The sequence below is a fragment of the Bacillus sp. SIMBA_008 genome (assembly GCF_046535495.1).
GTDB lineage: Bacteria > Bacillota > Bacilli > Bacillales > Bacillaceae > Bacillus > Bacillus subtilis.
Genome location: NZ_JAWRWL010000002.1, coordinates 686,798 through 744,088, shown reverse-complemented (window position 1 = coordinate 744,088; position 57,291 = coordinate 686,798). Strand labels below are relative to the sequence as shown.

The window sequence follows — 57,291 nt, the reverse complement described above, 5'->3', positions numbered from 1 at the left end:
TGAGAAAAAAGCAATACATGCAGCAAGGCGTGAGCTCGAGGCTTCCATTGGAAAAATCGAATATCTTGATGGGGAACCAAAAGGCGAATTATATATCTATCCACACGACGGTGAATATGATCTCGCCTACCTTGTGAGACTCTCGACATCTGAACCTGAGCCTGGCTATTGGCATTATTTCATCGATGCCAAAAACGGAAAGGTCATTGAGTCCTTTAATGCCATTCATGAAACGGCAGGTACAGGAATCGGCGTATCAGGTGATGAAAAAAGCTTTGACGTCAGAGAACAAAATGGGCGCTTTTATTTGGCTGACGAAACAAGGGGAAAAGGGATCAATACATTTGACGCGAAGAACCTGAACGAAACCTTGTTTACGCTTTTGTCTCAACTGATCGGGTATACGGGCAAAGAAATAGTCAGCAGCACGTCCGTATTTAATGAACCTGCGGCTGTAGACGCACACGCAAATGCGCAAGCCGTTTACGATTATTACAGCAAGACATTTGGCCGTGATTCTTTTGATCAAAACGGAGCAAGGATTACGTCTACCGTGCATGTCGGCAAACAATGGAACAATGCTGCGTGGAACGGTGTCCAGATGGTATACGGGGATGGAGACGGTTCGAAATTTAAGCCGCTGTCTGGATCGCTCGACATTGTCGCGCATGAAATCACACACGCAGTCACACAGTATTCCGCCGGTCTTTTATATCAAGGAGAACCCGGTGCATTAAATGAGTCCATTTCTGACATTATGGGCGCGATGGCTGACCGTGATGATTGGGAGATCGGCGAAGATGTCTATACTCCTGGTATTGCAGGAGATTCATTGCGGTCATTGGAGGACCCATCTAAGCAGGGAAATCCAGATCATTACTCGAACCGCTACACAGGAACAGAGGATTATGGCGGAGTCCATATCAATTCGTCCATTCACAATAAAGCAGCTTATCTTCTTGCAGAAGGAGGCGTGCACCACGGTGTACAGGTTGAAGGGATTGGGCGTGAAGCAAGTGAACAAATTTACTATCGGGCTTTAACATATTATGTAACGGCATCTACAGATTTCAGCATGATGAAGCAAGCGGCGATTGAAGCTGCCAATGATTTATACGGTGAAGGCTCAAAGCAATCAGTTTCAGTCGAAAAGGCGTATGAGGCTGTCGGCATTCTATGAGCAAACAAAAACAGTCAGGACACAGAGTCTGACTGTTTTTGTTTGCTCATTTTCTTAAAAAGAATATCGCCAATGTACCTGGGCCGGCATGCGAGCCGATTGCTGAACTGATTGGATGCATAATGATTTCTTTCGGCTTGAACGCTTCCTCAATCAGGTGTTTCATGTCCGTGGCTTTTTCTTTGTTCGCGGCGTAGCTAATCCCGACGGTTTGATTGCTCCAATCATCCCCGCGCTCTTTCATAAGCTCGATGATCCGTTTGAAAAGTTTCTTCTGTCCGCGGATTTTTTCCAGAGGCACAAGCTTGCCGTCCTCCATCTGAAGCAGCGGTTTAATATTCAACAGGCCGCCGACAAAAGCGGACGTTTTGGATATCCGGCCGCCCCTCGCGAGATATGTTAAATCATCAACGGTAAAAATGTGTTCAAGCTGGCTGCAAAAGTTCTTTACAGACGTTTCAATTTCTTGTATTGTATTCCCGTTGATACAGAGATCGGCAGCATGCCGGACAGCCAGACCGTATCCTAATGAAGCGCATTTGGAATCAATGACCCGCAAATCGAAATCGGGGAATTCCTCCTTCACTTCATTGGCGATCATTACAGCTGTCTGATACGTGCCGGAGAGACCTGAGGAAAAGGCAATGTAAAGAGCGGGATCACCTGTTTCGGCATATTGCAAAAACACATTTTTAATTGTTTGCGGTGAGGCTTGGGATGTCTTAGGCGTTTCTCCATTTTGCATCGCTTCAAATATTTGATCCGCATGAATTGTGACTGCATCTTCGAATTCTTTATCGCCGAGAGAAACCCTGAGCGGAATAAAGCCAATGCCTTTTTCTTCAAAATAAGAACGAGGCAAATCAGTGGCGCTGTCAGCGATGAGATGAACTGTCATATTGCTTCCCTTCTTTCCGTTATCGCTCGTTATCATGAGAGTTAAGCCAACTATATCATATTAATTTGCCAAAATCGTGTTCAAATATTTGTTTTAAGGGAAAACATAATAAAGAAGAAAGAGCGGAGGAACATGCCATGGTACTAGATCAAACAAAAAAATTACTCATCGTCATCATCGGCGCTTTACTCAATGCTGCCGGGCTGAACTTATTTTTGATACCTGCAGATGTATATGCCAGCGGATTTACAGGTGTTGCCCAGCTTTTATCAAGCGTCGTTGATCAATATGCCCCCTTTTACATATCGACGGGAACGCTCTTGTTCCTCTTAAACATTCCAGTCGGTATTTTAGGATGGCTGAAGGTCGGCAAATCGTTTACAGTGTACAGCATTTTAAGTGTCGCACTCACTACTCTGTTTATGGGGATCCTGCCGGAAACAAGCCTGTCACATGACATTTTGCTGAACGCGGTGTTCGGCGGCGTCATTTCCGCAGTCGGTATCGGCTTAACATTAAAATACGGAGCTTCGACAGGCGGGCTTGATATCGTCGCCATGGTGCTTGCAAAGTGGAAGGATAAACCCGTCGGCACGTATTTCTTCATTCTGAACGGGATTATCATCTTGACGGCAGGATTATTGCAAGGTTGGGAGAAAGCATTATATACCCTGGTTACACTATATGTGACAACGAGGGTGATCGACGCCATTCACACTCGCCACATGAAGCTTACGGCAATGATTGTGACGAAAAAAGCGGACGAAATCAAGGAAGCCATTTACGGAAAAATGGTGCGCGGCATCACAACTGTTCCGGCAAAAGGAGCTTTTACGAACGAACAGAAAGAAATGATGATTATCGTCATCACGAGGTATGAACTGTACGATTTAGAAAAGATCGTCAAAGAAGTTGATCCGAAAGCATTTACGAACATTGTTCAAACGACAGGGATTTTTGGTTTCTTTAGAAAAGACTGACGAAAGCAGGTGGAAGTCGTGAAACGGCTGCTTGTGATGCTCCTCCCCGTGCTGCTTTTGATAGGCTGCGGGAAAGATGAGCAGACAGAACCCGATAAGGAGGTATCAGGCGGAATGGAGAATCAAGAGGTTGTTTTATCTATTGACGCAATTCAGGAGCCTGAACAAATCAAGTTTAACATGTCGCTGAAGAACCAAAGCGAACGTGCTATTGAGTTTCAATTCAGCACAGGGCAAAAATTTGAACTTGTCGTGTATGATTCTGAGCACAAAGAAAGATACCGTTATTCGAAAGACAAAATGTTTACGCAGGCTTTTCAAAACCTGACGCTTGAATCCGGAGAAACATATGATTTCTCTGATGTGTGGAAGGAAGTCCCTGAGCCCGGAACCTATGAGGTAAAGGTGACATTTAAGGGCAGGGCGGAAAATCTTAAGCAGGTTCAGGCTGTTCAGCAGTTTGAAGTCAAATAAGAGGCTATGGCGAGTCGCCATAGCCTTTTTTTATTGCAGTTTGTCCAGCTGATTCTGAAATTGATGCAGCTGGCGACGTTCCGCATCTGTCGAATTGGCATACGCAGAAGATACAGCATTTTTGGCTCTCAGAATCGCTTGCTCCTGATCGCCTTCCTCAAAGCCGTTTGTCACCATGACCGCCTGTTGAACAAATGATTTTGCCTGCTGAAACAGTTCATTTCTCATTTAATATTCAACCTGGCTTTCGGCCGAGTCTCGTGCCGCGGCATGCTGGTGAGCTTCTTCTAAAGTAGACCGATATGGAAATCTTGCGGCGTGTAGCCCGATGGAGTCTTTACCCTGCTGAATAAACCTTCTGGATTTGCTTCGTTTACCCATTTTGAGACTGCCCCCTTCCATACTTTGACGAGATGAGTCGTCTTCAATAGTATGGTGGGGTAAAGTAAGGTTTATGAGTGGGAAAAATTAATACGGGCCTTCTTTAAAGTGAGAAATATTCTTTCAAAAACCTTGCCACGCCGTCCTCTTCATTTGTAGCCGTTGTTCGGTTGGCAATCTGTTTGACCGCGTCAATTCCATTTCCCATTGCAACGCCGCAGCCTGCAAATTCAAGCATTTCCAAATCGTTATCCTCATCCCCGAAAGCAATGATCCGCTCCCTCGGCACGCCGTAATAATCGCTGATTTTCTGCAGGCCGACCGCTTTATTCATGCCGCTTTTGATAATTTCAATGACATGCCACGGAGCGGCCCATCTTCTATGGTCGATTACCTCGGCATGCACATCCGATAAATATGAGCGTATTGCCGGCACATCCTCTTCTTTTGCATGTATGAGTACAGACGTCACATCTTCACCGAGATTTTCCCGCAAGTCTCCGACTGTTACATTTGTTGTGTTCATGTTAAAGGCATCTATCAGGTGCTCATCATGGTAATGAAAGTATACGTCGTCAATCACTTCAGCAAGCACGTTATGTACGTTGTAGCTCTCGCTGATATCCACGAGCTGTTTGACAACATCAAGCGGCAGTGACGTATGATACCGTCCCCAGCTGTCGTCTTGCGGATGATGGACAAATGCTCCGTTAAAATTGACAATTGGCGTTGTCAGCTCCATCTGCTGGTAGTACATGGAACTTGAACGATACGGACGGCCTGTTGAGATGCAGACATAATGCCCGTCATCTTTTAGGCGCTGTATCGTATGAAGGGTGTTTTCAGATATGGTTTTATCATCCTTTAATAATGTTCCATCTAAATCTAATGCGATTAAATAGGGTTTTGTCTCCATGAAAAGCTCCTTTAACCTTAGATTTTGCTTGTTTTGCCTTACTTACAGTGTAGCTTTTTACCATCTTTATTGTCTACATGTTACACTTATGATTATGGTTATCCTAAGGAGGGGCACATTGTGATACAAATTGAGAATCAAACCGTTTCCGGTATTCCGTTTTTACATATTGTAAAGGAAGAGAACAGGCACCGCGCTGTTCCTCTCGTGATCTTTATACATGGTTTTACAAGCGCGAAGGAACACAACCTTCATATTGCTTATCTGCTTGCGGAGAAGGGTTTTAGAGCCGTTCTGCCGGAGGCTTTGCACCATGGGGAACGGGGAGAAGAAATGGCTGTTGAAGAGCTGGCGGGGCATTTTTGGGATATCGTCCTCAACGAGATTGAAGAGATCGGCGTACTTAAAAACCATTTTGAAAAAGAGGGCCTGATAGACGGCGGCCGCATCGGTCTCGCAGGCACGTCAATGGGCGGCATCACAACGCTTGGCGCTTTGACTGCATATGATTGGATAAAAGCCGGCGTCAGCCTGATGGGAAGCCCGAATTACGTGGAGCTGTTTCAGCAGCAGATTGACCATATTCAATCTCAGGGCATTGAAATCGATGTGCCGGAAGAGAAGGTACAGCAGCTGATGAAACGTCTCGAGTTGCGGGATCTCAGCCTTCAGCCGGAGAAACTGCAACAGCGCCCGCTTTTATTTTGGCACGGCGCAAAAGATAAAGTTGTGCCTTACGCGCCGACCCGGAAATTTTATGACACGATTAAATCCCATTACAGCGAGCAGCCGGAACGCCTGCAATTTATCGGAGATGAAAACGCTGACCATAAAGTCCCGCGGGCAGCTGTGTTAAAAACGATTGAATGGTTTGAAACGTACTTATAAAGCACTAAGTTATTAACAAGAGCTGAATTTACGTTATACTGTAGAAAAAAGGAGTGAGGGAACGTGGAAGAAGCATTAAAAGAAAACATCATGGGCGCCCTGGAACAGGTTGTCGATCCTGAGCTTGGCGTTGATATCGTGAACCTCGGCTTGGTATATGACGTTGATATGGATGAAGATGGCTTGACGCACATCACCATGACGCTAACATCAATGGGATGCCCTTTAGCGCCGATTATCGTGGATGAGGTGAAAAAAGCATTAGCGGACCTTCCTGAAGTGAAAGACACAGAGGTTCACATTGTATGGAATCCGCCTTGGACTAGGGATAAAATGTCCAGATACGCAAAAATTGCGCTTGGCATTCAATAAAACAAAAAAGGACAGCCTGACATGTGAGGCTGTCCTTTTTTACAGCTGAAAGGAGTGAAAGGAAATGATGTACCTGCTGGCAGTTTTATGCCCGCCGCTTGCTGTTTTGTTTTCGGGAAAACCGTTTCAGGCCTTGCTGAATCTCATATTGACCTGTATCTTTTGGCTGCCGGGCGCGATTCACGCCTGCTTTATCGTCGCCGACCGCCGTGCCGAAAAACGGGCAAGAAGATAATTTGGAAAAATGAGGACGCAGTCATGGTATAATGGTCATAAAAACAGCAGGGAGAGCACTATGAAAAAGAAATTGCTTGCATTCGCGCTTTGTACTGGCGCGTATGCGGCCCTGTTTGCGTACTCTGTGAACTCAGAGCAAAAAACAGCCACAAGCGAGATGACGGATGTCAGCCGCCTGATGCCTGTAAAAATAAAGCAGACAGTGAAAGGGCAGGAAGAGGAAATGCTCATTGACACAGTCAAAGAGGCAAATCGAAAAAACATAAAAATTTCAATCGCCGGGGCCCAGCACTCCATGGGCGGCCATACATATTATGAGGACGGCATCGTTCTCGACATGACGGGCTACAACAAAATCCTGTCACTCGATCAAGAGAAGAAAACCATCAGGGTGCAAAGCGGTGCAACGTGGAATGATATCCAGAAATACGTGAATCCATACGGACTCGCGGTAAAAGTCATGCAGTCACAAAACATTTTTACAATCGGCGGATCTCTCAGCGCAAATGCACACGGACGTGATATTCGCTACGGCTCGCTAATTGATACAGTCAAATCATTCCGGCTTTTAAAAGCTGACGGGATGATTATCACTGTCACTCCAAAAGATGATTTGTTTACGGCGGTCATCGGAGGGTACGGCCTTTTTGGCGTGATTCTTGATGTAACGCTTGAGCTGACAGATGATGAGCTGTATGTCATGAAGACAGAAAAAATGAATTACAGCACATACTCAGACTATTTTTCAAAGCATGTAAAAGGAAATCCAGATGTCCGAATGCATCTGGCGCGAATTTCAACAGCGAAAAAAGGATTTCTGAAAGACATGTATGTCACGAATTACGTATTGGCTAATCATCAGGATCAGCTGTCCTCATACAGCGAACTTAAAGAAGACGAGTATACGGGAGCCACAAAGTTTGCACTCGGCTTGTCAAGACGGTATGAATGGGGGAGGAATTGGCTGTGGGACACACAGCAATCCTATTTCCTGAGCCAGAACGGCACAGAGATTTCACGCAATAACGTCATGCGGTCCGAATCAAAGTTTCTTGAGTATGAAAACAATGACAACACAGATGTTTTGCAAGAATACTTTGTGCCCGTGAAGGAGTATGGGTCCTATATTGATGACCTGAGACAAACGCTGTCGGACGAAGATCTGAACCTGCTGAACATTACGATCCGCTACGTGCAGAAAAATGAAAAGGCCGACCTTTCCTATGCGAAGGACGATATGTTTTCGCTCGTACTATTAATAAACGAGGGCTTTTCAAAAGAAGACCAGGCAGATACCGCCCGAATCATCAGGCGCATGACAGACGTTGCCATCAAGCACGGCGGCAGCTATTATCTGCCTTATATGACCTACCAGACAAAAGCGCAAATGAGACAGGCATATCCGAAAAGTGAAGCGTTTTTTCAGAAAAAACGAACCTATGACCCGGATGAGCGCTTTATGAATTACTTTTATCAGAGGTATAAATAATGGGGAAAAACAAATTAAAATGGCTGACATTATCACAAAGCAGCGTGTTTTTCGCAAGCAGCTTAATCTTTCCGTTTTATATTCTGTTTGTGAAAAATATCGGCTCAAGCTACACACAGTTCGGTTTTTCCTACGGATTGTTCGGGTTGAGCGGAGCGCTTATTTACCCGCTCCTCGGACGGCTGTCTGAAAGGTTTGACAGCCGTTATTTTCTGCTTCTGAACTCGTGGGGGATGGCTGTTCTGCTTTTATATGTCCCGCATATCGGAAGCGTCGTTCAAGTGTATATCGTCCAAGTGCTGTTAGGGCTCTTTGGAGCGATGCAAAAGCATGGAGAAAAAGTGCTGATCGCTAATTTTACAGACAGTGGAGAGCGTGGAAAGAAGATCGGGAATTACCATTTTTGGACAGCTGTCTTTTCAGCAGCAGCCATTATGCTCGGGGGCTTTCTCGCTGACTTTTTCACAGTGCAAATGATTTTTTATGCAAGCTCTATTCTATATTTTTTGAGTGGATTGATGATGATGAAAACAGGCTGACGCGGTCAGCCTGTTTTTTTATGCGGCTGAAATGCGGCACCGCATCAACGTTTTTGTGCTGGAGTCGTGCTGATTTTTTTTGAGCGGAATTCCCATTGAACAGAAAATTTATAAATGAATAAAAATATTAAATATACGATTGAATTAATTTTTATTCATGTTATAATGTTAAATAATTTCACAAAGACCAAGAGGGTGAACTTGTTTTGAAAATAGGAATTGTAGGTGCTACAGGATATGGAGGCACCGAACTTGTCAGGATTCTTTCGCATCATCCTCATGCAGAGGAATGCATACTTTATTCATCCAGCGGAGAAGGGAATGTCTATAGCGAGGGTTATCCTCATCTTACCGGCTTAGCGGATCAGCAGCTGAAGCCGATTGATATGAATACGATCAAACACGAAATAGATATCATGTTTCTCGCTGCGCCGCCCGGAGTATCAAGTGAATTGACTCCAAAGCTGGCAGACGCGGGAATTCCGGTTATTGATCTGTCAGGTGATCTGAGGATAAAAGAACCGGCTGAATATGAAAAATGGTATAAACGGACAGCGGCACCGAAGGCGGTGATTCAAGAGGCGGTATACGGTCTGGCAGAACTGAATCAACTGCAAATTCAACAGGCGAAACTCATTGCCAATCCAGGCTGTTTTCCAACAGCTGTTTTGCTTGGCCTCGCGCCATTGGCTCAAAAGAAACTGCTCGATGAATCTTTCGTTATCGTTGACGCGAAGACCGGTGTTTCCGGAGCGGGAAGAAAAGCATCCATGGGAACTCATTTTTCTGAGCTGAACGACAATTTTAAAATTTATAAAGTCAATGAACATCAGCACACGCCGGAAATTGAGCAGGCGCTGAATGAATGGCAGCCAGGTCTCGGGCCCATTACATTTTCGGCTCACTTGGTTCCGATGACAAGGGGCATCATGGCGACGATGTATACCAGATTAACCTGTGACCTAACCGCAGATGACCTGCATGATTTATATTCGGAATTTTACCAAGATTCATATTTTGTGAGAGTGAGGCCAAAAGGTCAGTACCCGCAAACGAAAGAAGTGTACGGCAGCAATTTCTGTGATATCGCCGTGACCCTCGATGAGAGAACGAACAGAGTCACGATCGTCTCGGTAATCGATAATTTAATGAAGGGTGCCGCCGGTCAGGCAGTGCAAAACTTTAATTTGATGAATGGCTGGAATGAAGAAACTGGACTCACCATCACGCCAATTTATCCATAGAACGGGAGAGAATCGAACCATGATTCAGTTAAGTGAAGATCAAATTGTAAAAGTAACAGGTGATGTATCCTCGCCAAAAGGGTTTCAGGCAAAGGGTGTGCATTGCGGACTGCGCTACTCGAAAAAAGACCTCGGCGTCATTATCAGCGAGACACCGGCCGTGAGTGCAGCAGTTTATACCCAAAGCCACTTTCAGGCTGCTCCGATCAAAGTGACACAAGACAGCTTAAAGCACGGACCGACACTGAAAGCCGTCATCGTCAACAGCGCCATTGCCAACGCCTGCACGGGAGAACAGGGCTTAAAGGACGCATACACAATGCGGGAGAGCTTTGCTTCACAGCTTGGCATTGAGCCGGAGCTTGTCGCTGTTTCATCAACGGGTGTCATCGGCGAGCATTTAGACATGGAAAAAATCCACGCGGGGATCGAACTGCTGAAAGAAACACCTGCGGGATCAGGCGATTTTGAGGAAGCGATTTTAACAACTGATACGGTGATCAAGCAGACGTGCTATGAACTGGCAATCGGCGGCAAAACAGTCACGATCGGCGGAGCGGCCAAAGGCTCTGGGATGATACACCCGAACATGGCCACGATGCTGGGATTTGTGACAACTGACGCGGCAATCGAAGAAAAAGCGCTGCAAAAGGCGCTTCGGGAAATCACTGACGTTTCATTTAACCAAATCACAGTTGACGGAGAAACATCCACGAACGACATGGTATTAGTTATGGCGAATGGCTGCGCCGAAAACGAGTGCCTGACAGAAGACCATCCAGACTGGCCGGTCTTTAAAAAAGCGCTCTTGCTCACTTGTGAGGATCTAGCTAAAGAGATTGCCAGAGACGGAGAAGGCGCGACAAAACTAATTGAAGCCCAAGTACAGGGAGCGAAAAACAATCTTGATGCAAACGTCATTGCCAAAAAGATTGTCGGCTCAAATCTTGTAAAAACGGCAGTATACGGAACAGATGCCAACTGGGGGCGGATCATCGGAGCCATCGGACACTCCGCAGCACAGGTGACGGCAGAAGAAGTAGAGGTTTATCTTGGCGGCCAATGCCTGTTTAAGAATAACGAACCTCAGCCATTCTCTGAATCTATCGCCAAGGAATACCTTGAAGGAGATGAAATCACCATTGTCATCAAGATGGCTGAAGGGGACGGAAACGGGAGAGCGTGGGGCTGTGACCTGACCTATGACTATATCAAAATTAACGCGAGCTATCGCACGTAATAAAGGGGAGCGAAATGAAGAAAACAATCGTTTTTAAATGCGGGGGAAGCGTCATCCGTGAGCTGTCGGAGGAATTTTATCAAAATCTGAAAGAGCTGAGGGCGTCAGGCTGGAAGCTGGCAATCGTACATGGCGGGGGACCGGAAATCACAAATATGCTGAAACGGTTAAATATCAAGACAGAGTTTTCGGGCGGACAGAGGAAAACAACGAAGCCGGTGCTGGAAGTGGCGGAAATGGTTTTATCCGGTTCTGTCAATAAATTTTTCGTTGCTGAGCTTGCCAAACACGGACTGCGAGCCGCGGGCATTTCTGGTAAGGATGGCGGTCTTTTGGAGGCTGATTATCTAGATCCGGAAACATACGGAGAAGTGGGAGAAATCAAAAAAGTCGATGCGTCCATGGTGAACGCGCTGATGGAAAATGGCATCATCCCCGTTATTGCGCCGCTGTCTATGACAAGCGACTGCAAAACGCTGAATGTAAATGCTGATCTGGCTGCTTCAGCAGTCGCCGGAGCGCTTGAAGCCGATAAGCTGATGTTCGTCACGGATGTCGATGGAATCATGAAGGAAAAGCAGCGTCTGGACGTCCTGACCCCTAAGGAGATTCAGATGCTGATCAAGCAGGAAGTGATCACAGGAGGGATGATCCCGAAGGTCAATTCAGCCTTGTCAGCTTTATCAGATCAGGTGTCTGAAGTCATGATCGTAAACGGTAAAGGATCATTCTTCGCAGAACAAACCTTTCAAGGGACAAAAATTGTCAAAGCAAAGGAGGCTGTTTCATGAGCAGCTTGTTTCAAACCTACGGCCGTTGGGATATTGACATCAAAAAAGCAAAGGGAACGTACGTTGAGGATCAAAACGGCAAAACGTACCTTGATTTCATTCAGGGGATTGCGGTATCAAATCTAGGACACTGCCATGAAGCGGTGACAGAGGCAGTCAAAAAACAGCTTGACAGCGTATGGCACGTATCCAACCTGTTTCAAAACAGTCTCCAAGAGCAAGCGGCGCAGAAGCTGGCAGCGCATAGTGCGGGAGATCTTGTCTTTTTCTGCAACAGCGGCGCGGAGGCGAATGAAGGTGCGATAAAGCTTGCCAGAAAAGCAACTGGAAAAACAAAAATCATCACTTTTCTTCAGTCGTTCCATGGCCGCACGTATGCAGGGATGGCTGCGACCGGACAGGATAAAATCAAAACAGGCTTCGGCCCGATGCTTGGAGGCTTTCACTACCTGCCATACAATGATCCTTCTGCTTTTAAAGCTCTTGGGGAGGAAGGCGATATTGCCGCGGTGATGCTTGAAACAGTGCAGGGAGAAGGAGGAGTCAATCCGGCGAGTGCTGAATTTTTATCAGCCGTACAGTCGTTTTGCAAGGAAAAGCAAGCCCTTCTCATTATTGATGAAATCCAGACCGGCATCGGACGGACGGGAAAAGGCTTCGCATATGAGCACTTCGGACTCTCACCGGATATCATCACAGTCGCCAAAGGATTGGGAAACGGCTTTCCGGTCGGCGCTGTCATCGGAAAGAAACAGCTTGGAGAAGCGTTTACCCCTGGTTCTCACGGAACGACTTTCGGAGGAAACATGCTGGCGATGGCTGCTGTGAATGCCACATTGCAAATTGTATTCCAGCCTGACTTTTTGCAAGAGGCTGCTGACAAAGGGGCGTTTTTAAAAGAACAGCTTGAGGCAGAGCTAAAGAGCCCTTTTGTTAAACAAATCCGAGGTAAAGGATTAATGCTTGGAATTGAGTGTGATGGCCCGGTTGCTGACATTATTGCTGAATTGCAGACATTAGGCTTGCTTGTATTGCCGGCCGGCCCGAACGTGATTCGGCTGCTGCCGCCGCTCACCGTGACTAAGGATGAAATAGCAGAAGCCGTCAGCAAGCTGAAACAGGCAATCGCTCATCATTCCGCTGTAAACCAGTGATTTTTTTTCGATATAAAGGCATAAAAATTCATTTTTATAATTAATTATTCATCAAGAGGTGGGCTGTTAGATGGAAGGTTATTTAGTGTTAGAAGATGGGACATCGTTCAGCGGCGAGCTGGACGGTCATGAAAACTGCACGGGAGAAGCTGTTTTTTTCACAGGAATGACAGGCTACCAGGAAGTGCTGACAGATCCATCATATAAGGGACAGATTATTGTATTTACCTACCCGCTGATTGGCAACTACGGCATAAATGAAAAGGATTTTGAAAGCAAGAAACCGCAAGTAAAAGCCGCGGTTGTCTATGAGGCGTGTGATCACTTTTCTCATTATGAAGCGGTATACAGCCTCAAGGAGTATCTACAGAAATGGAATATTCCGCTGTTAACCCATGTTGATACGAGGGCTGTCGTGAAGAAAATCCGGGCAAACGGGACGATGGGTGCGACAGTCACAGCCTCTAAAGAAGGAGCTGAGATTGCCCTTCAACCAGAGAATGTGGCAGAGCAGGCTTCCGCCCAGGAAATCAGCACATTCGGCGACGGGAATAAACATATCGCTCTCATTGATTTTGGCTATAAAAAGTCAATCGCATCATCACTTGTCAAACGAGGCTGCAAGGTTACCGTGGTGCCATACCAGCAAATGGAGGCCGTATACAACATCAAACCCGATGGAATTGTGCTATCGAACGGACCTGGAGATCCGAAAGCCATTCAGCCATATTTAGGAAAGATCAAAAGCATCATCAGCCGCTTTCCGACTCTAGGCATTTGTCTCGGACATCAGCTGATCGCGCTCGCGTTTGGAGGGAATACTTTTAAGCTGCCATTCGGGCACAGGGGAGCTAATCATCCGGTCATCGACCGTAAGACGAAACGGGTCTTTATGACAAGCCAAAACCACAGCTATGTGGTTGATGAACAGTCGATTAATGAAGAAGAGCTCACCATCAGGTTTCATCATGTCAATGATACGTCAGTTGAAGGGCTTGCCCATAAAAAACTGCCTGTCATGAGTGTTCAATTCCACCCGGAAGCCCATCCCGGACCTGCGGAAAGCGAATGGATTTTTGATGATTATCTAAAGAATGTGATACCAGCAAGGAGAGAAATCGCGCATGCCTAAAGACACCAGTATTTCAAGCATATTAGTAATTGGCTCAGGCCCGATCATCATCGGGCAGGCGGCAGAATTTGATTATTCAGGCACTCAAGGGTGCATCGCGCTGAAGGAGGAGGGCTACCGGGTAATTCTCGTCAACAGCAATCCGGCGACAATTATGACTGATGAAGCCTTCGCTGATGAAATTTATTTTGAGCCTCTGACAGCAGAAAGCCTGACAGCCATCATTAAGAAAGAACGGCCTGATGGGCTTCTTGCCAATTTAGGCGGTCAGACCGCGTTGAATTTAGCGGTGGAGCTTGAAGAAACGGGTGTTTTAAAAGAGCACGGCGTCAAACTCCTCGGCACATCCGTTGAAACGATACAAAAAGGAGAGGACCGGGAAAAATTCCGTTCGTTAATGAATGAATTAAAACAGCCTGTGCCGGAGAGTGAAATTGTTGATAACGAGGCCGATGCCCTCCATTTTGCGGAATCCATCGGTTTTCCTGTTATTATCAGACCAGCTTACACATTAGGCGGAAAGGGCGGAGGAATCGCCCCTGATAAAGAAGCCTTTACAGCTATGATTAAGCAGGCGCTATTAGCAAGCCCGATCAATCAATGCCTTGTCGAAAAAAGCATTGCCGGCTTTAAAGAAATTGAATATGAAGTCATGCGTGACAGCAATAACACATGCATTACCGTCTGCAATATGGAAAATATCGATCCGGTCGGCGTGCATACAGGTGACTCTATCGTTGTGGCGCCGTCACAAACATTGACAGACGAAGACTATCAAATGCTGCGGACAGCAAGTCTGACGATCATCTCAGCACTTGATGTTGTAGGCGGCTGCAACATTCAATTCGCGCTTGATCCATTCAGCAAGCAATATTACGTCATTGAAGTGAATCCGCGTGTAAGCCGGTCATCGGCTCTCGCATCTAAAGCGACCGGTTATCCGATTGCGAAGATGGCCGCGAAACTGGCAGTCGGATACACTCTTGACGAGCTGAAAAATCCGCTCACAGGCTCGACTTACGCAAGCTTTGAACCGGCACTGGATTATGTGATCGTCAAATTTCCGCGCTGGCCGTTTGATAAATTCAAAAACGCAGACCGCAAGCTTGGCACAAAAATGAAAGCCACCGGTGAAGTGATGGCGATTGAACGGAATTTAGAAGCGGCGATACAAAAGGCAGCCGCGTCGCTTGAATTAAAAAATATCGGGACACACCTTCCAGAGCTCAGCGGGTTGTCAATTGATACGCTATGGGATTTGGCAATCACTCCGGATGACCGCAGATTTTTCGTTGTCATGGAGCTGTTGAGCCGCAGCGTCTCGATTGATGACATCCATGAAAAAACAAAAATTGATCCGTTTTTCCTTCATACCTTTGACAACATCATCAAATTGGAAAACCGCCTGATGGAAGCAGGGAGCGATCTCTCTTTTGAATTATTGAAGAAAGCAAAGGAAAAGGGATTCTCAGACGCAACGATTGCCTCGCTGATCAGCAAAACAGAAGAAGAGGTGCGCGCGCTTCGCAAGGAGATGGGCATTACGCCTTCCTTTAAAATCGTAGATACATGCGCGGCAGAGTTTGATGCGAAAACAAACTATTTTTACTCCACATATTTCGGAGAGACCGATGGAGACATCAGCCGCAAAGAGAAAAAACGCGCGCTCATTATCGGATCAGGCCCGATTCGGATCGGCCAAGGCGTTGAATTTGATTACAGTGCTGTTCACGGTGTGCTGACACTGCAAGAGCTTGGGTTCGAAACCATCATGATTAACAATAACCCGGAAACTGTCAGCACCGATTATGAAATTGCGGACCGCCTGTATTTTGAACCGATGACAACGGAGCATATTGTAAACGTGGCGGAGCAGGAAAATATTGATTTTGCAATTGTGCAATTTGGCGGTCAAACTGCAATCAATGCTGCTGAAGCGCTCGAAAAAGCCGGCATTACTCTTCTTGGCACATCATTTCAAACGCTCGACGTGTTAGAGGATCGGGATCAATTTTATCAGCTTCTTGACGAGCTGGGATTGAAGCACGCAAAAGGAGAAATTGCTTATACAAAAGAAGAAGCCGCTTCAAAAGCGAGTGAGATCGGCTATCCGGTGTTAATCCGCCCATCTTACGTTATCGGCGGAATGGGCATGATCATTGTTGACTCGCAAGCCCAGCTTTCTCAGCTGCTGAATGATGAGGACAGCATGCCATACCCGATTTTAATTGATCAGTATGTGTCTGGAAAGGAAGTCGAAATTGATTTGATTTCCGACGGCGAGGAAGTCTTTATCCCGACATATACCGAGCATATTGAACGGGCAGGTGTCCATTCAGGGGACAGTTTTGCCATTCTTCCCGGACCGTCCATCACGAGCGGGCTGCAGCAGGGCATGAAAGATGCGGCACAAAAAATTGCCCGAAAACTTTCATTTAAAGGCATCATGAACATTCAATTTGTGATCGACAATGGAAACATACTCGTTCTTGAAGTGAATCCGAGAGCGAGCCGCACGGTTCCTGTCGTCAGCAAAGTAATGGGCGTTCCGATGATTCCGCTCGCCACACGTCTGCTGGCGGGAGCGTCCTTAAAAGATCTAAATCCGGCAGTTCAAAATCATCATGGAGTTGCCGTGAAGTTCCCTGTTTTTTCTTCTCATGCGATCCAGGATGTGGATGTCAAGCTTGGACCGGAAATGAAATCAACGGGAGAAGGCATGTGTGTCGCATATGATTCTAACAGCGCCTTGAAAAAAATCTATACAAGAGTCTGGAGTCAAAAAGGAAGCATTTATTTGCAAAACGTTCCGGAAGATGTGAAGGAGTTAGCAGAAAACGCAGGTTTTACAATACATGAAGGAACATTTGCCTCATGGATGGAACAGGAAGGAAACTCGCTCCACATTAATCTGAGCGGTTCTGAAGAAGCACGCAAAGAACGTTTGGAAGCCATGACGCACGGCATCCCCGTCTTTACAGAAGAAGAAACTGTGCGGGCGTTTTTACAAAGCGGTTCAGGCCATCCGCAGCCTGTATCTCTCAAAGACCTCTATAAAAAGGAAGTGGCATCATGCACACAGTGACGCAAACCAGTTTATACGGAAAAGATTTATTAACGTTAAAGGACCTTAGTGAAGAAGATATAAACGCCTTGCTCGCAGAAGCCGGTGAGCTGAAACAAAACAAAATTCAGCCTATATTCCATGGCAAAACCTTGGCGATGATTTTTGAAAAATCATCAACGCGGACCCGTGTTTCATTTGAAGCGGGCATGGCGCAGCTGGGCGGGAGCGCCCTCTTTCTAAGCCAGAAAGATCTGCAGCTGGGGCGCGGTGAGACTGTCGCTGATACGGCAAAAGTGCTGTCAGGCTATGTGGATGCCATCATGATCCGGACCTTTGAACATGAAAAGGTGGAGGAACTTGCCAAAGAAGCTGACATTCCGGTGATCAATGGACTTACCGATAAATACCACCCATGCCAGGCGCTGGCGGATCTCTTGACGATTAAGGAGATAAAAGGGAAGCTTAAAGGCGTAAAAGTCGCGTACATCGGTGACGGAAATAACGTGGCGCACTCCTTGATGATCGGCTGCGCGAAAATGGGCTGTGATATCTCGATCGCTTCACCAAAGGGATATGAAGTGTTAGATGAAGCAGCTGAAGCGGCAAAGACATATGCACTTCAATCCGGCTCTTCTGTCACGCTGACAGATGATCCGATTGAAGCTGTAAAAGACGCGGACGTGATTTATTCTGATGTGTTTACAAGCATGGGGCAGGAAGCGGAAGAGCAAGAACGTCTTGCTGTCTTTGCGCCTTATCAGGTGAATGCGGCGCTGGTCAGCCATGCCAAGCCTGACTATACATTTTTACATTGTCTCCCTGCGCATCGCGAGGAAGAAGTGACTGCGGAGATTATTGACGGGCCGAACTCTGCAGTGTTCCAGCAGGCGGAAAACCGTCTTCATGTGCAAAAAGCACTGCTGAAGGCCATTTTATATAAAGGGGAATCATCAAAAAACTGCTGAGCCAAACTCAGCAGTTTTTTTGATGGCAACATATTCACAGCCGCTTAGGCGCATACTACAGCAAAAAGGAAAAGGAGGAAAAACAGTGGGACAGCAGCACCAATTCCGGCCCGGACAGAAAGCGCCTAATAACGGTGTCTACGTAGAAATCGGCGAGACAGGGAGCATGGTTAAAAACCCTCAAAAGGTCCATCTGTCAGCAGGGGAAATGTTCCCCGAAACATCAAACCACAACCGGCTGTGGACCTACAAAAGAAAGCCGTGACCACTAAAAAACCCAAAACAATAAATGTTTTGGGTTTTTGGCTTTTTAATGCTGGCTTGCATTTTTGTTCATAGGCATGATTTCTGCTAAAACCATGATTAAGACATACAGTACAACAGCAATGACAGATGATGTTTTGAAATTATACGTAACGCTGTTCATGCTTGCAACCAAGTAGCATGCCATATGTGATAAAAGGAACGTCCAAATAAAGGCAATAATATATCGCACGTTTCCACCTCGTCCTTCTCATTCTATTCTAAAAGTTATCATACCATACAAAAAGCGAAGGGGGAATCCAATTTTAGCAGAAAGTGAGGTGACAAAAGAGTCTGATTCGTCACACTTTAATGGTAAAATATAAAACGTCAATCAGTATAATAGCCAAAAATGTAAAAGGCTAGGACTTTACCTTATTCGTTTCTTTTCTATTTACATAAGATAGCGTGAGATGAAGTGTGAAAGGAGGCGGGCAAGCGATGGGAATAACGGAAAGATACTTTCAACTGGGAACGGAGCATAATGTCATTCATCTGCCCTATCGCCCGAACGGCTTCGGCATCTTTATCTTGGGGGACAGAACCCACTTTGTCGGACATGATTCAAGCTTTTGGCAGCAGCATTATGGCAGAAATCAGCTTCTGAGCATGTTGATGAATGAAGGATACACTCTTTTTAACAGCAATCTGTTCGGAAGGCATTGGGGGGCGGAAAAAGCAGTCACCTATGCCAAACAGCTGATACATTCTGTGCTGAAGCAGGAAATCCTCAATCCGAAGATTCATATTTTAGCAGAAGGCATGGGTGCTCTCGTGGCCGATGAACTGCTTCGTTTTTCCCCGGATCATATCCGCTCAGCCGCAATGTTGAATCCTTGTCTCGATCTTCAGGCACATTATGAATCGGAAAAAGAAAATAAATTTTTCTATAAGCAATTTTTGAAAGAAGTATCGAAAAGCTACGGAATTTCTGAAAAAGAAGCGGAAGCGATTCGTTATAAAACAATTCAAAGCTACCCGAGCGGCGTACCGGTTCATATATGGCAGCGTATGACCGGAGCTCCATATCCCTACAGCGTACATGCGGAAGTTTTCAAGGAAAAACAGCAAAAGCAAGGCTCACCGGTCGACATGACATTTCATTTATTTGAGCATCCAAGCAGAATTTATGCATCAATTTGCAAATTCTTTCATAGTCATGAAAAAGAATTATAGAGAATATAATGACAACAGCCTTCTCTTTTGCGGAGGCTGTTTTGTTTTGGGAAATGAAAAACCGGAAGGGCGGCAGATGCAATGGAATCAACGCTGATTGTAGGTGCGGACGAATTTTTCGGCCTTTCATTATGTGAGCGAATGATGGATGAAGGCATACATGTTGACGTTGTTCTGGCGGAAACAGAAGATAAAATGAGACAAATGTACTTAGAAGAAAGACTCATGTGGCTTGGGAGAAATGAACTCTTTCGCCAGCTTGAACACATTGGAGACCAAAATTATGATACAATTTGTATCCAGTTCGGAAGTTTTTTGCCTTTAGACCAATATGATTCTCCTTATATTTTAGTATATGAAGAAGACCGAAAAGAATGGGATAAACGTGAAAAAACAGGCTCGGAAAAAACCGTGATCCTGCCGAAAATGTACGGGCCATGGAAAGAAGAAACAGAGGAAGACGGCTATTACACAAACGACGTGGCTGACGAGTTGCTGAGATTCCTGTTAGAACCAAGCCGTCATAGCAAAGATCAGCTTTTTGAATTGCAAGTCACAGAGAAAACCTCAAAAGAAGAAGCAAAAACAAAAATTATCGAGTGGAAAAGACAATTTTCATCAATTTTCGACAAATATTAAGAAAAACCTTCCATGTTTCGAGTTTTCTAGATACAATAAACGTATAAAAATAATACATGTTATAGCTTGTCAAAAGGAGTTGAACATGACTTGATCACAAGGCTTGTCATGATCTTTTCTGTCCTCCTTTTATTGAGTGGATGTGGACAAACTCCGTTCAAAGGAAAAATTGAGAAGGTCGGCATGCTCTTTCCTGATACGATTAATGACCTCGTATGGGGCACAAAAGGGTATAAAGGATTACTGAATATACAATCCAAATACAATGTGGACGTCTATTATAAAGAAGGCGTTAAAACAGAAGAAGATATCATAAATGCGATTGAGGATTTTCATAAGAGGGGCGTCAATCTGCTCTACGGCCATGGGAGTGAATATGCTGAGGTGTTTAACTTGGTCGGCGAAGATTATCCAGATATGGAATTCGTCATTTCCAATGCGAAAGCGAAAGCTGATAATGTAACAAGTGTCCATTTTAGCGGGGAAGCAATGGGCTTTTTTGGAGGAATGACTGCTGCCCATATGTCGAAAACGAATCAGGTCGGTGTAATTGCTTCCTTTACGTGGCAGCCTGAGGTTGACGGTTTTATCAAAGGGGCCAAGTATGAAAATCCGGATATAGAGGTAAATACGAAATATACGGATCATTGGGATGATGATACAACAGCAGTAAAGCTTTATCAGAAAATGAAGAACGAAGGCGCGGATGTTGTGTATCCCGCCGGAGACGGGTATAATGTTCCTGTTATTCAGCAAATCAAAAAAGACGGTCTTTATGCCATAGGCTACGTCACAGATCAATCGGATCTGGGCGAGAATACCGTATTAACCAGCACGGTGCAAAATGTGGACAAGGCCTATGAAATCATTGCTGAACAATTTAATAAAGGCACCCTTGAGGGCGGCGATCATTACTACGACCTGAACACGGGAGTCGTTGAGATGGGAACATTCAGCCCGCTCGTCGATCAAGACTTTCAGCAAAGAATCGCCAAGCTGATCAAAACATACAACAAAACAGGCGAGCTGCCAAAAAACGAGTAATGGAGTGACGTCACATGCAGCACGAAAAATCACTTGAATTCTTGCAAATTGCCATGAAATATCTCCCTGAAGCGAAAGAACAGCTTGAGAAATCAGGCATTGAGCTCTCAATGGAGGCCATCCAGCCGTTTATGAATCTATTTACAACGGTAATGGCGGAAGCTTATGAGCTTGGCAAGTCTGACGCTAAATCTGAAACAGAATAAGAAGAAGCCACTTTTTTGAAAGTGGCTTTTCACATGATTTTCTTTTTAATAGCGGAGAGCATGGGCGCAAGCTCCTTTAAAGCGGGCTTGATTTGATCAAGAGAGTTCATAATTGAACCGATTTGGTCCATAATATGCATGTAATTAATCGTCTCTTCGTCGTTTGTCTGAGAAACCTGAGAAACTTCCTCTTGCTGTTCCTCCTCCTTCTCTTCTGTTGGTTTTGCTGCATCGCCGAACATCATTCTTGAAAACACATCCAACTGCATACGCCTCCTTTCCATATACCATACTCTATGAGTAAGATGAACTGATAGTTTAGACGAATATATTGCCATGTGAAAAAAAATAGGATAGAATTAGTACCTGATACTAATAATTGATCACAACCTGATTGATCTTCTAAATTTAAGATATAAAGGAGTCTTCCCTAATGAAAGCTGGAATACTTGGTGTTGGACGTTACATTCCTGAGAAGGTTTTAACAAATCATGATCTTGAAAAAATGGTTGAAACTTCTGACGAGTGGATTCGTACAAGAACAGGAATAGAAGAAAGAAGAATCGCAGCAGATGATGTGTTTTCATCACATATGGCTGTTGCAGCAGCGAAAAATGCGCTGGAACAAGCTGAAGTGGCTGCTGAGGATCTGGATATGATCTTGGTTGCAACTGTTACACCTGATCAGTCATTCCCTACGGTCTCTTGTATGATTCAAGAACAACTCGGCGCGAAGAAAGCGTGTGCTATGGATATCAGCGCGGCTTGTGCGGGCTTCATGTACGGGGTTGTAACCGGTAAACAATTTATTGAATCCGGAACCTACAAGCATGTTCTAGTTGTTGGTGTAGAGAAGCTCTCAAGCATTACCGACTGGGAAGACCGCAATACAGCCGTTCTGTTTGGAGACGGAGCAGGCGCTGCGGTAGTCGGGCCAGTCAGTGATGACAGAGGAATCCTTTCATTTGAACTAGGAGCCGACGGCACAGGCGGTCAGCACTTGTATCTGAATGAAAAACGACATACAATCATGAATGGACGAGAAGTTTTCAAATTTGCAGTCCGCCAAATGGGAGAATCATGCGTAAATGTCATTGAAAAAGCCGGACTTTCAAAAGAGGATGTCGACTTTTTGATTCCGCATCAGGCGAACATCCGTATCATGGAAGCTGCTCGCGAGCGTTTAGAGCTTCCTGTCGAAAAGATGTCTAAAACTGTTCATAAATATGGAAATACTTCTGCCGCATCCATTCCGATCTCTCTTGTAGAAGAATTGGAAGCCGGTAAAATCAAAGACGGCGATGTGGTCGTTATGGTAGGGTTCGGCGGAGGACTAACATGGGGCGCCATTGCAATCCGCTGGGGCCGATAAAAAAAGGTGAGGTGCACACAAGATGACTAAAAAAAGAGTAGTTGTTACAGGACTTGGAGCATTATCTCCACTTGGCAACGACGTCGATACAAGTTGGAATAACGCAATCAACGGTGTGTCCGGAATCGGTCCGATCACTCGTGTTGACGCTGAAGAATATCCGGCAAAAGTTGCCGCTGAATTAAAAGATTTTAATGTTGAAGATTATATGGATAAAAAAGAAGCCAGAAAAATGGACCGCTTTACACAATATGCGGTTGTGGCTGCGAAAATGGCGGTTGAAGATGCAGATCTTAACATTACCGATGAGATCGCGCCGAGAGTCGGTGTTTGGGTAGGCTCCGGTATCGGAGGACTTGAAACACTAGAGTCTCAATTTGAAATCTTCTTAACAAAAGGCCCAAGACGGGTAAGCCCGTTTTTCGTGCCAATGATGATTCCTGACATGGCGACAGGCCAGATTTCTATTGCATTAGGAGCAAAAGGGGTGAACTCTTGTACGGTTACAGCATGTGCTACAGGAACGAACTCCATCGGTGACGCGTTTAAGGTTATTCAGCGCGGTGATGCAGACGTGATGGTCACAGGCGGAACAGAAGCGCCGCTGACAAGAATGTCATTCGCCGGCTTTAGTGCCAACAAAGCGCTGTCTACTAATCCAGATCCGAAAACAGCGAGCCGCCCGTTTGATAAAAACCGTGATGGCTTTGTCATGGGGGAAGGTGCAGGGATTATCGTTCTTGAAGAACTTGAGCATGCCCTGGCCCGCGGCGCTAAAATTTACGGAGAAATTGTCGGCTACGGCTCAACCGGAGACGCTTATCATATCACAGCGCCGGCCCAAGACGGTGAAGGCGGAGCGAGAGCGATGCAAGAAGCCATTAAAGATGCAGGCATTGCACCTGAAGAAATTGATTACATCAATGCTCACGGGACAAGCACGTATTACAACGACAAATACGAAACAATGGCGATTAAGACCGTTTTTGGCGAGCATGCGCATAAACTTGCGGTAAGCTCTACAAAATCGATGACAGGCCACCTCTTAGGAGCAGCCGGCGGTATTGAAGCCATTTTCTCTATCCTGGCCATTAAAGAAGGCGTGATTCCGCCGACAATCAATATTCAAACACCTGACGAAGAATGTGATTTGGATTATGTGCCTGATGAAGCCCGCAGACAGGAACTTAATTATGTTCTCAGCAACTCATTAGGATTCGGCGGACACAACGCAACATTAATCTTTAAAAAATATCAATCATAATCAAGCCAAACCGGCTGCCCTTAAAGGGTAGCCGGTTTTTTTTGTGTGCATAGGATTAAAAGAGGAGGCGATCACATGAGTGTAGAACAAACATATAGCTGGCTCAGGAAGGCCGGTTCAATAGATGATTTGGCGCATTACATTATCCCGCTTTTTTCAGGTGCGGAGAAAAAGAACTGGAAGGGCATTCTGGGGCATCTTCAGCATCATGGGATGTTTAAAAACATAAAAGAGGGTATTCAGACGGTTTCCAAGCTGAAGGAAAAAGGTTTTTACGGACATATCCAAAAGGAAGAACAGTACCTCAAAAACAAATGGCAAGGTCCTGATGTACCAATTGTTACGCTGCCGGTTGATGAACGAAACAGGAGAATCCGTTTAGAATTCGGATCAAAATCAGGACTCGCCTTTCAAGACAAAATGTTCCTTTTTCTTTCGTCAGATTTAGATTTTGGGTCGGTATCTGCCCTTATGACGCATGAGTATCATCACGTTTGCCGGTTAGGTCATCTGACAAAAGAGGAAAAGGATGTCACATTACTTGATACAATCATCATGGAAGGGCTGGCGGAATATGCTGTTTATGAGAGGTTCGGCCGAAGTCAAACGGCTGAATGGACGACTTGGTATACACCGGAACAGCTTCAGGCTTTATATGAAAAAAAGATTGCGCCCCATCGGGATATCAAACGGGATAATCGATTATTTCCCCAGCTGTTATTCGGCAAAGGATATCAGCCAAAAATGCTTGGATACGCAGTTGGATTCAATATTGTAAAAAAATATTTAACCGCCAGCAAGGCAAGCACCGCAGACGGGCTGTCCATTCCTGCTGAGACCTTTTTGGATGCAATGCTTTAAAAGGATAAAATAATGGAATTTCATTAATAATATTACATTTATCCTAAAAAATTCTTGATTTTGCAAAATGATTGTGATAATATACAACTATAAAATTTTTCGATAATTCAATATTATTTATTATTTCTGAATAAAGGGATTGCTTTCTCTTGAAAACGTTTGACAACAAGAGGGGGGAAAGGGGAGCTAGCATGAGCACACTTTTAGAAGTGAATAATTTAAAGACTTATTTTTTCAGGAAAAAGGAGCCGATCCCTGCGGTTGACGGAGTCGATTTTCACATCAGCAAAGGCGAAACCGTCGCGCTTGTAGGTGAATCGGGCTCCGGAAAAAGCATTACTTCTTTATCAATTATGGGCCTCGTCCAAAGCTCAGGCGGAAAAATCATGGACGGCTCTATTAAACTCGAAGACAAAGACCTCACCTCATTCACTGAAAACGATTATTGCAAAATCCGCGGTAACGAAGTATCCATGATCTTTCAGGAACCAATGACCTCCCTTAATCCGGTGTTAACAATCGGAGAACAAATTACCGAAGTGCTGATTTACCATAAAAACATGAAGAAAAAAGAAGCCCGTCAACGAGCTGTTGAACTCTTGCAGATGGTCGGTTTCTCCCGGGCGGAGCAAATTATGAAGGAGTACCCGCATCGGCTGTCCGGCGGTATGAGACAGAGGGTGATGATTGCCATCGCACTGAGCTGTAATCCTAAACTGCTCATTGCTGATGAACCAACGACAGCGCTGGACGTGACAATACAAGCCCAGGTGCTGGAGCTCATGAAAGATCTCTGTCAGAAGTTCAATACATCGATTCTTCTCATCACACACGACTTAGGTGTCGTGTCTGAAGCTGCCGATAGAGTGATTGTCATGTACTGCGGACAAGTCGTAGAAAACGCCACTGTTGATGACTTATTTTTAGAACCGCTTCATCCGTATACAGAAGGCCTGCTTACGTCAATTCCTGTTATAGATGGAGAGATTGATAAATTAAATGCGATTAAAGGCAGTGTGCCTACACCGGATAATCTGCCGCCGGGGTGCCGTTTTGCCCCAAGGTGCCCGAAAGCTATGGATAAGTGCTGGACAAATCAGCCTTCGCTTTTGACACACAAAAGCGGAAGAACGGTGAGATGCTTTTTATATGAGGAAGAGGGTGCCGAACAATCATGACAGCAGCTAATCAAGAAACAATCTTAGAGCTTCGTGACGTAAAAAAATACTTTCCGATCCGGTCAGGCCTTTTTCAAAGAAAAGTCGGTGATGTAAAAGCGGTGGATGGTGTTTCATTTTCGTTAAAAAAAGGAGAAACACTCGGAATCGTTGGAGAGTCGGGCTGCGGAAAATCGACTGCCGGCAGAACGATGATCAGACTGTACAAACCGACAGAGGGCCAAATTCTTTTTAAAGGGCAGGATATTTCCAATCTGTCAGAGGAGAAGCTGCGGAAGAGTGTCCGCAAAAATATTCAAATGGTTTTCCAAGATCCATTTGCTTCGTTAAACCCGAGAAAGACCCTGCGTTCCATCATAAAGGAGCCGTTTAATACGCACAACATGTATACCATGCGTGAACGAAACGAAAAAGTTGAAGAGCTGCTTGCAAGAGTAGGGCTTCACCCGTCGTTTGCCGGCCGTTATCCCCATGAGTTTTCAGGCGGCCAGCGTCAGCGGATCGGCATTGCCAGAGCACTCACTTTGAATCCAGAGCTGATCATTGCAGATGAGCCGGTTTCCGCACTTGATGTATCCATTCAGGCCCAAGTGATTAACTTGATGGAGGAATTACAGGAAGAATTTAATCTTACGTATCTATTTATCTCTCATGATCTGAGTGTCGTCCGCCATATCAGCGACAGAGTCGGAGTAATGTATCTTGGCAAAATGATGGAACTGACCGGCAAGCATGAGCTTTATGACAACCCGCTTCACCCATATACCCAAGCGCTTTTATCCTCCGTTCCGGTTACAAGAAAAAGAGGTTCTGTCAAACGTGAACGCATTGTCCTGAAGGGAGAACTGCCTAGTCCGGCCAACCCGCCAAAAGGCTGCGTATTCCACACAAGATGTCCTGTTGCAAAACCGATATGCAAGGAACAAATACCAGAATTTAAAGAAGCTGCTCCCAGCCACTTTGTGGCTTGTCACCTTTATAGCTAATGTTGCCCGCACAGCTTTGAGAGGGGGTATGCACACTACATAAACAACAGCCTAGAAGAACGAACATTTCAAGAGGGGGAATATCTAATGAAAAGACGGAAAACCGCACTGATGATGCTAAGTGTATTGATGGTTCTGGCCATCTTTTTATCAGCCTGCTCGGGATCAAAATCAAGCAACAGCAGCGCGAAAAAATCAGCAGGCAAACCGCAGCAAGGCGGGGATTTGGTTGTTGGTTCAATCGGAGAACCCACACTTTTTAACTCTCTGTATTCTACCGATGACGCAAGTACGGATATTGAAAATATGCTGTACAGCTTTTTAACGAAAACGGATGAAAAACTAAATGTGAAATTGTCACTCGCTGAAAGCATTAAAGAATTAGACGGCGGCCTTGCATATGATGTGAAAATTAAAAAAGGCGTTAAGTTTCATGACGGAAAAGAACTGACTGCAGACGACGTCGTATTTACGTACAGTGTCCCTTTAAGCAAAGATTACAAGGGAGAACGCGGTTCAACATATGAAATGCTGAAATCCGTAGAAAAAAAAGGCGATTACGAAGTCTTGTTTAAGCTGAAATATAAAGACGGTAATTTCTACAACAATGCGTTAGACAGCACAGCTATTCTGCCGAAACATATTCTCGGTAATGTTCCGATTGCTGATTTAGAAGAAAATGAGTTTAACAGAAAGAAACCAATCGGTTCAGGACCATTTAAGTTTAAGGAATGGAAGCAGGGCCAATATATTAAGCTCGAAGCGAATGATGATTACTTTGAAGGAAGACCGTATTTAGATACTGTGACGTATAAAGTCATTCCTGACGCAAATGCTGCCGTTGCTCAGCTGCAGGCAGGCGATATTAATTTCTTTAATGTGCCCGCCACTGACTACAAAACGGCTGAAAAATTCAACAACCTAAAAATCGTTACTGATTTGGCATTAAGTTATGTGTACATCGGGTGGAATGAAAAAAATGAATTATTCAAGGATAAAAAGGTTCGTCAAGCGCTAACAACCGCTCTTGACCGCGAGTCAATCGTCAGCCAAGTATTAGATGGAGACGGCGAGGTAGCTTACATTCCGGAAAGCCCTTTATCTTGGAACTATCCTAAAGATATAGATGTTCCGAAATTTGAGTACAACGAGAAAAAAGCGAAACAGATGCTTGCAGAAGCCGGCTGGAAAGATACGAACGGTGACGGCATTCTGGATAAAGACGGAAAGAAATTCTCGTTTACCCTTAAAACGAACCAAGGAAACAAAGTCCGTGAAGACATCGCTGTCGTCGTTCAGGAACAGCTGAAAAAAATCGGCATTGAAGTGAAAACCCAGATCGTTGAATGGAGCGCTCTCGTTGAACAAATGAATCCTCCGAATTGGGATTTTGATGCAATGGTCATGGGATGGAGTTTATCCACATTCCCGGATCAATATGATAATTTCCATTCAAGCCAGATTAAAAAGGGTTTGAACTACGTTTGGTATAAAAATGCCGAAGCGGATAAACTCATGAAAGATGCAAAATCAATCAGTGACAGAAAGCAGTATTCAAAAGAATATGAGCAAATCTATCAAAAAATTGCGGAAGATCAGCCGTATACGTTCTTGTATTATCCTAACAACCATATGGCAATGCCGGAAAATCTTGAAGGATACAAATATCATCCGAAACGTGATTTGTATAATATTGAAAAATGGTGGCTTGCAAAATAAATTTCCCTTAAAGGGGAGGGAGAGCGTTTTCTCCCTCTTCTGTTTTTAATAAGGAAAGTAAAGGGGGACAAGTATATGGCTGCATATATTATCAGAAGAACCTTAATGTCTATCCCGATTTTATTGGGAATTACGATTTTATCATTTGTTATCATGAAAGCCGCGCCCGGAGATCCGATGACATTAATGATGGACCCGAAAATCAGCCAGGCTGACAGAGAGCAGTTTATTGAAAAATACGGTCTGAATGATCCTCAGTACGTTCAATATTTAAAGTGGCTAGGCAACATGGTGCAGGGTGATTTCGGAACGTCTATTGTCAGAAAAGGAACGCCTGTTTCAGAATTGATTATGGCAAGACTACCCAATACGCTCCTGCTGATGCTGGTTTCAACGATTTTGGCTCTTATGATTTCTATTCCGTTCGGTGTCCTGTCGGCAAAGCGGCCGTATTCAAAAATCGACTACGGCATTACATTTACTTCATTTATCGGTTTGGCAATCCCGAATTTTTGGTTCGGTTTGATTTTAATCATGGTGTTTGCCGTGAATCTCGGCTGGTTTCCAACCGGGGGAGTCGCCACCCTTAACTCAGATTTCAGTATAGTAGACCGGATTCATCATTTGCTTTTACCCGCTTTTGTGCTGGCGACAGCTGATATGGCAGGCTTAACGAGATATACAAGATCCAATATGCTTGATGTTTTAAATCAAGATTATATCCGGACTGCCAGATCAAAAGGTTTCAAAGAGAATCGAGTATTATTTAAGCACGGCTTGCGGAATGCACTATTGCCTGTTATTACGATTTTCGGCTTAATGATTCCTTCCTTTATTGGCGGAGCGGTTGTCGTAGAGCAGATTTTCACTTGGCCGGGATTAGGAAAGCTGTTTGTCGATTCAGCATTCCAGCGCGATTATCCGGTTATCATGGCAATGACTGTGATCTCGGCGGTTCTTGTCGTTGTCGGAAACCTCATTGCAGACATCCTTTACGCGATTGTTGATCCGCGGATCGAATATTAAAAGGAGGGAAACAGAGATGTCAGAGCTGCAAACAACTCCCTCGCCGGAGATCAGGCTGAAAGAAAATATTTCGAAAAAGCCAGAAACAATGACAAAGATTTTCTGGGAAAAATTCTCGAAAAACAAACTGGCCATTTTAGGTGCCGTTATTCTTTTTATCATTATTATGTCTGCTGTTTTCGCCCCTTTAATTGCACCTTATCCCCAAGAGCAGCAAAGCCTGCTTGATAAATATAAGGCGCCGGGCCTTGAACATCTGATGGGAACGGATAAATTTGGACGTGATATTTTCAGCCGGATCCTATATGGAGCGCGTGTCTCTTTATTGGTTGGATTTGCGTCCGTAGTCGGTTCGATTTTGATCGGAACGGTTTTAGGAGCATTAGCTGGATATTTCAGAGGAATAGTGGATGCTGTCATTATGCGTGTAGTTGACATTGTGTTATCCATTCCTGATATTTTCTTGTTGATCACGCTGGTCACCATCTTCAAGCCGGGTGTGGACAAACTGATTTTAATTTTCTGTCTCACAGGATGGACCACAACAGCACGATTAGTAAGGGGAGAATTCTTGTCGCTCCGTTCAAGGGAATATGTTCTTGCTGCTAAAACAATTGGAACAAAAACGCACAAAATTATTTTTTCTCATATCCTGCCCAATGCGTTAGGGCCGATTATCGTGTCAGCTACGCTGAAAGTAGGGTCTGTTATTCTAGCTGAATCGGCGCTAAGCTACTTGGGCTTTGGAATCCAGCCGCCAATCGCTAGCTGGGGGAACATGCTTCAAGACGCACAGAATTTCACAGTAATGATTCAAGCATGGTGGTACCCGTTATTTCCCGGGCTATTTATTTTAATGACCGTTTTATGCTTCAACTTTGTCGGTGATGGCCTGCGGGATGCGCTTGACCCGAAAAATATTAAATAAAAATGAATATCATATCTGTGATAAAATATCACCAAATCAGAAAAAAGCAGATCTTCTTTTGTCAGAAAATATACAAAGAGATCTGCTTTTTATGATTCTTACATAAACCCAGTGATTCCAGATTTCCTCAAACTCTTTGGAATAATTTCTCTATCCCTTGCCTATACTGTGGACAACAGTTTTTATAAAAGTGAGGGGTTAGAGATGTTATTTCTTCATGATGTGTGGGTCAATTGGTTTGAAGGGGAAGAAAATGGCTACAATGTATGCCACTTTCACGAATGGCGCAAGGAAGATACGGTTGAGCTTTTGGATCAGGTGCCGCTGTTAAGGGTGCCGTCAGTACTGTTTCATTACATAGAAAACGATTTGTCAGAGCTTCCGGAAGGTTTGCTTGAAGACGTACATCAGAAATCGTACATTCGGAAAAATCATGAGCGGACAAAGCTTGAGTATTGTTTTGTCGTAACAGACGGAATCGGCATTTTAGCTGTCGACACGATCGGCTACACGATCCCTGTCAGAAAAAGCCGTCTGATCCCAAGACAGGAGCAGCTCGTTTATGAAATGGTAAAAGATGTAGAGCCTGAAGCATATGAATTTGAGCCAAAGAAGCTGGAATCCTCTAAGGAATATCACATCTTATCATTAGCACCAGAACATGTCAGAGGACTGACAAGAAAAGAACGGCAAATCAAGCAGCTGATGTTTATGGCGCTTGACCAATTGAAAGGGCTGAAAAACCGGGCGGAAATCGGCTACTGGTACACAGAGTGGAATCCGCATATGTATGAACAAATCAAAAGGATGAGCTTTGAAGAGATTTGGGACATGCTGTATAACGAAACAATTGAAGGCTGGTCGGACAAGCACCTAGCTTTTTGCGAAAACCTAATAAAAGGACAGCCTTTTTTCGAAAAGCTATGGGAAATGGAAAACGAATCAAAGGTCAACTAAAAAAAACCGCTCTTTGCAAAGAGCGGTTTTTTGATTAGCGTCTTTTTCTTCCAAGACCCATGGCATTCTCCATTTTTTTCAGCATTTTGTTTGCTGTCCGGTTCGCTCGTTCCGCGCCTTCATCAAGAATCCGGTCTAATTCTTCAGATTCTATGAGCTCATAATAGCGGTCCTGGATCGGTTTTAATGCGTTCACCACGACTTCTGCCAAATCACCTTTAAACTCGCCGTAGCCTTTTCCTTCGTACTTTGCTTCAAGCTCTTCAATTGTCGTATTGCCGAGGATTGAATAAATTGTAAGAAGGTTTGAAACGCCCGGTTTGTTTTCCTTATCAAATTTCACAATGCCTTCAGAATCCGTTACAGCGCTTTTGATTTTCTTTTCAAGCTGCTTCGGCTCATCCAGCAATGTAATATAAGCTTTCTGATTCGGATCAGATTTGCTCATTTTCTTCAGCGGATCATTCAGAGACATGATACGTGCACCGACTTTTGGAATTTTCACTTCCGGAATCGTAAAGATGTCGTTGTATTTTTTGTTGAAGCGTTCTGCAAGATTCCGCGTCAGCTCAAGGTGCTGCTTTTGATCCTCGCCGACAGGTACAAGATCCGTTCCGTACAGCAGAATATCAGCGGCCATCAGCGGCGGATATGTTAACAGGCCGGAGACGACAGCTTCATTGCCTTTGGATTTGTCCTTAAATTGAGTCATCCGCTCAAGCTCGCCGATATAGGCGACACACTGCATCATCCATCCGGCCTGCGCATGTGCGGGGACCTCTGACTGAATAAACAATGTTGCTTTTTCTGGATCAAGTCCGACAGCTAAGTAAAGCGCCGCGAGATTGCGGATATTCTTTCTAAGCTCAAGCCGGTCTTGAGGAACAGTTATCGCATGCTGATCGACGATGCAAAAATAGCTGTTATAATCATGCTGCAGTTCGACAAACTGCTTCATTGCACCGATATAGTTGCCGAGCGTCACTGAGCCGCTTGGCTGAATGCCTGAAAAAATCGTTTGTTTCATGAAAACATCAACCTCATTTCTTAAAACATAATAAAAAAGGCTCATTCTTCCCCTGTAAAAAAGGGACGAATGAACCGTGGTACCACCCTGATTATTCCATTAAAATGGAATCACTCTGACGTTTGTAACGGAGACTGCTCCGGCTGAGCCTACTTTTTTCCAGTTCGGTCAGCTGCTCCAAAGTCCATTCCACATTGCCCGTTATCTGCTCCCAGCACCGCAGACTCTCTTCAAACAGGTGAAACGTGTACTACTCTTTTTCATAGCAAGCTTTTCTTTTGATTGCTTCATTATAAATCAATTATAACCAATTGTCATCATGAAAAAACATTCTTTTTTCCAGTAAAATTGTAATAATATAAATAACACGAGTGCTGTAAAATCCTTAAATGATAACTGCTATCAGCGTAAAAACAGGCAGATATTATATGTAAAAAGCAATATGGGCAGAAAACACATGAAAAAGTTTTTAATCAATTTATGCTTTAAATGGTAGAAGGATATTATGTTCATGGAAGAAAAACTAACGAAGTTTAAATATTTTAAATTGATAAAATAATATTGTAATAAATTATTTGTTTCATTATAATGAACTTGTTCACTCTATTGTTACAGCTTTTTTACAAAAATAATCAGAAAAGACGGAACAGAATAAAAGTTGTGGAAACTCAGGTTCATTTGTCTGATATTTCTGAGGATTTAGCCGTAAGGAGCTGAAAATTATTATTAGGGGGTTTGCGAATATGAAAAAACGTTGGTCGATTGTCACGTTGATGCTCATTTTCACTCTCGTGCTGAGCGCGTGCGGCTTTGGCGGCAGCGGATCAAACGGTGAAGGGAAAAAGGACAGTAAAGGAAAGACGACACTTAACATTAATATTAAAACTGAGCCGTTCTCCTTACATCCGGGATTGGCAAATGATTCAGTATCAGGCGGTGTTATCCGTCAGACTTTTGAAGGATTGACACGTATCAATGCAGATGGTGAGCCTGAAGAAGGCATGGCTTCTAAAATTGAAACGAGCAAGGACGGAAAGACATATACATTTACCATTCGTGATGGTGTGAAATGGTCTAATGGAGACCCTGTAACTGCACAAGATTTTGAATATGCTTGGAAATGGGCGCTTGACCCTAATAATGAATCACAATACGCTTACCAGCTCTACTACATAAAAGGTGCTGAAGCGGCGAATACCGGAAAAGGCAGCCTAGACGATGTGGCAGTAAAAGCTGTGAATGACAAAACGCTGAAGGTTGAATTAAATAACCCGACTCCATATTTCACTGAATTAACTGCGTTCTATACGTATATGCCGATCAATAAGAAAATTGCAGAGAAAAATAAAAAGTGGAATACAAATGCCGGAGATGATTATGTATCAAACGGGCCGTTCAAAATGACGGCATGGAAACACAGCGGCTCTATTACTCTCGAAAAAAATGACCAGTATTGGGATAAAGACAAAGTCAAACTGAAGAAAATCGATATGGTTATGATCAACAATAACAATACGGAACTAAAAAAATTCCAAGCTGGCGAACTTGATTGGGCCGGTATGCCGCTCGGACAGCTTCCGACAGAATCCCTGCCGACCCTGAAAAAAGACGGTTCTTTACATGTTGAGCCGATTGCAGGAGTGTATTGGTACAAATTCAACACTGAAGCTAAGCCATTAGACAACGTCAATATCCGTAAAGCTTTAACATATTCGCTTGACCGTCAGTCGATTGTTAAAAACGTTACGCAAGGAGAGCAAATCCCGGCAATGGCTGCAGTGCCGCCTACAATGAAGGGATTTGAGGATAACAAAGAAGGATACTTCAAAGACAATGATGTCAAAACAGCAAAAGAATACCTTGAAAAAGGCCTAAAAGAAATGGGCTTAAGCAAGGCATCTGATTTGCCAAAAATCAAATTGTCTTACAACACTGATGACGCACACGCGAAAATCGCTCAAGCAGTACAAGAAATGTGGAAGAAAAATTTAGGCGTTGATGTTGAGCTTGATAACTCAGAGTGGAATGTCTATATTGATAAGCTCCACAGCCAAGATTATCAAATCGGCCGTATGGGCTGGCTCGGCGACTTCAATGATCCTATCAACTTCCTTGAATTGTTCCGTGACAAAAACGGAGGAAATAACGATACAGGCTGGGAAAATCCAGAATTCAAAAAGCTTCTGAATCAGTCACAAACTGAAACAGATAAAACAAAACGTGCAGAGCTGCTGAAAAAAGCAGAAGGTATTTTCATTGATGAAATGCCGGTTGCCCCAATCTATTTCTATACTGATACTTGGGTACAGGATGAAAACCTAAAAGGTGTTATCATGCCAGGTACTGGTGAGGTTTATTTCAGAAACGCATATTTTAAATAAGGCTACGTCTGAAAATAAAAGACCTCAAGGTATATGGGGAGAAAAGCCCCATATACCTTTCTTACTGATGGAGTATAAAAATGTAAAAACCATGGAGGTGTTCCCCCTTGCTAAAATATATCGGAAGACGTTTAGTCTATATGATTATCACACTATTTGTGATTGTAACTGTGACATTCTTCTTAATGCAAGCAGCACCGGGCGGGCCATTTTCAGGTGAGAAAAAGCTTCCGCCTGAAATTGAAGCAAATTTAAATGCGCATTATGGCTTGGACAAGCCGCTGTTTGTACAATATGTCAGTTATTTGAAATCAGTTGCAATGTGGGATTTCGGACCGTCATTTAAATATAAAGGTCAGAGTGTTAACGACCTGATCAGTTCAGGTTTCCCCGTTTCATTTACTCTTGGAGCAGAAGCTATTCTCCTCGCTTTAGCGTTAGGTGTATTGTTTGGGGTCATTGCAGCCCTTTACCATAATAAGTGGCAGGATTATACCGTCGCGATTTTAACGATATTTGGTATTTCGGTTCCGAGCTTTATCATGGCGGCTGTTCTGCAATATGTGTTCTCCATGAAGCTTGGGCTGTTTCCGGTCGCGGGGTGGGATTCCTGGGCATACACCTTTTTGCCTTCAATCGCACTTGCTTCCATGCCGATGGCGTTTATTGCCAGACTTTCCCGTTCAAGCATGATCGAAGTGTTAAACAGTGATTATATCCGCACAGCGAAAGCGAAAGGGCTGTCCCGCCCAGCGGTTACAGTGCGGCACGCCATTCGAAACGCGCTTTTGCCGGTTGTTACATATATGGGCCCGATGGCCGCACAGGTCTTAACGGGGAGCTTCATTATTGAAACCATTTTTGGGATTCCGGGACTTGGTGCACACTTCGTCAACAGTATTACAAACCGTGATTATACGGTCATTATGGGTGTAACGGTGTTCTTCAGTGTCATCCTGCTATTGTGTGTATTAATCGTAGATGTGTTATACGGCATTATTGATCCAAGAATCAAGCTTTCCAAAGCAAAGAAAGGAGCCTAGGCCATGCAGAACATTCCAAAAAACATGTTTGAACCAGCCGCAGCGAATGCCGGCGATGCAGAAAAAATAAGTAAAAAGAGCCTTTCCCTCTGGAAAGATGCGATGCTTCGCTTCCGCAGCAATTAGCTTGCAATGGTCGGGCTTATCATTATCGTACTTATTATCCTTATGGCAATTTTTGCGCCGATGTTCTCAAGGTATGATTATTCAACTACTAATCTCTTAAATGCGGATAAGCCGCCTTCAAAAGATCACTGGTTCGGAACAGATGATCTTGGACGGGACATTTTCGTCCGTACATGGGTAGGGGCGCGAATCTCAATCTTTATCGGTGTTGCAGCCGCTGTTCTTGATTTGCTGATCGGTGTCATTTGGGGGAGCATTTCAGGCTTCCGCGGAGGCAGAACGGATGAAATCATGATGCGTATCGCTGATATCCTTTGGGCAGTTCCTTCATTATTAATGGTTATCTTACTGATGGTTGTTCTTCCGAAAGGTCTATTTACGATTATTATTGCCATGACGATTACAGGCTGGATTAATATGGCCAGAATCGTGCGCGGACAAGTGCTGCAGCTGAAGAATCAGGAGTATGTGCTTGCATCACAGACACTGGGTGCAAAAACATCCCGTCTTCTGTTTAAACATATCGTGCCAAACGCAATGGGTTCTATTTTGGTCACGATGACACTGACAGTTCCTACTGCAATTTTCACAGAAGCCTTTTTAAGCTATTTGGGACTTGGTGTTCCGGCTCCGCTGGCAAGCTGGGGAACGATGGCTTCTGACGGATTGCCTGCATTGACCTATTATCCGTGGCGTTTATTCTTCCCTGCCGGATTTATCTGCATTACAATGTTTGGTTTCAACGTTGTCGGCGACGGATTAAGAGACGCATTGGATCCTAAGTTACGTAAATAAGGGAGTGATACGGGTGACACGCCTATTAGAAGTAAAAGATTTAGCAATTTCATTTAAAACATATGGCGGAGAGGTCCAGGCGATCCGCGGAGTGAATTTCCATCTGGATAAAGGGGAGACGCTGGCCATTGTTGGAGAATCAGGTTCCGGAAAAAGTGTAACCTCTCAAGCGATTATGAAGCTGATTCCAATGCCTCCGGGTTATTTCAAACGCGGTGAGATCCTGTTTGAAGGAAAGGATCTGGTGCCGCTGTCCGAAAAAGAAATGCAAAATGTCCGGGGAAAAGAGATCGGCATGATATTCCAAGATCCGATGACCTCTTTAAATCCAACGATGAAGGTCGGTAAACAAATTACGGAAGTGCTTTTTAAACACGAAAAGATCTCGAAGGAAGCGGCTAAAAAACGCGCGGTTGAACTGCTGGAATTAGTCGGTATCCCAATGCCGGAAAAGCGGGTGAACCAATTTCCGCACGAATTTTCAGGCGGGATGAGACAGAGGGTTGTCATTGCCATGGCGCTTGCAGCGAATCCGAAACTTCTGATCGCCGATGAGCCGACAACTGCTCTTGATGTAACGATTCAAGCGCAAATTCTGGAATTGATGAAGGATTTGCAAAAGAAAATTGATACGTCCATCATCTTTATTACACACGATCTTGGTGTTGTGGCAAATGTTGCTGACCGGGTCGCTGTCATGTACGCGGGACAGATTGTAGAAACAGGTACGGTAGACGAAATTTTCTACGATCCGAGACATCCGTATACTTGGGGGCTTCTTGCATCCATGCCGACACTGGAAAGTTCAGGAGAGGAAGAGCTGACTGCCATTCCGGGCACACCGCCTGATTTGACAAACCCGCCAAAAGGAGATGCTTTTGCCCTGCGGAGCTCTTATGCGATGAAAATCGATTTTGAACAGGAGCCGCCAATGTTTAAGGTATCTGATACTCATTATGTCAAATCGTGGCTGCTTCATCCCGACGCGCCAAAGGTAGAGCCGCCAGAAGCGGTAAAAGCGAAAATGCGTAAACTGGCAAACACGTTTGAAAAACCTGTCTTAGTGAGAGAAGGTGAATAAATTGACTGAAAAACTATTAGAAATCAAACATTTAAAACAGCACTTTGTCACGCCGAGAGGAACCGTTAAGGCTGTAGATGATTTATCATTTGATATCTATAAAGGTGAAACATTAGGGCTGGTTGGTGAATCTGGCTGCGGTAAATCGACAACAGGCCGAAGCATTATCAGGCTGTACGAAGCAACCGATGGTGAGGTGCTGTTTAACGGTGAAAATGTACACGGGAAAAAATCGCGGAAAAAGCTGCTGGAATTCAACCGCAAAATGCAGATGATTTTCCAAGACCCATATGCATCCCTGAATCCGAGAATGACAGTTGCTGATATTATTGCTGAAGGCCTTGATATTCATAAGCTGGCAAAAACGAAAAAAGAGCGGATGCAGCGAGTTCATGAACTATTGGAAACAGTGGGATTGAACAAGGAACACGCGAACCGCTATCCTCATGAATTTTCCGGCGGCCAGCGCCAAAGAATCGGGATTGCCAGAGCGCTTGCTGTTGATCCGGAATTCATTATCGCGGATGAGCCGATTTCCGCTTTGGATGTATCCATTCAAGCGCAGGTCGTGAATTTAATGAAAGAACTGCAAAAAGAAAAAGGGCTCACATACCTGTTTATTGCCCACGATTTATCGATGGTCAAATACATCAGTGACCGCATTGGCGTCATGTATTTCGGGAAACTGGTTGAGCTTGCGCCGGCAGATGAGCTTTATGAAAATCCGCTTCACCCATATACAAAATCATTGCTTTCTGCGATTCCGCTTCCTGATCCGGACTATGAGAGAAATCGCGTTCGCCAGAAATATGATCCATCTGTCCATCAATTAAAGGATGGGGAAACGATGGAATTCCGTGAAGTCAAACCGGGACATTTTGTGATGTGCACGGAAGCCGAATTTAAAGCTTTTTCATGATTCATCAATCCTTCAAGAGATTTCTCTTGAAGGATTTTTTTGCGTCCTCATAGAAAGTGAGAATGATAACATTTACAATTAGAGGAAAAAGCGGAGGCGAAATACGATTCAATTTCTGCATAACAAAAATGTTTTTGCGCTATTGCTGTCTCAATCTTTTCAATCTCTAGCAGGAGTCCTCGTCACAATCGTTTTAATGGTCCGGGTCTATCAAATGACTGACTCCGTTTTTTTGGCGGGCCTTATTTTATCGTTCATGTCGTTTGCGAGTATAGCAGCAAGCTTTTGCGTCTCTCCGGTGCTTCGCATTCTCGGTTTTAAAAAGGTGCTTGCGGGAGCTAATCTGCTGAGAGCGGTCTTTACAATCCTGATGGCATACAGCGTCACTCATCACGGACAGGCATTCTTTTGGATTACGCTGCTGTTTGTGTTTTGTTTTTCCTTCGCGGGCGCTTTTTTTCAGCCGGCAAGATTTGCGCTGCTGCCGATTATTGTTCCAAAGAAGCAATATGTAAAAGCGAATGGTGTGATCTCCCTCTCGAATCAATTGTTCTTAACAGCAGGCTGGGGCCTTGGAGGCCTTCTGACGTACGCCGTCCCTTTTGAACTCGTTGTCTTCGCTGCCATTTGCCTGTTTGTTCTATCGGGAGCTTCCATCAGTGTGCTGCATGTAAATGAAGAAGAGGCTGCAGGAACTGCTGAAACAGCATCTGTCAGAAGTATATGGAAGGATTTAATGATCATCCCTATTGTAAGAGACATTACTGTAATGGACATGATAGAAGCTTTGGCGGGTTCCGTATGGTCATCTGCTATTCTCCTCGCATTTACTGCGGCTGTTTTGCATGAAACAGAGGTGTGGTGGGGGATGTTTAACGCTTCCTATTTTATAGGCGCAATTGTCGGCAGTGTGATTGCCATTCGCTTTTCTTCTTTTTTTGAGCGGAATATGGGCTATGCCATTATATTCAGCTCGCTTGTAATGTCGGCGCTGACCCTTTTGTTTTCATTTTCTCCAGTCCCATTTTTATGCGCTCTGGCTTGTGCTGCAATGGGGCCATTTTATCAGGTGCGTGATATTTGCCAGGAAACCATGCTGCAGGAGGTTATTCCCGAGCAGAAACGAATCGGAATCATGGCTGCAAAAAATGCGATTTTGACTCCTTGGTCAGGCGTCACCTACTCCATTATGGGGCTAGTAGCTGATGCTGCTGGTGCGAAAATAGCTTTTATCGCGGCTGCTGCATTATATATCATGACATTTCTGATTGCACTGGCGCAGCCCCGCCTGATTCATTACAGGCGGGAAAACCGAGTTCAATGAGATATACTTCAAAATGAACGGAGCAGCTGGCTCCGTTTTTGCTGAAAAAAAATGAAACCATGGCGGAAGTTCGCACGTCTTTATAGATGTAAGGCTGTTTAAACAAGAAGAAATGGGGTATATCTAAAAGTATGAAGACAACGAACTCATAAGGAGCAAATCAATGAACTGGTATGAAAAGCTTAGCGAGTACTTTCCAATTGAAGAAATGAAATCAAAAGCGCATATGGAAGCTCTTCTGAAAGAGCGAAGCGATATTTATCATAAAGATGAAGGCAAACATCATATTTTAATGTTTGCGGAATTCGATTCTTTTATCTTCGTTGATTATCTGTATGTGTCTAAGGATGCAAGAGGGCAGGGGCTTGGCGGCAAATTGATCGCGAAGCTGAAAAAGAAAAATAAGCCCATATTGCTCGAGGTGGAACCTGTGGATGAAGATGATACTGATACAGAAAAACGCCTGAGGTTTTATCAAAGAGAGCATTTCAAGCATGCTCAGTCAATTGGGTACCGGCGCCGGTCATTGGCTACGAATGAAGTAAACAAGATGGAGATTCTGTACTGGTCACCAAAAACAGAATCAGAAGAAGAAATTCTTGAAGCCATGAAACAAACATATGAAAACATTCATACTTATAAAGACGAGAAATGGTACGGGGAATCGTACGAAAAAACGGATGAAGTCCTGAAACTCATTGATGAAGAAAAACAAAAAAATATTTTCGATCAGTTAAGCTAATTGAGAATTAGAACATATCATGAACATTAAAAATTTGCTGGATTGACACATTTTTTTCTTAGGATACTGTTCACACTTACTTTTTTATAGTATAATACCTGTAAAGATTCCTTTTTTAGAGTAATTTCAATTTAAGAATAAAATAGATGTTCATCCTACTAATTAGAGGAGTGAAGATGAATGGTTACACTATACACATCACCAAGCTGTACTTCATGCAGAAAGGCGAGAGCGTGGCTCGAGGAGCACGATATTCCATTTGTAGAAAGAAACATTTTCTCTGAACCTTTATCAATTGATGAAATAAAACAAATTCTTCGAATGACTGAGGATGGAACAGATGAAATCATCTCAACCCGTTCAAAAGTATTCCAAAAACTGAATGTGAACGTTGAATCTATGCCGCTGCAAGATTTGTACCGCTTGATCAACGAGCATCCAGGTTTGCTTCGCCGTCCGATCATCATTGACGAAAAACGTTTGCAGGTCGGATATAACGAAGACGAAATCAGACGTTTCCTGCCAAGAAAAGTTCGCTCTTTCCAATTAAGAGAAGCACAGCGTTTGGCAAACTAATAGATCGTATCATCAAAAGAAGGCTGAGTCATCAGCCTTCTTTTATTATTTTTCAACCTGCTGGTAATAAATGCTCGCAAGAATGACAAACGCAACCGTCAAAATGGGGAGGAGCGTTTCAACTGTGCCGTGCTGCGCCATAAAAAGCGACAGTTTTTTGTCTCTGACAATCATTTCTCCGCCAGTATAAGCAAGCAGCCCGCTTCCCGCGTAAATCAGAAGCGGTATTTTCTCTAGTGCAATATGGATGAGTTTGCTGCCCCAAATAATAACCGGAACCGATACACACAAACCTATAACAACGAGAGAAAACTCACCGTGTGATGCTCCCGCAACTGCGATGACGTTGTCCAGCGACATAAAGAGATCTGCAAGCACAATCGTTCGTATCGCTCTCCACAGGGAGGTGCTGCTTTTAATGTGCTTCGTGTCTTTTTTTTCAATCAGCAGCTGATATCCTAAATACAGCAGGAAAATTCCGCCGGCGCACTGCAAGAACGGAATGTTCAAAAGATATACTGCTGCACTTGTTAATCCGATTCTCATGGCAACGGCAATAAATGTTCCGAGAATAATGGCTTGCTGTCTTTGCTTGTCCGGCAAATGTCTGCTGGCCATGGCAATAACAACCGCGTTATCTCCGCCGAGGATCAGGTCAATCCCAACAATGACAAGCAGAGAAATCAGATAGTCATGCTCCATGAAGCGGCACCTCGCTTTCAGTCCTTCGCTTGTACTACTATATGAGACAGGTCGTATTTTATGATATCAGCCGCCTGAACTGCCGTTTTTTAGGCAAAGGTGCATTTTTATTTCTTTTGTGACTGTTTTATCATAAAATAGAAATACAAAGGAATTCACACTGGCCTTGGTTAAGGTTAAGATGTGGACGGAATGGGTAAAGTGTAGTAAAGTACAATTAATCGGGAGCTTAGATGTCCCTTCAACATCTTATATAGAAGGGAAGGTTGGCAAATGGAAATTGAAAGAATTAACGAGCATACAGTAAAATTTTATATGTCTTACGGAGATATTGAAGATCGCGGTTTTGACAGAGAAGAAATTTGGTATAACCGTGAGCGCAGTGAAGAACTTTTCTGGGAAGTCATGGATGAAGTTCATGAAGAAGAGGAATTCGCTGTGGAAGGCCCACTTTGGATTCAAGTTCAGGCACTGGACAAAGGATTAGAAATCATCGTCACAAAAGCCCAGCTTTCCAAAGACGGACAAAAGCTCGAACTGCCGATTCCTGAGGATAAAAAGCAAGAACCAGCATCTGAGGATCTTGACGCCTTGCTGGATGATTTCCAGAAAGAAGAGCAAGCCGTCAATCAGGAAGAGAAGGAGCAAAAGCTTCAATTTGTCTTGCGATTTGGCGATTTTGAGGATGTTATTTCTCTATCTAATTTGAACGTTAACGGAAGCAAAACGACTTTATATTCGTTTGAGAACCGATATTATTTATATGTAGATTTTTGCAATATGACTGATGAAGAGGTTGAAAATCAGCTAAGCATCCTGCTGGAGTACGCAAATGAATCCTCAATCAGCATACACCGTCTTGAAGAGTACGGCAAGCTGATTATTTCAGAGCATGCTCTAGAAACGATAAAAAAACACTTTGCATCATAGCAAACCGATTTCCTTCCGGAAATCGGTTTTTTTTATGCGCGAAAATGCCATTTTAGAGATGTGAAAAATCAAAAACATATAGACAAGCAGAAAATACAGCGAACAGGAGTTGATCATCTTTTCCAGAAAGTATACTTCATCTGGAAAGGAGAGATGACAATTGTTTAGTGCTGTGACTGAAGACGGCCAAATGTTTCACCTTCTAGGCGCTCAGCAAAACCAGAAATTAAAGCGGAGACGGTTCTTCTGTCCGGTATGCGGGGGAGAGCTAGCTGTGAAGCTTGGACTTCAAAAAGCGCCGCATTTTGCCCATAAACAGAACAAGTCCTGCTCCATAGACATCGAACCGGAAAGCGCCTACCACTTAGAAGGAAAAAGACAGCTGTATGTATGGCTGAAAACGCAACGGGCTTCACCAATATTGGAGCCGTATATAAGGACAATCAACCAAAGACCGGACGTCATGGCAAGAATCAAGGAGCATATGCTTGCTGTTGAATATCAATGCGCCACTATCGCTCCAGATGTCTTTCAAAAGCGGACAGAGGGCTTCAAACAAGAAGGAATCATCCCGCAGTGGATTATGGGATACAGCCGCTTAAAACGGACTGCTTCGTCCTTTTATCAGCTTTCAGCTTTTCATTGGCAGTTTATCAATGCAAGTCCATACAGAGAACTGATATGTTATTGTCCTGAAAGGCGTTCTTTTCTCCGGCTCAGCCACATCATTCCATTCTACACAAACCATTCTTATTCCTCAGTCCAAACGATCCCTATCCATCGGGCAGGTGCAGGCGATCTTTTTTTCACTGAACCGAAACCCTCAATTCAATATTCAGGCTGGACGAAAGCGATTCACCGTTTTCGCCATAAACCCCATCGGTTTAACTCAAAGGAAACAAATCGCCTTAGGCTGCTGTTTTATGAGAAGCGGCAGACGCCTTTTTCTTTTCTGCCGACTGAAGTGTTTGTTCCTGTTAGAAAAGGGGCAGTTTTTAAGAGTCCGGTTTTTGTGTGGCAGGGGTTTCTTTATTTGTTTATGACGGATCTTGGAGGTAAACGTGCGCCAATTCGTTTTTCAGCCGTTTTGCAGCAGTGCAAACTGCACATTAATAATAAGAACATTGCACTCAGGTTCGAATGCAGCGAAGAGTGTCTTTCAGAAGCGGTTAAACAGTATATTGATTTTTTGTGCAAGAAGGGATTTTTAAGGGAGACTCAGAAAGAAGTATATGTGCTGAATCAGCCTGCAGGCGGCATACACTCCATGCAGGATCTCATAGAAAGAGACCGCAGCTGTTTTATAGAATGAGTTTGTCTGATTTGGCTCACCCTAAGACAAAGGTGGTGGGCAGGCTGTGAAAGGCACAAAAGGAAAGGTTTTTCGTGTTTTTACTGCTTTTTTGGCATTCGTTCTCTTCATTACTGCATATGATTTGACAAAAGGCAGTGAAAAACCGGAAGATATTCACAACACAAGTTTATTGAGAAACAGCTGTTTTTTCAATTGGCTTGAATCAAAGAAGACGAGGGGGATCACCATGGCTGAGGAAAAAAAAGCAAACCAACTGCCTGACAGAAGTGAGGTAAAGGCAGAAGACACATGGAGACTTGAGGATATTTTTCCTAGTGATGAGGCCTGGAATAAAGAATTTCAAGCTGTAAAAGAATTAATTCCGAATTTATCTAAGTATAAAGGAAAGCTGGCAGATTCAGCTGATCATTTATACGAGGCTCTTACGTATCAAGATAAAGTGATGGAGCGGCTGGGTAGGCTGTACACATATGCGCATATGCGCTCTGACCAGGATACTGGGAACTCCTTTTACCAGGGGCTGAATGACAAGGCGGGAAACCTGTATACACAGGCCGCAAGCGCGACAGCTTATTTGATTCCGGAGATTTTATCCATAGAAGAAGACAAACTGCAGCAGTTCATTCTTGAAAAAGAAGAATTGAAGCTGTACTCTCATGCGATTGAGGAGATTACAAAGGAACGTCCGCATGTGCTGAGCGAGAAGGAAGAGGCGCTGCTTGCTGAAGCCTCCGAGGTACTGGGGTCATCTTCAAATACATTCAGCGTGTTAAATAACGCAGATATAACGTTTCCGTCCATTAAAGACGAAGATGGGAATGAAAAACAGATCACTCACGGCAACTTTATTAATTTCTTGGAAAGTGAAAACCGTGAAGTCCGCAAAAATGCGTTTGACGCAGTGTATAAAACGTACGGACAATATAAAAACACAATGGCCACGACGCTAAGCGGCACTGTGAAAAAGGACAACTTCTACGCGAGAGTGAAAAAGTACAAGTCCGCGCGTGAGGCTGCGCTTTCTAACAACAGTATTCCTGAGGAAGTATACGATAACCTTGTTAAGACGATTAATAAGCATTTGCCGCTCCTGCACCGCTATATTGCGCTAAGAAAGAAAGTGCTTGAGCTTGATGAAGTGCATATCTATGACCTGTATACACCGCTTGTGAAAGATGCTGGGATGAAGGTGACATACGAGGAAGCCAAAGATTACATGCTGAAAGGCCTTGCACCTTTAGGGGAAGAATATGCCTCTATCCTAAAAGAAGGACTGGAAAACCGCTGGGTGGACGTTTACGAGAATAAAGGCAAACGCAATGGGGCTTATTCATCAGGAGCTTACGGCACGAATCCGTATATTTTGATGAACTGGCATAATAACGTCAATAATCTCTTTACGCTCGTGCACGAGTTTGGACATTCCGTACACAGCTACTATACGAGAAAGCACCAGCCTTATCCATACGGCAATTACAGTATCTTTGTCGCGGAAGTTGCCTCTACGACAAATGAAGCGCTCCTTGGCGAATATTTGCTGAACAATTTAGAGGATGAAAAACAGCGCTTATATATTCTCAACCATATGCTTGAGGGCTTCAGGGGAACGGTTTTCAGACAAACGATGTTCGCTGAATTTGAACATCTGATCCATACAAAGGCGCAAGAAGGCGAGCCGCTTACACCTGAGCTTCTGACAAATGTCTATTACGACCTGAATAAAAAGTATTTTGGAGACGGCATGGTGATTGATAAGGAAATCGGCCTTGAATGGTCGCGTATTCCGCACTTCTATTACAATTACTATGTGTATCAGTATGCGACAGGGTACAGCGCTGCCCAAGCATTAAGCAGCCAGATTTTAAAGGAAGGAAAGCCGGCGGTTGACCGTTATATTGACTTCCTGAAAGCGGGAAGCTCACAATACCCGATTGATGTCCTGAAAAAAGCGGGTGTTGATATGACGTCTCCAGAGCCAATCGAAGCCGCGTGCAAAATGTTTGAAGAAAAACTTGATGAAATGGAAGAGCTGCTGATGAAAGTCAAGCAGTCTTAAAAAAGTAAGCCTGTGCGGAAATGACGCACAGGCTTTTTTAAAACCCTTTAAAGGTTTTCCGGTGATTCAAGCGGTAGAGGGTAAACAAAATAGACAGAAACAGCAGAGGAGAGGTAATATAAAGCGGCAGCATATGCATCATGCCTAAGATATTCAAGCAGAAAAAAACAGCAATGCACACAATTGAGATCAAAGTAGACATCATGGCGGTCCTCCTCGTCCTTTTTCCTTATAAGGATATGAGTGAATGCACTTCGTTATGTTTTGTGACAAAAATATGAACATTAAGCATAGAGGTTGTCAAAAGTCGACATCTTTTGTTATCATAAGGATGTGAAATTGATCACAAACAAACATTACCCCTTTGTTTGACCGTGAAAAATTTCTCCCATCCCCTTTGTTGTCGTTAAGACATATGAAACCGCGCTTATCCCGGCGCGGTTTCTTTAGTGCTAAAAACAGAACTTATGTTTGGTTCGGGGCATAAAAAAACAGCCTCAAGCATATGCACGCCTGCGGCTATTTTTCACATGATTGATATTCATCAGAATAAGTGCTGAGAGACTTCCAAAACATTCCGTGTTTGGCTTCCACTTTGGCAACCTTTTTAGCAAACGCCAGTTTTTTCATTTCTTTTTCTACCTCTTCAAGGCTCAGGTCATATACAAGAGCAATTTCCTTCGAGGCAACGAAGCGGAAATATTCAATAAAACATTCTAAAGGCGGTGTTTCCGACGGCTTCGGCTCGTCGCCAAGCATCTCAAATAAAATTTCTTCATATACATCATATGAGTAGCTGCCAGGAACTTTAAGCCCTTCATCCTCATGCTGCGTATTAAAAAACGTCAGTGTCGGATTAACAGAAACATCCATCTCAGCAGCAATTTTCATGTCACATTGAAGCGCCTTGACCGCACTTTGAGAATGCAGATCTTTTTTGAATTCTTCAAGATCGAGACTTGTATTTTCAGCAATCTCCAAAAGCACGTTTTCATCCGTAATATTTTTCTTTGAAACAAATAGGCTCTCCTGCATATTTCTGAGAAATTGCATGCCGGCTTTTCGTCCTTGCAATTCGGCTGCTTTAAAAGCGAGAGCAGCCATATAAGGCGATGAAAGCGGCTGATCCTGTTCGAACCAGACATTGCCGTCACATGACATGCCAGAGCGGCTCGCGATCTTTTCCCATGCTTCTGCGAGAAGATGCTTTTTTCGCTTTTTATTTAAAGCGGTAAGGCTTGCGGAAGCGATAATGCGTAAGGTGAAAAAACGTCCGTATCTGATTTTCAGCTTTTTGATGACGGGCTCTAAGGACCAGCATTCAGGACATAAAGGGTCTACAAACATATAAATTTCAAGCGGTTTTTTTGGATGACCGTGGCAATGGGCGAAGTATAGCTCATGCTGATAGTTTGTCAAGATGATCGATCCTCCGCTTCCGTTTGATTCACCATATGCCTTGCTGTCAACTCCAGCCGGCCAAACAAAAACTCACGAATTTCGCCCTCCAGCCCTACATGGTCCATTGCGTCCTTCATACAGCTGAGCCACGCATCAGCTCTCTCGTTTGTAATTGGAAAGGGAAGATGCCTTGCTCTGAGCATAGGATGGCCGTGCTCCTCAGTATAAAGCGGAGGCCCGCCTAAATACTGAGTTAAGAATTGCTTCTGTTTCCTGGCGGTTTCTGTCAAATCGCTTGGAAAAATCGGCTTCAGCAAAGGATGAGACGCGACACGCTCATAAAAAGTATCAACAAGTTGCGATAGAAGTTCCTCTCCAATCGCTTCATAAGGTGCGTTAAACGATTGTCCCATGTTGACTACTCCTTTAAATATGGCTAATAGGAATCATAAATCCTATTGCAAAAAGTAATTTTCTGTATTTCATTGTTTCATCTAGATTTATTTTAGCAACAAGGCATCATTTCTACAAACAAACTGCCTTTTATGCGTTTGATGAGTCATTTCGGCTGACAGCCGGGGTTTGTATTTCATATCATATCACATAAAAATCAGGAATGCGTAAGATTTCACTCCGCAAAAAAACCAGAGGGGGAGCCCTCTGGTTACGCGTAATAAGCTGAAGTTATTTTTTTTACATAGTTTTGCGTTTCTTGGAAAGGAGGAATGCCTCCGTATCGGTCAACATTCCCCGGTCCGGCGTTGTAAGCCGCTAATGCCATAGACACATTGCCGCCGTATTTATCCAGCATTTGTTTTAAATATTTCGTTCCGCCCTCCACATTTTGCTGCGGATCAAGCGGATTGGAAACGCCAAGTGAGCTTGCTGTTGACGGCATCAGCTGCATGAGGCCCATCGCACCTGCTCCGCTGACCGCTTTTGCATTAAAGCCTGATTCCTGTTTGATGACGGCACGGATCAGTTTTTCATCAACGCCATATTTATCAGCGGCTTTTTTAATCGCACTGTCAATAGAAAAGTCTCCCGAACTGATCTGATTTGCTTCATGTTTGTTTGAAGCTGAATCTGCAGCAGCTGTTTCAGTGCTTTCTGCCGCTTTTGTGATTGAACCTGAATTGCTGCTCGTATATGAGTTAAGCCCATACGCTGAAAGCAGTGACGGCGCTGTTGTATTCGCGCTGTTCAGCATGCTGAGCGGGCTTGGCGATGAAGAAGGTGCTGATTGCTGAGATGCCAGACCGTTTGTATATTGGCTGAGCAAAGAACTGAAACTTGAAAGCGGGCTTTCCGTATTCTGATTGTCCGAGCTGCTGCGTGCATTAGATATGGACTGTAGTGCCTGAAGCTGAAGTAAAGCTGCCCAATTCGTTACATTCACGATGTCATTCCACCTTATATAGACTTTCGTTTTTCTTCATAAAAACGCAGAATTTTATTTTTGGTTTCGCGCTGAGGAATGCTGAATTGCTGAAGCAGCTTTTCGAAGGCTTGTCTGCCCTCATGCCAATCCGCCGCCTCAAATTCAATTTCATAGTCCTCTTTATTTAAATATCGGCTGTGGTCTAAAACTATTAAGCCTTTTTCTGTTTCTTTTTCCGCACGGTTTGTTGCTAAAGATCCAAAGTATTGAATGGCATCCGTATCGATCTGAAGCTTGTGCAGCTGGTCCTTCACGGGGCCCTCGGGAACTGAAAATCCAGCGAGATCTGATATCTCTGAAAGCTGCTGGTGCGTTTCCAGAAGCCCCACATCAGCCGGCTCCTTTAATGTAAGGACATACTTTCCGTTTTTTCTGCGGATACGAAGCGCAGCATGTTTTTGTTTCAGCGCGAAGCTGTCTGTATCAAAATAATGATTCTTTTGATCTGTAAAATCTTTTTCTGTCAGCTGGAGTGCCGCTGCTATGTTTTTGAATTCTTGTTTGGTCAGCATGTTTTTAAATTCGATTTCAATTTCTTGGCTCATGATGCTCTTCCTTTCCGCCCTGTAAATCTTATTTTTACTATTATCTCTTTAGATGTTAGGTTTATCAATATCGAGCTCGATATGATAAAATGAATCTGTACTTTGTTTAAAAAAGGAGAGCATTATGCAAAACAGAATCGAAATTTTGAATGCAACATTATCGGATGATCAGCTTCGCCTCGCCTGTCAGACAGAAGGAAACGAAGCGGAACGCAAGCCGTCAGGTCAAATGCTTGTTGATTCTGACCACTTTGCTTTTGTATACATACTTGAATTAGCTGATTCTTTTGAATATGTCATTATAAAGGAACATGTATGGCCGGAACTGAAGCAGGCCCATGCACAAAAAATACCGGTTGTTTTAGAGGCAGGAGACCAAACAATTGAACTGGCAGGCCTGCATGAGGAGCTGGAATATCTTTTAGAAAATATAAAAGATAATGCAAACTATGGAGAAGAAATGGAAGAAAAAGTGAAACGCGTGTTTTTATAGAAACTGGTTCGGAATTGGGGGATGTATGATGGATGACAAACAATGGGAGCGTTTTTTAGTGCCGTATCGCCAGGCTGTCGAAGAGTTGAAAGTGAAGCTCAAGGGGATCCGCACACTATATGAATACGAGGACGACCATTCACCGATCGAATTTGTGACCGGACGCGTCAAGCCTGTGGCCAGCATACTTGAAAAAGCGAGACGGAAAAGCATACCGCTGCATGAAATTGAAACCATGCAGGACATTGCTGGCCTTAGAATCATGTGCCAATTTGTCGATGACATCCAAATCGTAAAAGAGATGCTTTTTGCCAGAAAAGATTTCACCGTTGTGGATCAGAGGGATTATATTGCGGAACATAAAGAGAGCGGATACCGATCATACCATCTTGTTGTGCTGTACCCTTTGCAGACGGTATCCGGAGAAAAGCATGTTCTCGTAGAAATACAGATCCGTACACTGGCGATGAATTTTTGGGCGACCATTGAGCATTCATTGAATTATAAATACAGCGGAAACATTCCTGAAAAAGTAAAACTAAGGCTTCAGCGCGCTTCTGAAGCGGCTTCCCGGCTTGATGAAGAGATGTCGGAGATCAGGGGTGAAGTACAGGAAGCTCAAGCTGCCTTTTCAAGAAAGAAAAAAGGAAGCGAGCAACAATAGGTAAAGGGGAAGAAGAGCATGAAATTTGCCGTATCATCAAAAGGAGATCAAGTTTCTGATACGCTGAAAAGCAAAATACAGGCGTATTTATTGGATTTTGATATGGAACTGGATGAAAATGAACCGGAAATCGTTATTTCAGTCGGAGGCGACGGAACGCTTTTGTATGCTTTTCACAGATACAGCGACCGCTTGGACAAAACAGCATTTGTCGGCGTTCACACAGGTCATCTGGGTTTTTATGCCGACTGGGTTCCTCATGAAATTGAAAAACTTGTTCTTGCCATCGCGAAAACGCCGTATCATACAGTCGAATATCCGCTTCTCGAAGTCATTGTGACCTATCACGAAAACGAGCGGGAAGAAAGATACTTAGCTTTGAATGAATGTACGATTAAAAGCATCGAAGGAAGCCTTGTTGCTGATGTGGAAATCAAAGGGCAGCTCTTTGAAACCTTCCGGGGCGACGGCCTCTGCCTGTCAACTCCATCAGGCAGCACAGCCTACAATAAGGCGCTGGGCGGAGCGATTATCCATCCGTCTATCAGGGCAATCCAGCTTGCGGAAATGGCTTCAATTAATAACCGCGTGTTCCGTACGGTTGGGTCACCTCTGCTTCTCCCATCCCATCATGATTGCATGATTAAGCCGAGAAACGAAGTTGACTTTCAAGTGACGATTGACCACTTAACCCTTCTCCATAAGGATGTAAAGTCGATCCGCTGCCAAGTTGCATCCGAAAAAGTGCGGTTTGCGAGATTCCGTCCGTTTCCATTTTGGAAAAGAGTCCAGGATTCGTTTATTGGAAAAGGTGAATAGAAAGAGGACATATCGTGGAGCATTTTTTTATCAGAAAGAACATTACTTCCGCTGAGGACGGGATGACTGTAAAGGAATATGCCAGTGAACTGGGAATTTCAAAACGTCTGCTGACCGATATTAAGTTTGGCGGGGGCGACCTGCAGATTAACGGTGAGCATGTGACGGTCAAATACGTTTTGAAAGAGGGAGATCTTCTTATCGTGAAGTTTCCTGAGGAGCAGGTGAGCGAGACGCTGCTGGCAGAGCCTGTTCCGCTCGATATCCTTTATGAGGATGAACATGTGCTTGTGATAAACAAGCAGCCGTATGTGTCATCAATTCCTTCGAGAGAGCACCCCTCCGGCAGCATTGCCAATGGAATTATTGATCATTATCAAACAACCGGAGTGAGGGCGACAGTTCATCTTGTCACCCGGCTAGACCGGGATACATCAGGTGTCATGCTTGTTGCCAAGCATCGATTTGCCCACTCCATTTTATCGTCTGCGCAAAAAAACGGCCTTGTGAAACGCCGGTATGCGGCAGTGGTTCACGGGCGGATGGCACAGATGGAGGGAACAGTCGATGCTCCGATTGGCAGACATCCTGACAGTATAATTGAACGGACGGTAACGCCAGACGGCCAGAAGGCTGTTACGCATTTTTACGTCACATGTGCAAATGACGATATGACCTCGGTGACGTTGCAGCTTGAGACTGGACGAACCCATCAAATTCGTGTTCATATGAGTTATCTCGGGCACCCGTTGTGCGGCGATACACTGTACGGCGGAACGAGACAGGAAATTGGCCGGCAGGCTCTGCACAGCGAGCATCTTTCGTTTATCCATCCGCTGACACAGGAGAACATGACATTTCATGCTCCACTGCCTCAGGATATGAGAAAACTGATAAAAGGAGAGAATCATTGATTCTCTCCTTTTTTATATGGGGCGAAATCTTGATTCGTCGTAAGGCAGGGAGCTTGGAACAGAGACGGTTTCTATTTCTGGAAAGCGAAAGCCTGTCAGTTGATTTCCGAACACGCAGCCTGTATCAATGTTGATGGTGCGCTTGACCTTCCGAGGCTCTTTCACAGGTGTATGACCGTATACCACCCAAGCCTTTCCGTTATAGGCTGCCGCCCAATTACGTCTGACGGGTCTGCCGTCCGGATATGTTTCACCCGTCACGTCACCGTAAAGCACAAAGTCCTTCACTCTCCGGGTATATTTGCCGATATCGTCAGCTCTTATGCCAGCATGGGCGACAACTAATTCTCCATTATGTAAGATGTCGTAAAGCGGCGCTGTTTCGTACAGCTTCATAAACTGTTCGCTGACTGATTTTCTCTCATCTTTAGAAAGTTCCTCAAGCTCTGCCGCTGTTGTTTCGAGACCATGCATCACTTTTACCGGATTTCCTTTTAAGTAACGATATAATTTATTGCAATGGTTTCCCGGGACATAACGCACAGCGCCTTTTTCGTAAGCGCCGGCTACAAATCGGATGACCTCTATCGATTTGGGCCCTCTGTCAGTTAAATCTCCGGCAAAAACAAGCACCCTGCCTTCTTCATGGACAGGTACTCCATTTTTGATTGTATAGCCAAGCTTTTGGATTAATGCAGTCATTTCGTCATAGCAGCCATGAATATCGCTGATGATATCGTAAGCCATGCGGTATCCTCCTTACCGATTGTTTTATTTATTATGAAGCAAAGTGTTGTGAGTCATCACAAGCTTTTATGTGCAAATTATAGAAGAAGAATCATTTTCTAAACAGGATTAAGACCTTATCACTTTATTTTTCATCATCACCCTTGTTAAAATCGCGTTATGTTTTTTAAAAATGAGGTTTTGTTCTCTGAGTGAGAACTAGCATAACCCTGACTTAAAAAGGAGGTTCTGATTATGGCGCATACATCTGTCGCATCTTTAGTTGTTGTACTTATCGTTGCATTTTTGACACCCATCCTTTTGCATCGGTTTAAACTCAGCATCCCGGTTGTTGTTGCTGAAATCATTATGGGGCTGATAATTGGGAAAAGCGGCCTTAATTTAGTTGTGGAGGGTGACACCTGGCTCCAGACACTCTCTATGCTCGGATTTATCTTTTTAATGTTTTTAAGCGGGCTTGAAATTGATTTTTCGTCGTTTGAGAAAGGAAAGAAAAAGCAGTTCCTGCCGAATGGCAAGGAAGCGCCGAATACGTTTGCTGCGGCATCTGTTATTTTCGTCGGTATTTTTATTTTATCATTGCTCTTGTCCTATGGGTTCGTCTTGGCCGGATTTATCCAAAATGCATTTTTGATGACCCTGATTATTTCAACGATTTCATTAGGCGTTGTCGTTCCAACATTAAAAGAAGAACGGATCATGAATTCGAATATCGGGCAGATTATTTTGCTTGTTGCTGTTATTGCTGATTTGGCCACGATGATTCTTCTTGCTGTTTTTTCTTCTTTATACGGAGAGGACAGCGGAAACATGTGGCTCCTGATGATCCTGTTTGCGGCCGGAGTGGTGCTTTACTTTTTCGGCCGGGTCTTCAAACATCGCTCTTTTGTTCAATCCATGTCAAAAGGGACGATCCAGATCGGGACGCGTGCCATTTTTACGTTAATTATTGTACTCGTTGCCCTGTCTGAATCACTTGGGGCGGAAAATATTCTTGGCGCTTTCTTAGCGGGGGTTCTCGTTTCCCTGCTTTCGCCAAACAAAGAACTTGTTCAGCAGCTGGATTCATTTGGTTATGGGTTCTTAATACCGATTTTCTTTGTGATGGTCGGTGTGAAGCTGGATATTTGGACTCTTTTTCAGGATAAAACAATTTTAATCATGATTCCGCTCCTGCTGCTGGCGCTGTTAGTCAGCAAAATCATTCCTGTCATGTACCTAAAGAAGTGGTATGATAACCGAACCATTTTCGCGTCCGGTTTCCTGCTGACATCAACGCTTTCGCTCGTGATTGCCGCTGCAACAATCGGCCAGCAGCTTCACGTGATCAGTGCAAATATGTCAGGAGCGCTAATTTTAGTAGCCGTCATTGCAAGTATTTTTACGCCGATCTGTTTTAAAAAATTATACAAACGGGAAGAGCAGCCGGAGGAGAAAAAGACGATTACGTTCATTGGCGCCAATCAAATGACTTTGCCTGTTACACTTGAATTGCCAGAGGAAGAGTATGACGTGCGTGTTGTACACGTCTACCAAGAGAATGCGGAGGAAAAGCTGTCAGAATCAGTGTTTGCTGTTGAAACAATTTCTGACTATGAACACGAGACGCTTGAATCACTCGGCATTTTTGAAACGGATATCCTCGTTGTGGCGACAGGAAATGAAGATATGAATGCAGACATTGCTTTACTTGCAAAAGAAAAAGGCACAGAAAGAGTCATTGCAAGCGTAGGATCACCGGAGCATGAAGCAGCTCTGAAGGAGCAGGGAATCAGCATCTTTTCTATTCTGCTCTCGACAAAAACGCTGCTTCGCGCACTGATTGAAGCGCCTGGCGTCATGAAGCTGCTCACGAACCAAGAGTCTTCGCTGTATCAAATTAATATGGAGAACAGTAAATATGATGGTGTCATTTTACGGGAATTCCCTTTAACAGGTGACGTCATCTTTGTCAGGATTTTCAGAGGTGTGGACAGCATTGTTCCTCATGGGGATACAAGGCTGAAACTTGGAGACCGTTTAATTGTCACCGGATCTCGGGGGTACGTAACGGATCTTAAGAAAACATTGGAAGGATAAATCTTGACCAAATAAGGATTCGTGTTAATATAGAGGTGCAGAACAATTCAATATGTATTCGTTTAACCACTAGGGGTGTCCTTCATAAGGGCTGAGATAAAAGTGTGACTTTTAGACCCTCATAACTTGAACAGGTTCAGACCTGCGTAGGGAAGTGGAGCGGTATTTGTGTTATTTTACTATGCCAATTCCAAACCACTTTTCCTTGCGGGAAAGTGGTTTTTTTATTTTCAGAGGGGGAATGATTTGTGAAGTTTTCAGAAGAATGCCACAGTGCAGCCGCAGAATGGTGGGAGGGGAGCTTTGTCCATCCGTTCGTTCAAGGAATCGGTGACGGAACGCTTCCGATTGACCGTTTTAAATACTACGTACTTCAGGATTCCTATTACTTAACGCATTTTGCAAAGGTGCAGTCATTTGGCGCAGCTTATGCGAAGGACCTTTTTACAACGGGGCGGATGGCAAGCCATGCCCAAGGTACATATGAGGCAGAAATGGCGCTTCATCGCGAGTTTGCCGAGCTGTTGGAAATCAGCGAGGAAGAGCGTAAGGCGTTTAAGCCGTCTCCTACGGCGTACTCTTATACATCCCATATGTACCGTTCGGTTTTGAGCGGGAATTTCGCTGAAATCTTAGCGGCCTTGCTGCCATGCTATTGGCTCTATTACGAGGTTGGTGAGAAATTGCTGCATTGTGATCCGGGGCATCCAATTTATCAGAAGTGGATTGGCACATATGGCGGTGACTGGTTTAGACAACAGGTTGAGGAGCAAATCAACCGCTTTGATGAGCTGGCGGAAAACAGCACGGAGGAAGTGCGTGCCAAGATGAAAGAGAATTTTGTCATCTCCAGCTACTATGAATATCAATTTTGGGGAATGGCCTATCGAAAAGAAGGCTGGTCTGACAGCGCCATAAAAGAGGTGGAGGAATGTGGAGCTTCACGCCATAACGGATGACAGCAAGCCGGTAGAAGAGCTAGCGAGAATCATCATTACGATTCAGAATGAAGTTGATTTTATTCATATTCGGGAACGCTCAAAATCGGCGGCGGATATTTTGAAACTGCTCGAGCTTATTTTTGAAGGCGGTATAGATAAACGAAAACTGGTGATGAACGGGCGCGTGGATATTGCACTTTTCTCTACTATTCACCGCGTGCAGCTGCCAAGCGGCAGCTTTTCACCGAAGCAGGTCAGAGCCAGATTTCCACACCTTCATATCGGGAGGTCGGTGCATTCACTGGAGGAAGCGGTTCAAGCAGAAAAGGAAGACGCGGACTACGTGCTGTTCGGCCATGTGTTTGAAACGGATTGCAAAAAGGGTCTTGAAGGCAGAGGAGTATCTTTGCTGTCAGATATCAAACAGCGGATTTCCATCCCGGTTATAGCCATCGGGGGGATGACGCCGGACAGGTTAAGAGACGTAAAACAAGCAGGGGCAGACGGCATTGCTGTTATGTCAGGAATTTTCTCTTCCGCTGAGCCCTTGGAAGCAGCCAGACGATATTCCCGTAAGCTAAAGGAGATGCGCTATGAAAAGGCATTATGAAGCAGTGGTGATTG

General features: G+C 44.2%; 63 protein-coding genes, 1 pseudogene, 1 riboswitch and 1 other annotated feature (2 of these 66 only partly in view). Of the genes and pseudogenes, 49 read left to right on the top strand and 15 right to left on the bottom strand.

The features are described 5' to 3' along the window. Positions 1-1,180, top strand: the 3' portion of a protein-coding gene (gene nprB, locus SB658_RS09350; protein WP_019712362.1) for a neutral protease NprB. The gene continues 437 nt to the left of window position 1, outside the view; 1,180 of the gene's 1,617 nt are visible here — the last part of the coding sequence; the start codon falls outside the window, past its left edge; the stop codon is at positions 1,178-1,180. A 46-nt stretch (positions 1,181-1,226) separates the two neighbouring features. Here the strand turns inward: nprB and SB658_RS09345 are convergent, their stop codons facing one another. Then, entirely contained in the window at positions 1,227-2,078 is an 852-nt protein-coding gene (locus tag SB658_RS09345; protein WP_003245785.1) for a DegV family protein, read from the bottom strand. Positions 2,079-2,215: 137 nt separating this feature from the next. Between SB658_RS09345 and SB658_RS09340 the strand changes: the two genes are divergently transcribed. Together SB658_RS09340 and SB658_RS09335 are read left to right on the top strand one after the other, a co-directional pair. Then, complete coding sequence (locus SB658_RS09340; RefSeq protein WP_003245017.1) at positions 2,216-3,058, top strand: YitT family protein; 843 nt, start codon at positions 2,216-2,218, stop codon at positions 3,056-3,058. 18 nt (positions 3,059-3,076) lie between these two features. After that, complete coding sequence (locus SB658_RS09335) at positions 3,077-3,532, top strand: BsuPI-related putative proteinase inhibitor (protein ID WP_014479419.1); 456 nt, start codon at positions 3,077-3,079, stop codon at positions 3,530-3,532. A 30-nt stretch (positions 3,533-3,562) separates the two neighbouring features. On the opposite strand, the gene SB658_RS09330 is transcribed toward SB658_RS09335, so the two are convergent. The 3 genes from SB658_RS09330 to yitU form a co-directional block, all read right to left on the bottom strand. Further along, entirely contained in the window at positions 3,563-3,760 is a 198-nt protein-coding gene (locus SB658_RS09330; RefSeq protein WP_003233010.1) for a DUF3813 domain-containing protein, read from the bottom strand. Continuing rightward, the gene (locus SB658_RS09325; protein ID WP_017695668.1) at positions 3,761-3,913 is read right to left on the bottom strand and encodes a hypothetical protein; all 153 of its coding nucleotides are present in this window, start codon (positions 3,911-3,913) and stop codon (positions 3,761-3,763) included. Positions 3,914-4,016: 103 nt separating this feature from the next. After that, the gene (gene yitU / locus SB658_RS09320) at positions 4,017-4,829 is read right to left on the bottom strand and encodes a 5-amino-6-(5-phospho-D-ribitylamino)uracil phosphatase YitU (RefSeq protein WP_003233007.1); all 813 of its coding nucleotides are present in this window, start codon (positions 4,827-4,829) and stop codon (positions 4,017-4,019) included. Between the two features lie 120 nt (positions 4,830-4,949). Between yitU and SB658_RS09315 the strand changes: the two genes are divergently transcribed. The 13 genes from SB658_RS09315 (at position 4,950) to SB658_RS09255 (ending at position 18,212) form a co-directional block, all read left to right on the top strand. Then, positions 4,950-5,717 carry a prolyl oligopeptidase family serine peptidase gene (locus SB658_RS09315; protein ID WP_003233006.1) on the top strand — a complete coding sequence of 256 codons (768 nt, stop codon included), beginning with the start codon at positions 4,950-4,952 and terminating at the stop codon, positions 5,715-5,717. A gap of 63 nt (positions 5,718-5,780) precedes the next feature. Continuing rightward, a complete protein-coding gene (locus SB658_RS09310) occupies positions 5,781-6,089 on the top strand; it encodes a metal-sulfur cluster assembly factor (protein ID WP_003232998.1) in 309 nt (102 codons plus the stop codon). Between the two features lie 64 nt (positions 6,090-6,153). Beyond that, positions 6,154-6,324 (top strand): YqaE/Pmp3 family membrane protein, encoded by a 171-nt coding sequence (locus tag SB658_RS09305; RefSeq protein ID WP_003232996.1) that lies wholly within the window; start codon positions 6,154-6,156, stop codon positions 6,322-6,324. 60 nt (positions 6,325-6,384) lie between these two features. Further along, positions 6,385-7,815, top strand: coding sequence for an FAD-binding oxidoreductase (locus tag SB658_RS09300; RefSeq protein ID WP_003232994.1), 1,431 nt, complete (start codon positions 6,385-6,387; stop codon positions 7,813-7,815). After that, a complete protein-coding gene (locus tag SB658_RS09295; RefSeq protein WP_003232993.1) occupies positions 7,815-8,354 on the top strand; it encodes an MFS transporter in 540 nt (179 codons plus the stop codon). The genes SB658_RS09300 and SB658_RS09295 overlap by 1 nt, the downstream gene beginning before the upstream one ends. A gap of 206 nt (positions 8,355-8,560) precedes the next feature. Beyond that, the gene (gene argC / locus SB658_RS09290; protein WP_003232991.1) at positions 8,561-9,598 is read left to right on the top strand and encodes an N-acetyl-gamma-glutamyl-phosphate reductase; all 1,038 of its coding nucleotides are present in this window, start codon (positions 8,561-8,563) and stop codon (positions 9,596-9,598) included. 19 nt (positions 9,599-9,617) lie between these two features. Next, positions 9,618-10,838: a bifunctional ornithine acetyltransferase/N-acetylglutamate synthase gene (gene argJ / locus SB658_RS09285; RefSeq protein WP_003232989.1), complete on the top strand. Its 1,221-nt coding sequence runs from the start codon at positions 9,618-9,620 to the stop codon at positions 10,836-10,838. Between the two features lie 14 nt (positions 10,839-10,852). After that, positions 10,853-11,629 carry an acetylglutamate kinase gene (argB, locus tag SB658_RS09280; protein WP_003232987.1) on the top strand — a complete coding sequence of 259 codons (777 nt, stop codon included), beginning with the start codon at positions 10,853-10,855 and terminating at the stop codon, positions 11,627-11,629. After that, complete coding sequence (gene argD / locus SB658_RS09275) at positions 11,626-12,783, top strand: acetylornithine transaminase (RefSeq protein WP_003232985.1); 1,158 nt, start codon at positions 11,626-11,628, stop codon at positions 12,781-12,783. Before argB ends, argD begins: the two co-directional genes overlap by 4 nt. 70 nt (positions 12,784-12,853) lie before the next feature. Further along, entirely contained in the window at positions 12,854-13,915 is a 1,062-nt protein-coding gene (locus tag SB658_RS09270; protein WP_003232984.1) for a carbamoyl phosphate synthase small subunit, read from the top strand. Next, positions 13,908-17,000, top strand: coding sequence for a carbamoyl-phosphate synthase (glutamine-hydrolyzing) large subunit (carB, locus tag SB658_RS09265; protein WP_003232982.1), 3,093 nt, complete (start codon positions 13,908-13,910; stop codon positions 16,998-17,000). Before SB658_RS09270 ends, carB begins: the two co-directional genes overlap by 8 nt. Next, entirely contained in the window at positions 16,988-17,947 is a 960-nt protein-coding gene (argF, locus tag SB658_RS09260; protein WP_003232980.1) for an ornithine carbamoyltransferase, read from the top strand. The genes carB and argF overlap by 13 nt, the downstream gene beginning before the upstream one ends. Before the next feature lie 85 nt (positions 17,948-18,032). Continuing rightward, positions 18,033-18,212, top strand: coding sequence for a YjzC family protein (locus SB658_RS09255; protein ID WP_003245356.1), 180 nt, complete (start codon positions 18,033-18,035; stop codon positions 18,210-18,212). A 45-nt stretch (positions 18,213-18,257) separates the two neighbouring features. Here the strand turns inward: SB658_RS09255 and SB658_RS09250 are convergent, their stop codons facing one another. Beyond that, positions 18,258-18,443 (bottom strand): YjzD family protein, encoded by a 186-nt coding sequence (locus SB658_RS09250; protein WP_003245236.1) that lies wholly within the window; start codon positions 18,441-18,443, stop codon positions 18,258-18,260. A gap of 248 nt (positions 18,444-18,691) precedes the next feature. Here SB658_RS09250 and SB658_RS09245 point away from each other — a divergent pair, with 248 nt between their 5' ends. From SB658_RS09245 to comZ, 4 genes are all read left to right on the top strand, one after another. Next, positions 18,692-19,426, top strand: a complete 735-nt coding sequence (locus tag SB658_RS09245) for a hypothetical protein (protein ID WP_003245223.1) — start codon at positions 18,692-18,694, stop codon at positions 19,424-19,426. Between the two features lie 81 nt (positions 19,427-19,507). Beyond that, positions 19,508-20,065, top strand: a complete 558-nt coding sequence (locus SB658_RS09240; RefSeq protein ID WP_003232974.1) for a hypothetical protein — start codon at positions 19,508-19,510, stop codon at positions 20,063-20,065. A gap of 90 nt (positions 20,066-20,155) precedes the next feature. Beyond that, on the top strand, positions 20,156-21,109 hold the full coding sequence (gene med, locus SB658_RS09235; protein ID WP_003245494.1) for a transcriptional regulator Med: 954 nt from the start codon (positions 20,156-20,158) through the stop codon (positions 21,107-21,109). Between the two features lie 14 nt (positions 21,110-21,123). Further along, positions 21,124-21,315 (top strand): ComG operon transcriptional repressor ComZ, encoded by a 192-nt coding sequence (gene comZ / locus SB658_RS09230; protein ID WP_003224559.1) that lies wholly within the window; start codon positions 21,124-21,126, stop codon positions 21,313-21,315. A 29-nt stretch (positions 21,316-21,344) separates the two neighbouring features. Here the strand turns inward: comZ and yjzB are convergent, their stop codons facing one another. Then, on the bottom strand, positions 21,345-21,584 hold the full coding sequence (yjzB, locus tag SB658_RS09225; protein ID WP_003232972.1) for a spore coat protein YjzB: 240 nt from the start codon (positions 21,582-21,584) through the stop codon (positions 21,345-21,347). Between the two features lie 164 nt (positions 21,585-21,748). On the opposite strand from yjzB, the gene fabH reads away from it, so the two are divergent. From fabH to SB658_RS09180, 9 genes are all read left to right on the top strand, one after another. Continuing rightward, entirely contained in the window at positions 21,749-22,687 is a 939-nt protein-coding gene (gene fabH, locus SB658_RS09220) for a beta-ketoacyl-ACP synthase III (RefSeq protein ID WP_003232971.1), read from the top strand. A 22-nt stretch (positions 22,688-22,709) separates the two neighbouring features. Beyond that, the gene (gene fabF, locus SB658_RS09215; RefSeq protein ID WP_003244890.1) at positions 22,710-23,951 is read left to right on the top strand and encodes a beta-ketoacyl-ACP synthase II; all 1,242 of its coding nucleotides are present in this window, start codon (positions 22,710-22,712) and stop codon (positions 23,949-23,951) included. A gap of 75 nt (positions 23,952-24,026) precedes the next feature. After that, complete coding sequence (locus SB658_RS09210) at positions 24,027-24,812, top strand: DUF2268 domain-containing putative Zn-dependent protease (protein WP_003232967.1); 786 nt, start codon at positions 24,027-24,029, stop codon at positions 24,810-24,812. Between the two features lie 191 nt (positions 24,813-25,003). Next, on the top strand, positions 25,004-25,990 hold the full coding sequence (gene appD, locus SB658_RS09205) for an oligopeptide ABC transporter ATP-binding protein AppD (RefSeq protein WP_003232965.1): 987 nt from the start codon (positions 25,004-25,006) through the stop codon (positions 25,988-25,990). Then, on the top strand, positions 25,987-26,976 hold the full coding sequence (gene appF / locus SB658_RS09200) for an oligopeptide ABC transporter ATP-binding protein AppF (RefSeq protein ID WP_003232964.1): 990 nt from the start codon (positions 25,987-25,989) through the stop codon (positions 26,974-26,976). Before appD ends, appF begins: the two co-directional genes overlap by 4 nt. Before the next feature lie 87 nt (positions 26,977-27,063). Next, positions 27,064-28,695 carry a peptide-binding protein gene (locus SB658_RS09195; RefSeq protein WP_003232963.1) on the top strand — a complete coding sequence of 544 codons (1,632 nt, stop codon included), beginning with the start codon at positions 27,064-27,066 and terminating at the stop codon, positions 28,693-28,695. 75 nt (positions 28,696-28,770) lie between these two features. Then, positions 28,771-29,721, top strand: coding sequence for an oligopeptide ABC transporter permease AppB (gene appB, locus SB658_RS09190; RefSeq protein ID WP_003232962.1), 951 nt, complete (start codon positions 28,771-28,773; stop codon positions 29,719-29,721). A gap of 16 nt (positions 29,722-29,737) precedes the next feature. Beyond that, complete coding sequence (appC, locus tag SB658_RS09185; protein ID WP_003232961.1) at positions 29,738-30,649, top strand: oligopeptide ABC transporter permease AppC; 912 nt, start codon at positions 29,738-29,740, stop codon at positions 30,647-30,649. Positions 30,650-30,853: 204 nt separating this feature from the next. After that, on the top strand, positions 30,854-31,606 hold the full coding sequence (locus tag SB658_RS09180) for a YjbA family protein (protein WP_003232959.1): 753 nt from the start codon (positions 30,854-30,856) through the stop codon (positions 31,604-31,606). 34 nt (positions 31,607-31,640) lie between these two features. Here the strand turns inward: SB658_RS09180 and trpS are convergent, their stop codons facing one another. After that, entirely contained in the window at positions 31,641-32,633 is a 993-nt protein-coding gene (gene trpS / locus SB658_RS09175) for a tryptophan--tRNA ligase (RefSeq protein WP_003245134.1), read from the bottom strand. 58 nt (positions 32,634-32,691) lie between these two features. Further along, positions 32,692-32,906 (bottom strand) — a binding site (T-box leader). Between the two features lie 470 nt (positions 32,907-33,376). On the opposite strand from trpS, the gene oppA reads away from it, so the two are divergent. From oppA to spx, 8 genes and pseudogenes are all read left to right on the top strand, one after another. Then, positions 33,377-35,014: an oligopeptide ABC transporter substrate-binding protein OppA gene (oppA, locus tag SB658_RS09170; RefSeq protein ID WP_003232957.1), complete on the top strand. Its 1,638-nt coding sequence runs from the start codon at positions 33,377-33,379 to the stop codon at positions 35,012-35,014. A gap of 107 nt (positions 35,015-35,121) precedes the next feature. Next, positions 35,122-36,057: an oligopeptide ABC transporter permease OppB gene (gene oppB, locus SB658_RS09165; RefSeq protein ID WP_003245554.1), complete on the top strand. Its 936-nt coding sequence runs from the start codon at positions 35,122-35,124 to the stop codon at positions 36,055-36,057. Positions 36,058-36,060: 3 nt separating this feature from the next. Next, positions 36,061-36,978: pseudogene (gene oppC / locus SB658_RS09160) on the top strand (oligopeptide ABC transporter permease OppC). A 4-nt stretch (positions 36,979-36,982) separates the two neighbouring features. Further along, positions 36,983-38,059 carry an oligopeptide ABC transporter ATP-binding protein OppD gene (gene oppD, locus SB658_RS09155; RefSeq protein ID WP_014906294.1) on the top strand — a complete coding sequence of 359 codons (1,077 nt, stop codon included), beginning with the start codon at positions 36,983-36,985 and terminating at the stop codon, positions 38,057-38,059. Between the two features lies 1 nt (position 38,060). Then, positions 38,061-38,978, top strand: a complete 918-nt coding sequence (gene oppF / locus SB658_RS09150; RefSeq protein ID WP_003239287.1) for an oligopeptide ABC transporter ATP-binding protein OppF — start codon at positions 38,061-38,063, stop codon at positions 38,976-38,978. Positions 38,979-39,084: 106 nt separating this feature from the next. After that, a complete protein-coding gene (locus SB658_RS09145; RefSeq protein WP_120363325.1) occupies positions 39,085-40,302 on the top strand; it encodes an MFS transporter in 1,218 nt (405 codons plus the stop codon). A 163-nt stretch (positions 40,303-40,465) separates the two neighbouring features. After that, positions 40,466-41,044, top strand: coding sequence for a GNAT family N-acetyltransferase (locus SB658_RS09140; protein ID WP_003224597.1), 579 nt, complete (start codon positions 40,466-40,468; stop codon positions 41,042-41,044). A 180-nt stretch (positions 41,045-41,224) separates the two neighbouring features. Then, complete coding sequence (gene spx, locus SB658_RS09135; protein ID WP_014476435.1) at positions 41,225-41,620, top strand: transcriptional regulator Spx; 396 nt, start codon at positions 41,225-41,227, stop codon at positions 41,618-41,620. A 45-nt stretch (positions 41,621-41,665) separates the two neighbouring features. On the opposite strand, the gene SB658_RS09130 is transcribed toward spx, so the two are convergent. Continuing rightward, the gene (locus SB658_RS09130) at positions 41,666-42,322 is read right to left on the bottom strand and encodes a TerC family protein (RefSeq protein WP_003232944.1); all 657 of its coding nucleotides are present in this window, start codon (positions 42,320-42,322) and stop codon (positions 41,666-41,668) included. Between the two features lie 166 nt (positions 42,323-42,488). On the opposite strand from SB658_RS09130, the gene SB658_RS09125 reads away from it, so the two are divergent. Together SB658_RS09125 and mecA are read left to right on the top strand one after the other, a co-directional pair. After that, positions 42,489-42,629: a hypothetical protein gene (locus SB658_RS09125; RefSeq protein ID WP_119122854.1), complete on the top strand. Its 141-nt coding sequence runs from the start codon at positions 42,489-42,491 to the stop codon at positions 42,627-42,629. Next, entirely contained in the window at positions 42,596-43,252 is a 657-nt protein-coding gene (gene mecA, locus SB658_RS09120; RefSeq protein ID WP_003232942.1) for an adaptor protein MecA, read from the top strand. Before SB658_RS09125 ends, mecA begins: the two co-directional genes overlap by 34 nt. On the opposite strand, the gene SB658_RS09115 is transcribed toward mecA, so the two are convergent. Further along, complete coding sequence (locus SB658_RS09115) at positions 43,247-43,369, bottom strand: hypothetical protein (RefSeq protein ID WP_003232940.1); 123 nt, start codon at positions 43,367-43,369, stop codon at positions 43,247-43,249. The two genes, mecA and SB658_RS09115, sit on opposite strands and share 6 nt — an antisense overlap. A gap of 73 nt (positions 43,370-43,442) precedes the next feature. Here SB658_RS09115 and coiA point away from each other — a divergent pair, with 73 nt between their 5' ends. Both coiA and pepF read left to right on the top strand, forming a co-directional pair. After that, a complete protein-coding gene (coiA, locus tag SB658_RS09110) occupies positions 43,443-44,564 on the top strand; it encodes a competence protein CoiA (protein WP_250620060.1) in 1,122 nt (373 codons plus the stop codon). 229 nt (positions 44,565-44,793) lie between these two features. Further along, positions 44,794-46,623 (top strand): oligoendopeptidase F, encoded by a 1,830-nt coding sequence (pepF, locus tag SB658_RS09105; protein ID WP_173614024.1) that lies wholly within the window; start codon positions 44,794-44,796, stop codon positions 46,621-46,623. 37 nt (positions 46,624-46,660) lie between these two features. Here the strand turns inward: pepF and SB658_RS09100 are convergent, their stop codons facing one another. The 5 genes from SB658_RS09100 to SB658_RS09080 all read right to left on the bottom strand — a co-directional run bounded on the left by SB658_RS09100 (position 46,661) and on the right by SB658_RS09080 (position 50,010). Further along, a complete protein-coding gene (locus tag SB658_RS09100; protein WP_003244944.1) occupies positions 46,661-46,828 on the bottom strand; it encodes a hypothetical protein in 168 nt (55 codons plus the stop codon). 314 nt (positions 46,829-47,142) lie between these two features. Then, a complete protein-coding gene (gene spxH / locus SB658_RS09095; RefSeq protein WP_003245184.1) occupies positions 47,143-48,042 on the bottom strand; it encodes a protease adaptor protein SpxH in 900 nt (299 codons plus the stop codon). Next, on the bottom strand, positions 48,039-48,437 hold the full coding sequence (locus SB658_RS09090; RefSeq protein WP_003232928.1) for a globin domain-containing protein: 399 nt from the start codon (positions 48,435-48,437) through the stop codon (positions 48,039-48,041). The genes spxH and SB658_RS09090 overlap by 4 nt, the downstream gene beginning before the upstream one ends. A 251-nt stretch (positions 48,438-48,688) precedes the next feature. After that, positions 48,689-49,423 carry a bifunctional muramidase/murein lytic transglycosylase gene (cwlQ, locus tag SB658_RS09085; protein ID WP_250615112.1) on the bottom strand — a complete coding sequence of 245 codons (735 nt, stop codon included), beginning with the start codon at positions 49,421-49,423 and terminating at the stop codon, positions 48,689-48,691. Between the two features lie 14 nt (positions 49,424-49,437). Beyond that, positions 49,438-50,010 carry a CYTH domain-containing protein gene (locus tag SB658_RS09080; protein ID WP_128422170.1) on the bottom strand — a complete coding sequence of 191 codons (573 nt, stop codon included), beginning with the start codon at positions 50,008-50,010 and terminating at the stop codon, positions 49,438-49,440. 124 nt (positions 50,011-50,134) lie between these two features. On the opposite strand from SB658_RS09080, the gene SB658_RS09075 reads away from it, so the two are divergent. Genes SB658_RS09075 through SB658_RS09060 form a run of 4 tightly spaced genes read left to right on the top strand, consistent with a single transcriptional unit; the run spans position 50,135 to position 52,900 of the window. Beyond that, on the top strand, positions 50,135-50,503 hold the full coding sequence (locus tag SB658_RS09075) for a UPF0738 family protein (RefSeq protein WP_003232922.1): 369 nt from the start codon (positions 50,135-50,137) through the stop codon (positions 50,501-50,503). A gap of 28 nt (positions 50,504-50,531) precedes the next feature. Then, positions 50,532-51,167, top strand: coding sequence for a GTP diphosphokinase (gene yjbM, locus SB658_RS09070; protein ID WP_003245294.1), 636 nt, complete (start codon positions 50,532-50,534; stop codon positions 51,165-51,167). 18 nt (positions 51,168-51,185) lie between these two features. Next, on the top strand, positions 51,186-51,986 hold the full coding sequence (locus SB658_RS09065; RefSeq protein WP_003232918.1) for an NAD kinase: 801 nt from the start codon (positions 51,186-51,188) through the stop codon (positions 51,984-51,986). Positions 51,987-52,000: 14 nt separating this feature from the next. Further along, a complete protein-coding gene (locus SB658_RS09060) occupies positions 52,001-52,900 on the top strand; it encodes an RluA family pseudouridine synthase (protein ID WP_021479542.1) in 900 nt (299 codons plus the stop codon). A gap of 12 nt (positions 52,901-52,912) precedes the next feature. Here the strand turns inward: SB658_RS09060 and prpE are convergent, their stop codons facing one another. Beyond that, complete coding sequence (prpE, locus tag SB658_RS09055) at positions 52,913-53,647, bottom strand: bis(5'-nucleosyl)-tetraphosphatase PrpE (RefSeq protein WP_128422171.1); 735 nt, start codon at positions 53,645-53,647, stop codon at positions 52,913-52,915. A gap of 234 nt (positions 53,648-53,881) precedes the next feature. On the opposite strand from prpE, the gene SB658_RS09050 reads away from it, so the two are divergent. The 4 genes from SB658_RS09050 to thiO all read left to right on the top strand — a co-directional run. Beyond that, positions 53,882-55,726: a monovalent cation:proton antiporter family protein gene (locus SB658_RS09050; protein WP_015715673.1), complete on the top strand. Its 1,845-nt coding sequence runs from the start codon at positions 53,882-53,884 to the stop codon at positions 55,724-55,726. 61 nt (positions 55,727-55,787) lie between these two features. Further along, a riboswitch (TPP riboswitch) is annotated at positions 55,788-55,896 on the top strand. A 78-nt stretch (positions 55,897-55,974) separates the two neighbouring features. Then, positions 55,975-56,685 (top strand): thiaminase II, encoded by a 711-nt coding sequence (gene tenA / locus SB658_RS09045; RefSeq protein ID WP_144500822.1) that lies wholly within the window; start codon positions 55,975-55,977, stop codon positions 56,683-56,685. Further along, a complete protein-coding gene (gene tenI / locus SB658_RS09040) occupies positions 56,660-57,277 on the top strand; it encodes a thiazole tautomerase TenI (protein ID WP_015715674.1) in 618 nt (205 codons plus the stop codon). Before tenA ends, tenI begins: the two co-directional genes overlap by 26 nt. Beyond that, on the top strand, positions 57,261-57,291 hold the 5' end (the start) of the coding sequence (gene thiO, locus SB658_RS09035) for a glycine oxidase ThiO (protein ID WP_144500823.1). 1,079 nt of this gene lie beyond the right edge of the window; 31 of the gene's 1,110 nt are visible here — the first part of the coding sequence; the start codon lies at positions 57,261-57,263; its stop codon lies off the right edge, out of view. The genes tenI and thiO overlap by 17 nt, the downstream gene beginning before the upstream one ends.

What these genes read in the sequence shown, in the direction of transcription:
- SB658_RS09050 (WP_015715673.1), top strand. Translation starts at nt 53,882, where the DNA reads ATGGCGCATACATCTGTCGCATCTTTAGTTGTTGTACTTATCGTTGCA.
- SB658_RS09090 (WP_003232928.1), bottom strand. Translation starts at nt 48,437, where the DNA reads ATGGGACAATCGTTTAACGCACCTTATGAAGCGATTGGAGAGGAACTT.
- SB658_RS09325 (WP_017695668.1), bottom strand. Translation starts at nt 3,913, where the DNA reads ATGGGTAAACGAAGCAAATCCAGAAGGTTTATTCAGCAGGGTAAAGAC.
- SB658_RS09300 (WP_003232994.1), top strand. Translation starts at nt 6,385, where the DNA reads ATGAAAAAGAAATTGCTTGCATTCGCGCTTTGTACTGGCGCGTATGCG.
- trpS (WP_003245134.1), bottom strand. Translation starts at nt 32,633, where the DNA reads ATGAAACAAACGATTTTTTCAGGCATTCAGCCAAGCGGCTCAGTGACG.
- SB658_RS09240 (WP_003232974.1), top strand. Translation starts at nt 19,508, where the DNA reads ATGGAATCAACGCTGATTGTAGGTGCGGACGAATTTTTCGGCCTTTCA.
- oppA (WP_003232957.1), top strand. Translation starts at nt 33,377, where the DNA reads ATGAAAAAACGTTGGTCGATTGTCACGTTGATGCTCATTTTCACTCTC.
- SB658_RS09130 (WP_003232944.1), bottom strand. Translation starts at nt 42,322, where the DNA reads ATGGAGCATGACTATCTGATTTCTCTGCTTGTCATTGTTGGGATTGAC.
- SB658_RS09080 (WP_128422170.1), bottom strand. Translation starts at nt 50,010, where the DNA reads ATGAGCCAAGAAATTGAAATCGAATTTAAAAACATGCTGACCAAACAA.
- SB658_RS09140 (WP_003224597.1), top strand. Translation starts at nt 40,466, where the DNA reads ATGAACTGGTATGAAAAGCTTAGCGAGTACTTTCCAATTGAAGAAATG.
- yjbM (WP_003245294.1), top strand. Translation starts at nt 50,532, where the DNA reads ATGGATGACAAACAATGGGAGCGTTTTTTAGTGCCGTATCGCCAGGCT.
- SB658_RS09340 (WP_003245017.1), top strand. Translation starts at nt 2,216, where the DNA reads ATGGTACTAGATCAAACAAAAAAATTACTCATCGTCATCATCGGCGCT.
- SB658_RS09345 (WP_003245785.1), bottom strand. Translation starts at nt 2,078, where the DNA reads ATGACAGTTCATCTCATCGCTGACAGCGCCACTGATTTGCCTCGTTCT.
- SB658_RS09100 (WP_003244944.1), bottom strand. Translation starts at nt 46,828, where the DNA reads ATGATGTCTACTTTGATCTCAATTGTGTGCATTGCTGTTTTTTTCTGC.
- yjzB (WP_003232972.1), bottom strand. Translation starts at nt 21,584, where the DNA reads ATGCAGTTGGATGTGTTTTCAAGAATGATGTTCGGCGATGCAGCAAAA.
- argF (WP_003232980.1), top strand. Translation starts at nt 16,988, where the DNA reads ATGCACACAGTGACGCAAACCAGTTTATACGGAAAAGATTTATTAACG.
- argB (WP_003232987.1), top strand. Translation starts at nt 10,853, where the DNA reads ATGAAGAAAACAATCGTTTTTAAATGCGGGGGAAGCGTCATCCGTGAG.
- SB658_RS09270 (WP_003232984.1), top strand. Translation starts at nt 12,854, where the DNA reads ATGGAAGGTTATTTAGTGTTAGAAGATGGGACATCGTTCAGCGGCGAG.
- SB658_RS09115 (WP_003232940.1), bottom strand. Translation starts at nt 43,369, where the DNA reads ATGATCAACTCCTGTTCGCTGTATTTTCTGCTTGTCTATATGTTTTTG.
- SB658_RS09245 (WP_003245223.1), top strand. Translation starts at nt 18,692, where the DNA reads ATGGGAATAACGGAAAGATACTTTCAACTGGGAACGGAGCATAATGTC.
- appB (WP_003232962.1), top strand. Translation starts at nt 28,771, where the DNA reads ATGGCTGCATATATTATCAGAAGAACCTTAATGTCTATCCCGATTTTA.
- SB658_RS09065 (WP_003232918.1), top strand. Translation starts at nt 51,186, where the DNA reads ATGAAATTTGCCGTATCATCAAAAGGAGATCAAGTTTCTGATACGCTG.
- appD (WP_003232965.1), top strand. Translation starts at nt 25,004, where the DNA reads ATGAGCACACTTTTAGAAGTGAATAATTTAAAGACTTATTTTTTCAGG.
- fabH (WP_003232971.1), top strand. Translation starts at nt 21,749, where the DNA reads ATGAAAGCTGGAATACTTGGTGTTGGACGTTACATTCCTGAGAAGGTT.
- argJ (WP_003232989.1), top strand. Translation starts at nt 9,618, where the DNA reads ATGATTCAGTTAAGTGAAGATCAAATTGTAAAAGTAACAGGTGATGTA.
- prpE (WP_128422171.1), bottom strand. Translation starts at nt 53,647, where the DNA reads ATGGCTTACGATATCATCAGCGATATTCATGGCTGCTATGACGAAATG.
- carB (WP_003232982.1), top strand. Translation starts at nt 13,908, where the DNA reads ATGCCTAAAGACACCAGTATTTCAAGCATATTAGTAATTGGCTCAGGC.
- coiA (WP_250620060.1), top strand. Translation starts at nt 43,443, where the DNA reads ATGTTTCACCTTCTAGGCGCTCAGCAAAACCAGAAATTAAAGCGGAGA.
- SB658_RS09330 (WP_003233010.1), bottom strand. Translation starts at nt 3,760, where the DNA reads ATGAGAAATGAACTGTTTCAGCAGGCAAAATCATTTGTTCAACAGGCG.
- SB658_RS09295 (WP_003232993.1), top strand. Translation starts at nt 7,815, where the DNA reads ATGGGGAAAAACAAATTAAAATGGCTGACATTATCACAAAGCAGCGTG.
- SB658_RS09075 (WP_003232922.1), top strand. Translation starts at nt 50,135, where the DNA reads ATGCAAAACAGAATCGAAATTTTGAATGCAACATTATCGGATGATCAG.
- appF (WP_003232964.1), top strand. Translation starts at nt 25,987, where the DNA reads ATGACAGCAGCTAATCAAGAAACAATCTTAGAGCTTCGTGACGTAAAA.
- comZ (WP_003224559.1), top strand. Translation starts at nt 21,124, where the DNA reads ATGCAGCACGAAAAATCACTTGAATTCTTGCAAATTGCCATGAAATAT.
- spx (WP_014476435.1), top strand. Translation starts at nt 41,225, where the DNA reads ATGGTTACACTATACACATCACCAAGCTGTACTTCATGCAGAAAGGCG.
- fabF (WP_003244890.1), top strand. Translation starts at nt 22,710, where the DNA reads ATGACTAAAAAAAGAGTAGTTGTTACAGGACTTGGAGCATTATCTCCA.
- mecA (WP_003232942.1), top strand. Translation starts at nt 42,596, where the DNA reads ATGGAAATTGAAAGAATTAACGAGCATACAGTAAAATTTTATATGTCT.
- SB658_RS09305 (WP_003232996.1), top strand. Translation starts at nt 6,154, where the DNA reads ATGATGTACCTGCTGGCAGTTTTATGCCCGCCGCTTGCTGTTTTGTTT.
- SB658_RS09210 (WP_003232967.1), top strand. Translation starts at nt 24,027, where the DNA reads ATGAGTGTAGAACAAACATATAGCTGGCTCAGGAAGGCCGGTTCAATA.
- argD (WP_003232985.1), top strand. Translation starts at nt 11,626, where the DNA reads ATGAGCAGCTTGTTTCAAACCTACGGCCGTTGGGATATTGACATCAAA.
- SB658_RS09180 (WP_003232959.1), top strand. Translation starts at nt 30,854, where the DNA reads ATGTTATTTCTTCATGATGTGTGGGTCAATTGGTTTGAAGGGGAAGAA.
- yitU (WP_003233007.1), bottom strand. Translation starts at nt 4,829, where the DNA reads ATGGAGACAAAACCCTATTTAATCGCATTAGATTTAGATGGAACATTA.
- SB658_RS09195 (WP_003232963.1), top strand. Translation starts at nt 27,064, where the DNA reads ATGAAAAGACGGAAAACCGCACTGATGATGCTAAGTGTATTGATGGTT.
- pepF (WP_173614024.1), top strand. Translation starts at nt 44,794, where the DNA reads ATGGCTGAGGAAAAAAAAGCAAACCAACTGCCTGACAGAAGTGAGGTA.
- appC (WP_003232961.1), top strand. Translation starts at nt 29,738, where the DNA reads ATGTCAGAGCTGCAAACAACTCCCTCGCCGGAGATCAGGCTGAAAGAA.